Below are 51,950 nucleotides of genomic sequence, written 5' to 3'. Positions count from 1 at the left end.
TGGCTAGTGGTTCGCATATCCCAACGTCCACAGTGAACTTTCATCACCTAGTTGACGGACATGCCCGGCACACCAAAAAAAAACCGGAGAAATTCTCCGGCTTAGTCCATCATTTTCACAAGTTTTTTTGAAAATCCTAATAGGATTATACCAAATACAATGGTAACAAGTCCGATTAAACCAAACACTTGAAAATAACCTAATGATTCAGTGAAGCTTCCTAATTGTCCAGCTAAGATATTGGCAATACCTGAGCTTGCTAACCATACACCCATTAATAATGATGCGTATTTTAAAGGAGCAATTTTACTAACAGTGGATAGCCCAACAGGTGAAAGGAACAACTCCCCAACTGTATGGAAAAGATAAGTAACAACAATGAACAATAAATTAGCTTTTAAAGTAATATCATGTTCATTACTACCTGTTCTCATAATCGCCAACAATAAAACTAGGTAGCCAACACCAAGTAGTATCATTCCAAGTCCCATTTTGGTTGGAACCGCCATATCACCGCGTTTGGAATTAGCTAACTTAATCCAAAATGCAGAAACAATTGGTGCTAAGGCAACTATAAATAATGGATTTACAGATTGAAACCAAGAAGTTGGTATAACGAATCCAAAAGCATCACGATTTACAAATTTGTCTGTGTAAACGGTTAAAGCACCACCAGCTTGTTCAAAGCCTGCCCAGAAGAAAATAACAAATACAGTAAGAATAATAACAACAGTTGTTCTTTGTTTTTCTTTTTTCGTTAGTGGAGCTTTAACTTTTTCTCCAGTAGCAACTTCCTTAGGCTTTCCTACAGGCTTCTTACCAATATCGCCAAGGTAACGATTCCCTAAAAGATTAAAGAGAAGTTGTCCGATAACCATCCCAATCGCAGATGCCAGGAATCCATACTTATACCCATAGGCAATTACACCATTATTATGAACTGCAAAAATCTTATCTGTGATTGCACCAATGATTAATGGCGAGAAGAATGCACCGACATTAATTCCCATGTAGAAGATAGTGAATGCCGGATCACGGCGTGGGTCATCTTTCTCATATAATTCACCAACAATTGTCGAGATATTTGGTTTGAAAAATCCGTTCCCAATAATCAGAATTATTAAACCAGCATAAACACCAACCTCGCTATGAAATCCAAATAAGACAAGGTTCCCGATTGCCATTGTAATACCACCAAGCGTTATTGCTAAACGCTGTCCTAAGAAACGATCTGATAACCATCCCCCAATTAAAGGTGTTAAATACACGGCTCCTGTAAAGAATCCATAGAGTGCCAAAGCAAAACTTTCATTCATTCCTAAACCGCCACTAACTAGCGATTTCGTCAAATAAAGGACAAGTATTGCTCGCATTCCGTAATAACTAAAGCGCTCCCACATTTCTGTTAAAAATAACAAATAAAGACCAGGTGGGTGTTTTTTGCGCGAGTTGTTGGAATCATTATGATTTTTCATTGTTGCATCCATATTTCCGCACTCCTCAATACTTAAAAATTATTTTAATATAGAATTAGCATAATTTATTCACAATTAATACGTCAATAATTCAACTAGAAATAGTAATATTGGCAATCTTTTTAATTACAGAACTAGTGAAAAATGCACCTTGCAAACCCTTGTTATTATTTGTGTTTGAAATTTTTAACATGGTATATTATTACTTTTATACAAAATAAATTTTTGTAAAATAATTTTCAGTGAATCAACTTGCTTTCTTTTGCTTTTTTAGCAAATGTTCGACTAATACGATTGATAGGTTTTTTTAGAAAAACTCCAATAAGGAAGGATAACACTACAAAAATACACAAAATCAATACGTCTTTTTGGGCTATATCCCATAAGATTCCTCCTACTGCTTCTCTCATTAGGCTAATCGAGTAGGTAAAAGGCAAATAAGGATTTAATTTTTGAAAAAAGACAGGAGACACTTGAATTGGAAATGTCCCTCCTGACCCCGAAATTTGTAAAACCAATAACACAATTCCAATTGATTTCCCAATATTTCCGAATACAGAAACTAAAGTATAAACAATGATGATAAAAACTGCACTGTTCCATAGTCCAAAAAGGATAAACCATTGCTTCTGAAATACAAATGCACGCAGAAAATAAATGTCTCCAATCGTTACCAGCAATGACTGTAATAAGCCCAAGGTTAAAAACGTCAGAAACCGTCCCAAGAAAATTTCATAGCTTTTTAATTGCTGCCCCTCAACATCAACAGCTAAAAGGGAAATCAAAAGCATAGCCCCAACCCATAATGATAATGTTGTAAAAAATGGAGACATTGCCGACCCGTAATTAGGAATATGAAATAATTGTCTTTCTTTTAATAGCACTGGTTCCTTAAAAAAATTACTTTCCTTTTGAACATCATGCTTTAATAGATTAATGATATCGTGAATATTCTCTCTTTTTTCAAAATCGCGTATACGCTTTGAAATCTTTTTAATTTGCGTTTCTGCTGCAGGAAGTTCCCTCTTTATCGTTTTCACTGCGTTTATTCCTATAGAAGCCCCTTTTGAAGCATCCTTTAAAAGCTTCTTTATAGTTGGAAGATCATTATTCACTTGGCTTAGTATTTGTCCTGCATCCCTTACACTTTTCATTCCAACGTCTATTGAATGATGGACTTTCGGGACGATAACAGAATCATAATTTGTTACTAAACGATTCAAAATGATAGAGGCGGTACTCGATAAATCATTTATTTTTTGAATGACAGCTTGTGGGATTTGTTGGCCGGTATCTACATCATTTGACACTTCATTTAAAAGATTTATTTCTTGTTGAAATTGATTCATTACGGAAATAATTTGCTGCCTTATTGGACCCATTTCCTGTCTGCCGCTGATGTCATCCAATTGTTCTAGTGTTTTATTTATATGATCTGTAATGTCCACACCTGTTTGTAAATTGGAGATAGCCTTTTCAATCTCAGCTTTTGACACTGTATTATCCTGAATATAGGAAACAACACCTTGAGAAGTATCAGCTATTTCACTAGTTAAAAGCAAATTTTCTTTTATGGCAGGTTCTAATTTGTTTAAAATATCGCTGCTTTTTGTCATAAAATCCGAAAAATTGTTGGTAAGCTCGATACCGTTTTCGGTTATTTCTTGGACTTTTGGGAGGCTTTTTTGAGCATTCCTTACGATATTTTGTGCTTTCGTTGCATCATCCAATGCTATATTTACAAACCTATTAATTTCCGGAATATCCGCTTCTATTTTAAAAATGAGCTCCTTTACTTTTTCTATCGCAGGTAAATCCCTTTCTAATTCAACCCCAATTTCATGGAAAATAGAAAAAATAGATTCACTAGCTGTTTTCACAAAGTTTTTACTAATTTGATCTACAACTCCACTCGCACCGGAAGAAGTTATTTTTGGAGCTACAGCATTTATTTTTTCATTTACTGTATATACAATTACAGGCTTCATTGGATTAGCATTTAAAACAGACGTTATTTTCTCGGAAAAATCTTCTGGAATAGTGAGGCTAGCATAATATTTCCCGTGTTTCACCCCATCCATCGCGGTATCTTCACTCACAAATGTCCATCCTAATTTTTTATTTTTCTTGAGAGATTGGACAACTTCATCACCAACATTAATGGGTTTACTTCGTAAAACAGTTCCTTTATCAAGATTGGTTACAGCAACAGCAATTCCTTTTGTATTTCCATACGGATCCCAGGATGCTTTAATATTGAACCACGCATAAAGGGAAGGTAAGACAATGAGAGCTAACATAATAACCAATGCAACCCAATTCGTTATTATATTTTTCATATCCCTTAAATAAATGCGTAAAATGGTACCCATATATAGCTCCTTATGTCTTTCCATAATCTTCAATTGCTCTTTATGTAAAGGTTCTCCAAATGGGAATATTTTATTAGGTAAAAACAAATGCGCGGGGCACCTTGCTCATCGGCGTACGGATGAGTAAAATTTGAAGTTTAATTTTACCGAGTGAAATTTGTACTCTCAATTTCACCTGATGTTGACTTATCGTAAGGAGGAGACGAAAAAATCCGCTAGCCGATAGGTGCTGGAGATAGACGCAGACATTTTTTTACAGAATAGTTTTCTACAGTGTTATTTTTATGAACTTACAAATCCACAAAAAAAGCCTCGAGCATTCTTTCATACTCAAGGCAACTTTCTTATTGTAATTCTTTATCTAAAAATGCGTAAAATTCGACCCATTCGTCTATTACCTTTGAAGTAGGTTTCCCAAGTCCATGTCCCGCCTTAGCTTCGATGCGAAGAAGGATCGTGGATTCTTTATCCGCCTTTTCAAGTAGTGTTGCTGCAAATTTTTTCGCGTGGGCAGGCACTACCCTGTCATCGCTTTCCGCTGTTGCAATTAGAACAGGCGGATATTTTTGACCTTCTTTTATATTATGGAGTGGTGAATAGGCGTAAAGGAATGGGAAATGTTCAGGGTTTTCCGCATTTCCGTACTCAGGCACCCAATACCTTCCGATCGTGAACTTATGGTAGCGAAGCATATCGATAACTGGTACTCGACAAATAACAGCACCAAATAAGTCCGGTCTTTGTACCATACAAGTTGCCACTAATAATCCACCATTAGATCCACCCATAATAGAAAGCTTTTCTTTACTTGTATAGCCGCTTTTAATTAACCATTCACCTGCAGCGATAAAATCATCGAATACATTTTGTTTATTTTCCAGCATGCCTGCTTTATGCCATTCTTCACCATACTCTGTTCCACCACGAAGGTTCGCAACTGCATAGACACCGCCTTTTTCTAACCAACGTAGAACAGCCGGACTAAATGATGGGGTCATACTAATATTAAAACCGCCATACCCATATAAAATTACAGGATTTTGTCCATTCAAATCAAGTTCCTTATGGTGTGTAAGAAACATCGGTACTTTAGTGCCATCCTTGGAAGTATAAAAAACTTGCTTTGTTTCGTATGCGGAAATATCCATTTCTAAATGCGATTCCGAAAAGATTTCTAGTTTATCCTCGACAAGATTGTAGTGGTAAACGGTTGTCGGATGTAAAAAGGAAGTCATCCCAAAATAAATTTCTTCATCCTCTTTACTTCCTGTTAAATTCGTTAATGAGCCAATGATTGGGATGAAAATCTCATTCACAAACGTCCCATCAATTTTATAAACTTGGAGCTTATGGTGAGCATCATGAAGGGTTGCGACAACAAACCGATCCTTTACATATTTAACAGCATCAATAACATCCTGTTGCTCTGGTAAAATTTCTTTCCAATTCGATTTTTCCGGATTTGTTACATCAATAGCTATAATTCTGCCATTTGGTGCGTTTAAATTTGTTTTAAAATAGAAGGTAGTTCCGATATTTGTGATGTATGAATACTCTGCATCTTGTTTATCTAATAAACGTGTAAAGCCATCATTAGAATCTTGCTTCTTCAAGTAAAAACGATTTTCGGTAGCTGTTCCGAGATTAATATGTAAACATATATACTGTTCATCATCACTTATAAATGCACTGAACATTAATTCTTTGTCTTCCGGTTGCTCATGAATTAATTGATCTTCACTTTGAGAAGTTCCTAATTTATGAAAATATACTTTATTAAAATTGTTCTCATCTTCTTTGCTAACTGAACCTGGCTCTGGAAAACGACTGTAGTAAAATCCTGCATGATCAGGTGCCCAAGCTATTCCTGTAAACTTTACATGTTGGATATGGTCTACCAATTTTTCTCCGTTATTTATATCCATGACATGAAGCTCTTGCCAATCACTTCCATGTGTTGAAGTTGCATATGCAATATAATGGCCATCCTCACTAAAGGAGTAATTCGTCATTGCTACTGTACCATCTTCACTGAGAGTATTAGGATCAATAAGAACTGATTCCTGCTCTCCATCTTTCATGTATAAAACAGCTTGATTTTGCAAACCATCATTTTTTTGATAAAAGAGGCGATTCTTTACTTTTTTTGGAACGAAATATTTTGGATAATTCCAAAGTTCTGTTAATCTTTCTCTATCTTTATCTCGTGTAGTAGTTTGCTCAAAATAAGCATCAGCTTGCTCCGCCATCCAGTTTCCCCAATCTCTTGTATCTTGTGAGTTTGGATTCTCCAGCCAACGATATGGGTCAGCAACCTTTGTTCCGTGGAAATCCTCCACTATATCACTCTTTTTAATTGTTAACATCCTGATACCCCCTGAACCAATTCTGTCATCCTTTTTATACTTCGCTATCCGAAATAAAAAACCCTTTATTTAAGGCTCTTTTCTTAAACCTTGTTGCTTTTGGTTTAAGTAACAACCTCATTAGAGTGAATGATGAATAAACATATGTCACAAAACTAAGTCTGTTTAGGATTTATTAAAATTGGTGAAAAAAAACAGCCAAAAATAAAAAGTGATTAACAAACCTTTTCTTTCCGATTTTGAAAATCGCATGGAGGTTTAAAGTCAATCACATTCACGGTTACACTTACACTTGTAAATCACAAATTTATTAAACTTTTATATTTCCCCTCAAAAAATGCTAGTGGATCACCATCTTTAACAGCAATATCTATAACCTCACCTATATATAAGGTGTGATCTCCTGCTGGATAGGAAGCATGGACATTGCAAGTTATATTCGCTATTGAGCCTTGAACAACTGGGACATCCTGCATCCAATCAAAATCAATCATTCTTTGCTCTTTTAATTGTCCCGCAAAGTACATGGACATGTCTTGCTGCTCCTTGGATAGAATACTAATTCCAAATTTTCCAGACTCCTTAATTCTCTGATTCATATTTGCCTTTTCTCCTATCGAGATTAGGACAAGCTTTGGATGAAGAGATACGGACATAAAAGCATTTGCCGTCATGCCATGCACTTGATTATTCACTGAAGTAGTAATAATCGTTACCCCTGTTGCAAACTTTCCCATTGCATTGCGAAATGTGCGATCATCCATTTTGTGGGCCTCCTTTAATGCATTCATGTTCCGTTACCTCCTAAATCGATTATGAATATTATTATGTTTATAGGTTCCTGCTTCACTGAATTCAATTAGTTCCATAGATAGTGCCAGATAACGCTTTTCAAACAAATCTTGAAAATGGTCTTTTATAACAGCAAATAATTCATCACAAACTTGCTTTTTGTCCGTTTCAGATCTCCCAGCACCAATCTTTAATGTTCCATGAACAAATGCATCATTTTCCTTACAATCTGCCACTCTGTAATCTTTAAGCTCCATCGCTCTTGACCGGATGCCTCCGATCGGAAAAATATTATTATAGGAAATTAACACATTATTGATTTTTTCAAGTAGGAGTGGAATATTGGCATCTGGGTTTAAATTATCGGTATATTCCAGTATGAAGTGTGGCATGGTTCCCTTCCTTTCTGAGACATGGTTTAGCTTTTTGGATTGGTGGAATTATCGCTTGGTTTGGCGGAATTATATTCTGTTTTGGTTGATTTATCGCTTGGTTTGACAAGTTTCTTTCAAATAAACAAAGTGTCCTTTTGATAGCTTATAAAGGACACGTCCCTTCCAATTCCCAAGCAAAGTGTCCTTTTGATAGCTTATAAAGGACACATCCCTTCCAAATTCCAAGCAAAGTGTCCTTTTGACTGCTTTTAAAGGACACGTCCCTTCCAATTCCCAAGCAAAGTGTCCTTTTGACCGCTTTTAAAGGACACGTCTCTTCCAAATTCCGAGCAAAGTGTCCTTTTGACTGCTTTTAAAGGACACGTCTCTTCCGAATTCCGAGCAAAGTGTCCTTTTGACTGCTTTTAAAGGACACGTCTCTTCCGAATTTCAATCAAAGTGTCCTTTTGATAGCTTATAAAGGACACGTCCCTTCCAATTCCCGAGCAAAGTGTCCTTTTGACCGCTTTTAAAGGACACGTCCCTTCCAAATTCCGAGCAAAGTGTCCTTTTGATAGCTTATAAAGGACACGTCCCTTCCAATTCCCAAGCAAAGTGTCCTTTTGACCGCTTTTAAAGGACACGTCCCTTCCAATTCCCAAGCAAAGTGTCCTTTTGACCGCTTTTAAAGGACACGTCTCTTCCAAATTTCAAGCAAAGTGTCCTTTTGATGGCTTTTAAAGGACACGTCTCTTCCAAATTTCAAGCAAAGTGTCCTTTTGACTGCTTTTAAAGGACAAGTCCCTTCCAAATTCCTAGCAAAGTGTCCTTTTGACTGCTTTTAAAGGACAAGTCCCTTCCAATTCCCAAGCAAAGTGTCCTTTTGATAGCTTATAAAGGACAAGACCCTTTCGAATTTCAATCAAAGCGTCCTTTTGATGGCTTTTTAATGACAGTTTATTCTTGATTATATGAAATGGAACGAGGTACCTGTCCCCTCAATCTACTATGGTGTTCACCAAGCGGCCAATTCCTTCGATTTCGGTAATTACTTCTGATCCAACAGCTGTATCGACTGATCCTTTTGGTGTTCCTGTTAAAATGATGTCGCCAGGGTTTAATGTCATGAAGCTGCTTAAATATTCGATTAAAACAGGGATGCTGAAAATCATATCCTTTGTATTGCCTTCTTGTGTTAGTTCTCCATTTACATATGTTTTCAAAACTAAATTCATCGGGTATTGAATATCTTCTGCATCTACTAACCATGGACCAATCGGGGTGCAAGTATCACGATTTTTCACTCTTAGATTTGGGCGGTAATAATTCTCTAAATAATCTCGAATTGCATAGTCATTTGCAATGGTATAGCCGCTGACATAGTCATAAGCATGCTCAGCCTTAACTTTTCTCGCCATTTTTCCAATAACAACGGCAAGCTCACATTCATAGTGCATATAAGTAGCGTCTGGGGGTCTCACTGTTTGCCCATTATGCCCGATGAATGTGTTCGGTCCTTTCAGAAAAACAAGCGGTTCCGACGGTGCTTGAAAAGAAAGTTCGGATGCGTGATCAGCATAATTAAGCCCTAGCGCAAATACGGTTTTAGGGTCAACAGGAGGAAGCCACATCACCGATTCTTGCTCAACGATTCTTCCATTGTCGAGCAAAATTCTACCATCTTGTTCTATAGCGTGGTGAATGGACCCGCTATGCACGACTCGAGCCCTTTTCATATCTTCACCCCCGCAGCTAGATCATTTTCCTTCACAATTCTATTTTCTAAATATCCGATTTCCTCAATTTCAATACGAACACAATCTCCAGCCTTTGCTTTCGGTGGATTTTCAGGTACACCAACCAGCAAGACATCTCCTTTGGATAGAGTCATAAATTCCGTCACTTCTGCAATCAATTTTGATACAGATCTTATTAAATTTGCAGTTGTATTCTCTTGTTTTAATTCATCGTTAATATAAACTTTAATATGAAGAGAATCCGGATTTATTCCTTCCTTATCAACAATCCAAGGTCCAACCGGACAAAAACCATCTCTCGCTTTATGTTTGACTGCGGGACGATAGACACTTTCATGTGGAATAGAAACATCGTTCACAATCGTATAGCCTTCCACATAGTCTAATGCTTCTGATTCACTGACACGTGTTGCTGAACGCCCAATGACAACAGCAAGAGCAGCACCTATTTCCAATTCTGTTACGTCTTGTGGTAACGGAATTGGCATCCCATAACCGATAATAGTGTTGATAGGCTTTATATAAAGGATGGGAGCTTCAGGAGGTTTATTATAGGGGGCTTCGTAAACCGATTCCCCCAGTTTTGCTAGTGCCCCCTTATAGTTTAGAAGAGTCCCATAAATAGTACCTGAAACGCAAGCATCCAATGGAAGTTTACTTATTTCATAGGATTCACCATTGGAATGGAGAACATTTTCGCTAGCCTCTCCATCATGCAAAAGATGCGAGCCATTAAATTTAAAGGTAACTTTAGACATGGAGTCACTCCTTTCCCGATATTAAATAATAATTGTTGGCTTTTTCTTCTCAAGCTTCGGTTCCTTTGTTTCCACTTTTTCTCCTGTATGAACATCTAACACAACAGATGCTTCATTAAACCAACAGTCTGGTGCTGCATGCCCCCAAAATGTTTGGCGCATTGGGTCATCTAAATCCCAACGAATTGGTTTGAAATCAGGATCACTTGTCAAATAATCACCATTGTACAGCTCGATTCGATGACCATCAGGATCCCGCAAATAAAGGAAAAATGCATTTGATAAACCATGGCGACCCGGGCCGCGCTCAATATTTGCTCCATATCCCATAGAAGCTAACACATCACATGTGTTGATCACACTCATCGGATCACTTAACCAAAAACCAACATGGTGTAAACGTGGTCCTACTCCATTCATGAAGGCAACATCATGGACAGTTGGCTTACGATGAAGCCATGCTGCCCAAATTTGTTCATCATCAGAGGTTGTATATTCCGAGCAGGCAAAGCCTAATTCATTAATATAAAAGTGATATGCCATTTCCACATCACGGACAGCACAATTGAAATGATCAATGCGCTGAACACGGGCGCCTTTATAAAGATCATAACGTTGCAGTAATCTGTCCACCGTTTCCATTTCTGCAAAAAACTCTAAAGGCAAGCCAGAAATATCCTGGACACGAAGAGTGCGTCCCATTGCCTTTTGTGTTCCTTTTTCCAACCATTTTAATTGGCAGCCCTTTTCCGAAAAAAACACAGACAACGCATCTAAATCCGATTCCGAGTGAACTTTATAACTAATAACCTCTACACTTGGTTCAGCTGCTTTTTGCAGCACCAAGCTGTGGTGAGTGTGTTCTTCCAGGCCTCTTAAATAAATTTTGTCATGATCACAAGTCGTTTCCACAAAGCCAAGTGCATCTATATAAAAGCGGCGGGATTCTTCTAAATTGGTTACATTTAAAACGGCTCTAGCTGCCCGAATAATATTAAAATCCATCTCCATTTCCCCCTTAAACAAAGCTTGGCTTTCCGGTATTTGCTTTACCAAGAAACTCACGAATCATTTCTTTATAAGAATCTTTTTCATAAGAATCAAAGTAAGTCATCCCCATGCGAATTGGATCACCGAAGAAATAGTATTCATAATGCATTTGCCGGCTACCGAAGGCGCTCATCGTCATATCCCATGCAAGTCGGAATAATTGAACACGTTCATAACCTTCTAGATTTTTCCCTTGTAATCCACGATTAATGATTGCTCCGATATCCTCATTTTGGAAGTCTGCTTCTGTCGGGATGCCCATTAATCCAGATGCTCCTAAAACACGTAAAATTTCTACTAACCGAGGATAAACACGCGGATACCAATTTCTAGCAGTATCTAATGCAGCATAATCTGGTGTCATCGTTCCCCATTTATCCAGCTTGGCATTATGCTCGGCACGATACAAATGACTACGCATTGTTTCCAGTGTCATGATAATTTCTGCACCTTTATCCTGAACATGCTGGAACTGATCAATTCCAATGGCATCCATCACGCTTAATGCTAAACCGAGGAGGAATTCTGTCTTAACAATATTTTTTGATAATACTTGATGTGCCATATGGACTACTGCATTTGTTTCTCGAAAAGTACGGTTGCAAATGGATGAATTTCCGCAGACGAATACCCGCTCCCATGGAACAAAAACATTTTCAAACGAAACAATCGCATCTCCCTCTTCAAATCTAGAGGAAAGTGGATGATCCCACACATTTTTACCATAATCAAAGGACTCACGGCTGATGAATTTTAAACCAGGAGTATTATTTGGAATCGCAAACGCTATGGAATATGGGTCATCCAATTCACCTGATTTTTTCACTGTGGAAGGAAATACAAGAATTTCATCGGTGATCCCACCTTGAGTAGCAAGAAGACGGATTCCATCCACGATAATTCCATCTTTATTTTTCTCGACAAGATGTAATGCCACATTGGCATCCTTCTGTTCATGTTGTGCCTTAGCTCTATTCACCTGAGGATGGATTAATGTATGTGTTAAGCTAATATCGTTTTCTCTAGCATACTCATAATATTTTTTTGCATTTTCTGCGAACATTGGATCTGCTTCTGCAAATAATTCATTGGACACACCCATTGCCATGACTTCTGCATTCAAGTAATCCGGAGAACGCCCCATTAAACCACCGGAAGTCCGTGCCCATTCCGTAATCGCTTCTCTTCTTGCGATTAAATCATCTATCGTTTTTGGTTGTAGGAACGTCGTCCCAACCTTTTCACCAGTTGTAGGAGAGGTATATAACATTTTTTCTGGCTTTTCATGTTGCAGATCATATAAATTCGCCATCGAGTGAATAACGTTTTTAAATGCTGGATGCTCTGTCACATCTTTTACACGTTCACCATGAATATAAATATTGTTATTCGCTTTTTTCAGACGTTCGATATAGTCTTTTCCTGTTTTTGCTGGCATATTTTATCCCCCTAATGTTTACTTCTTCTTTTTCCCAAACTGTGGAATATGATGTTCTGCTAATGCTACATGAATGACTTGTACTTCAGTATAAAAATCAAACGCATAATGTCCGCCTTCACGACCAATGCCACTTGCTTTCGTACCGCCAAATGGAGTGCGGAGGTCACGGACGTTTTGTGAATTTATCCATATCATGCCAGAGTCAATCCCCTGTGCGACACGGTGGCCACGCATGATATCTTTAGTCCACACATACCCTGCTAACCCATATTTAACGTCATTAGCAAGTTCGATGACTTCTTCCTCTGTCGTAAATTTCATGACTGACATAACTGGTCCGAAAATTTCTTCCTGAGCCACAGTCATATGATTTTTAACATTTAACAATAGAGTTGGCGGAATGAAATTTCCTTTATGAAATTGATCTGGCACATTCCCAGAGAAAACCTCCGCTCCCTCTTCCACTGCAATTTTCAAGTAGCGTTTCACATTATTGTAATGATCAACATGAATTAATGGACCAACCTCTGTATCTTTATGTAGCGGATCACCAATAACAATGTTAGAAATGCGCTCCTTTAATGCGAAAACGAATTTGTCATAAATCGATTCATGTAAAAATAATCTTGAATTCGCTGTACATCTTTCCCCGTTAAACGAGAATATTCCCCATGTACTTGCATCAAGAGCTCTTTCAAAATCAGCATCCTCAAAAACGATAATGGGCGATTTCCCTCCCAATTCAGCTGAAACTCGTTTCAATGAATCTGCTCCGTTTTTAATAATTTCCGAACCGGTAGTAGTTTCGCCCGTAAAAGAAATCAATTTGACATGTGGATGTGCTACTAGCGAAGCGCCTGCAGTTTCCCCAAATCCATGTACAACATTAAAAACACCCTTTGGAAGTTCAGCCTTATCAATAATTTCAGCTAAACGATTCGCTGTTAATGGTGACCATTCACCAGGCTTTAACACAACGGTATTTCCTGTAGCCAATGCAGGAGCAATTTTCCATGTTTCCAGCATAAATGGAGCATTCCATGGAGTAATCAATCCTGCAACCCCTACTGGCTTGTGAATTGTATAATTTAAGAACTCACCATCAACTTGATATGCTTCGCCAACCATCCGGCTAGATACCATCTCCGCATAAAAACGAAAATTTTGAGCGGAGCGTGCTACCATATTTTTCGTTTGACTAATTGGTAAGCCAGTATCCAAAGATTCTAATGGAGCTATTTCTTCAATATGCTCATCAATTAAATCTGCAATTCTATGAATATACTTAAGTCGTTCACTGATCTTCATTCTGCCCCATTCACCTTTGAAGGCAGCATGTGCCGCCTCGACAGCAGCATCGATATCTTCCTTGTTTCCCGCAGCCACATTGTTTATTACTTCATTAGTAAATGGATTAAGATTTTCAAATGTTTTTTTCGAATGGGCAAATACAAACTGTCCATTAATATAGAGTTGTACATCCTGAATTTGTTCCATCATATACCCTCCCACTATTTTGCAGTGATTTCATCATGTAGTTCGACATAGTGCTTGAGGACAGAACGGATCTCCTTTTGTAGAGCTTCCGTTGGCAAATCCATCGGCAAGCGCAAAACGGGTTTGATTTTCCCCATCATTCCCAAGGCAGCCTTTAATGGAGCAGGATTTGTGTCTTTAAAGAGAACATCATTTAGCTCCATTAATTCATAATGAAGATCCTGCGCCCGTTTGACGTCACCTTCTGCCCATGCATTATAAACTTCTGCGACTTTATCTGGTGTAATGTTTGCTGTTGCGCTTATATGCCCGGCACCACCAATCGCAAGCATTGGATAGCATAATAATTCAATACCGGAATATAGAAGGAAATCTCTACCACATTTTAGTAATACTCGATTTATATGTTCGAAGTCCTTATTCGATTCTTTTACGCCGATTATATTCGGACAATCTTTAACAAGGCTAGCCAATGTCTCTACTTGTAAATTCGTTGCTGTTCTTCCTGGAATGTTATAGACAATAATTGGGATATCGACTGAGTCTGCTACCGCTTTGAAATGTTTGTATAAGGCATGTTGTGAAGGTTTGTTGTAGTAAGGCACGATAACAAGTGCTGCATCTGCCCCTATTTCCTGGGCTTTTTTTGTTAAATATAATGTTTCCTGATGATTCGTTGATCCCGTTCCAGGTACAAATGGGACTCTTCCATTAATGGTTTTTGCAGCAGTTTCCATTACCTTGATGCGTTCTTCGATTGTTAAAGAGCTCGGTTCACCTGTAGTACCAGTTACCGAAATCCCATGTGTTCCGCTTTCTATATGCCAATGAATAAGTTTTTCTAAAGTCCCATAATCAATAGAAAAATCCTCATTAAATGGGGTAATAATTGGGGCAATTGATCCTCGTAATTTCTTTTTTATCTCGTCGTATTTGTTCATGCTCCTCCACTCCTCGAAAGTTTTTTTGTTAAGGAAACTATAAGATTTAGCCATGTGGATAACCTTCTAAAAATGTTACACGTCTAGCTTTAAGTGAAATTGGCACTTCAAATTTCACCAGCGCCAATCGCCAAGCGGATGTGCAAGTCGCTTGCGCATTTGCTCTTGAAAACCCTTTCATTTGAAATGTATCATATGTTAAAGTATATTTAAAATATTTAAAATATTTGTTTTGCATACAAAAAAAGTATACATATTTCACTAGGAGGATATAGGATGGATATAAAGCAATTACGCTATTTTTCCACCATTGTTCAAGAAGGGCAAATTACCCGTGCGGCTAAAAAGCTTCATATGGCACAACCTCCGTTAAGTCACCAGCTCAAGCTTTTAGAAGAAGAATTAGGAGTTACATTAATCGAAAGAAATGGAAGGAAATTAGAACTTACACAACCTGGCGAAGTACTTTATAAACATGCTCAAAATTTACTTAAACAATTTGAAGAAACAATTGAAGAAGTACGTGAATCCAACGAGGGTCTAAGGGGTATTTTGTCATTAGGATCAGTGAAATCATGTTTTTCGCATTTGCCACAGAAGATTAAAGCCTATCTGCAAAGATATCCCTTGGTCACTTTGCAATTAAGAGAGGGGGACACTTTTGTTATTGGGGAACTAATCAAAAATCGGGAAGTGGAAATCGGAATAACACGTCTTCCAATGGATCTGAACGACTTTTCCTGCATACACTTATCAAATGATCCATATGTAGTTGTCCTTCCAAAGGAATTAAAACAATCTTCTCAAAGCAAAATTAGAATGGCAGAATTAAAAGAGTTACCTTTATTACTGCTTCACCGCATCCAAGGTTCGGGGCAATACGAACTAGTGGTAAACGAATGCAGACGTCATGGTTTTGAACCTAAAGTTGTTTGCGAATGTCCAGACGTCTCGATGATTTTATCACTTGTTTCTGCTGGAATAGGTGCAACCATTATCCCGAGAGATTCCCTTCTTTCTTTTCCATCTGACAATATAAAAGTACTTGAAATAATGGATTCAACAATATCAACTGAAGCAGCGATAATTTGGCAGAAAGATCGATACCTATCCAAAAATGCAAAGTATTTTATTCAAATGTTTCAGTCTTAATGAAAGAAATAAAGAAGCACGTCGCTTATCACGACTGTGCTTCTTTATTTCAACTCAGGAGCTATATCCTTAAACATCACATTTTTTGCCAACTCATAGCATTCTTTCAATTGTTCTATTGTTACTAAAGCTGGATTATGCTCAAAATGTATATGAAACTTTTGATTATACTTTGATAGAAATTCTAAGTATCGATGTGCGTCACCATAATTTGGATCATCGATACTTTCTTTTATGACGGGAAAATGACGTTTCATATTTTTACCATATTTTGTTGTACTATGATGGACCAAATATACATATGGTGCTGCCTTTTGTAGAAATTTATATGGATCAAATCCTGGGAATGCCCGCTTATGTGCGTCCAATCTTTGTGTGTCTATTACAAGCTGGATGTCTTTATATGTTTCAAACATATGGAGAAATTCTTCTTCATACTCTCCAAAGAAATCGTATTCTAGGACTATTTTTTGCTTATATTTTTGCTGAATATCTATTAATCTTTTAAAAATATGATGACTTAGAGTGAGAAATTCTTCTCTCGATAACTCATTCCACTTAAGCGTTGGAAATTCCGTTTTCTTTGGCCAATAATCATAATCCACGTTACTAGGCAAAATAGCCGGATAAGGATAATGAAAAAGAATATAATCGGCACCATATTTCGCGGCAAATTCAACTTCAGTTTCGATCCAACTAGCAGACTCCTTTCGCTTTTGCTCATCACTGGAAGTAATTTGGGGCAGCCATACTCTTTCATTTGAATATACAGGCGAATGAATGCCAAATGCCAGATTGTTTTTATGACAAAAATCTTTTAATTTTGCCCAATCCTCTTCCTGTTTATATTGGGATGCCTCTAAACCGTTAATCATTCCCATATTCAGCTGATTCCACTCAACCTCGTTCAAGGCATGCCACATACCAATTTTAAGTCTTCTCATTTTTTTACTCCTATTTTTTATCCATTTACTTTGCATCTTATTATAATTATTGGAATTTTTCAAATCCATACTAATCTATTCATTATTTTAATGTTTTTGGAAAAACTAATCCCAAAAAGGAGGATGTCACCATGACTCAACGAATCAATCGGATTCATTTGTTTTTGTTGCTCATCATTATCGCTGTTTTTATTTGGTCATCAATTAAGGCAGCGGATTATTTAACTTGGGCTTTAGAGGTTACTCCAGCAGTTCTCATAATTTTAGTATTGCTTTTAACTTATCGGAAATTTCGCTTTACGACATTCTCTTATTTGATCATTACTATTTTGATGATTCTCATGTTTATTGGTGGCCATTATACGTATGATGATGTTCCTTTATTTGATTGGCTTAAAGAGAAATTACACACAAAAAGAAATGAATATGATCGATTTGGCCATTTTGCAAAAGGCTTTTTTGCCATCGTCATTAGAGAATTTTTAATACGAAAGTCATGCCTTCGACCATCAAAATGGCTCATTACTATCACATTATCCTTTATACTTGCACTCTCGGCATTATATGAAATCATGGAATGGCTAGGGGCTGAGATTTTAGGAAGATCGGCTAAGGATTTTCTTGGGACTCAAGGGGATGTATGGGACTCTGAGTGGGATATGTCTTTAGCATTTTTAGGCGGTATTTTATGCTTAATCTTACTTTCTCATTTGCATAATAAATTTTTACAGAAATGATTGAATAGAACCTTTTATCTAAAAAATATGAAAATTATTCCTGTTTTGTGATATAATAAATCTCAATTTATTGAAGAAAGGGGTCTAACATGAAATTACTAGTTCGTCTATCTAGCAGTCTTCTTCTTTGGATATTAATGATGGCTGTTCTAGTTTTTATTATCTTACTTCCAAGGGACATACAAGTAAAACGAATCGATGTCACAGATGAAATGTCCTATCATTTTACATGGTCAGGATATAAGGAAAATATCACTCAATATTTCTCGGATGTAAAGGTAAATAAGAGCCTTGGAACAGCTGCAGATCATCAAAAGGTTGAATGGGAGCTTGTCCATTATGGAAAGAGAAGTATTGCTATTTTAGTTCCAGCTTTAATTGTCAGTTTCTTAATTGGAATAATGAAAGGTGTTTTTGATTACCGTCGTAATGGTGGGTTGTGGAAATTCTTTGGCGAAGGGACAACTTGGTTAGGACAATCTATTCCAGACTTCTTTATCATTATCATTTTAGAATTAATTATTTCTGTGACAATACGTCGTATTTTTCCAGATCTGCAGCTATACGGTTATGACCATTGGTACAATATCTTTCTGCCTATTATCTTTTTATCCATGTATCCAGCAGCCGTTATTGCCAGCTATACTACTCAAGCATTGAAGGAAGAAGATGGCCTTGATTATATTCTTACTGCGAAAGCAAAAGGATTACCGGAAAGGATCATTCTTTGGAAGCATGTCTTGCGTAATTGCTGGTCTAAAATTCTGATTCATTTTATGCCAATTATTTTAACATTACTTTCTTCCATGGTTTTAGTGGAGTATATGACATTATATCGTGGTATGGGAACGAGGCTTATGGATGCGATTAAGATAAAAGACATAATTGCCTCCAACGATACGATTCTACCAATTGAAGCGCCTACCGTAATTGGTTTTAGTTTAGGTTTCATGGTAATTCTTCTACTGGCACAATGGGTTGGTCAAATTATCAAACATTATCTTATTCCAGTTAGAAAGGATGAGCAATCATGAAAAAGGTTCCTCTATTGTGGATTGGTATGATTGGATGCAGCATCATTGCTTTTGTTTTTATTTTCGGACCACATTTACCAAAGATTGATAGACAAATAGCACCAAAAACTTATATCCTAGGCAAGGGTGGAAATTTAGACTTTGTTCTACCTCCATTTCCACCTTCTGAACGATATCTGTTAGGTTCAGATGCACATGGAAGAGATATGTACAGTGCACTAATACTTGGGACAAGAACTACCATCATTGAGATAGGATTAATATCTATTATTACCATTCTGTTGGCTCTTCCGTTTGGAATGTTATCAGCCCATTTTCCATTTTTAAGAAGAATACTAGAAGGATGGAATTATTTATTTTCTAGAATACCAGTATTTTTCTTCGTTGTTTTACTTACAACGATTCCATTTTTTATCTTTTCCGGGCAGCGACCTATATGGATGATCAGCGTAATTATCATATTAGAGCTTGGAAAAGCAGCAGAATTTGTACATAAATCGGTAAAGGAAATACAGCAAAAAGCATATTTTGATGCAGGTATTGTATCCGGCACAAGAATTTTTGGGCTTTGGAGATGGTATTATGTACCGGGTTGCTTTTCACAATGGCTTTCCTATTTTATTCTGCATATGGGAAACATGTTATTTTTGCTTGGACAATTAGGTTTTTTCAATATATTTGTTGCACAAAAGCTAACTCAAGTTGGCGGGATACTTGGGACACCTATTGCGTTTTATCAGATTACTAATACTTCGGTTGCTTGGCCGACATTTTTATCAAACACCTTTAATGATATTAATAATTGTCCATGGGTGCCAATATCCGCTTGTATCTTTATTACGTTTACCATCTTTTCCTTTATTGCATTAGGCAAAGGAATAATGCAGTATTCCTTATTAAAACAGAAAGGGTTAATTGACAGAAGAGAAAGCTTATTTATAAAAAATCGTTTTTTCTTTAATCCATTCTTAAAAGAACAAAAGGAATTTTCCAAATAGCATAAATATCATTAACTTTATGGATTTTTATCTAAATCTTTATTTGTTCTTAATATTCATAGTCCAGAATATAATTATATCAAAGTATAACCTCCTTTTTAGGAAGCTTTCTACCTGAGGAAATCTAGCCATTGGCTAGATTTTTTCAGTTTTACAGATTTCCTCATTCAAAAAACCCCCCCAACTAAAAATTTGGAGAGTTTTTGGTTAGCTTGTTATATGCCTTTTCTCTCTACCTTCAGGAAAAAGCTTCTTACCCGCGTAAAAGACATCTGATTTTTGTTTTTAAAAATGATAATAGCGAGAGAAAAAAATCGGACGGTTCTCGTGTTTCGAAGATATTTTGAATAGTTAAACATTAGGTTAACTAGAAAAAGGCTGGACTTTATACTCATCCTTCATATTTAATTATTTGCTAGAATATACATGGATTATATTCTTTATCAGTTAAAGTGAAATTGCATAAAATATTGAGGGTGAAAACATGGATATTCATACATTAAGAAACTGGGTTCTTTCTTTTAATTATATGAGCTTAATCATCATTGCAGCTCTTGTAATTGGAATGCTAATAATACGATGGGTACTTCTCTGGAGTCTAAAAAAACTTCCTAAACATCAATTTGCGTTGAGAAGCATAGTAAATTGGTTTACTTTTTACGGAACCCTGGTCTTTTTGCTCCTATACTTTTCAAAAGCAAAATGGATGTTTGCCAATATTTTTAAATTTGGAAAAGTGAACGTAACACTATTCCTAATTATTGTAGCCGTTTTAATTATTTCTTTAGCTAGTAGACTTTCAAAAATTTCAACTAATGTTTTATTACCAGGTATATACAATCGATACCATTTAGATAAAGGGACAAGATATACATTTGATCGGGTTGTGCATTATTCCATTATGATTATTGCGATTATTGTCAGCTTAACGACAGTAGGAATAAATCTAAGTGCATTAACTATGTTTGCTGGCATTATCAGTGTTGGAATTGGATTTGGACTGCAAAACATTGCTTCCAACTTTATCTCTGGGGTTATTATCTTGTTTGAAAGGCCAATAAAAGTCGGGGATCGCGTTCTTATCGATAACATTATTGGAGATGTTGAAAAAATTAATATGCGGGCGACCGTCATTAAAACAGTTAGTAATGAACATATAATTGTGCCGAACTCATATTTTTTAGGGGAAAAGGTCGTTAATCGTTCGTTTAGTGATCCAAGAATAAAACTACCAATACCATTTAATGTTGCATATGGAACAGATGTAGAAAAAGTAAGAGACATGCTCATGGAGATTGCAAGAGAGGAAAGCTTAGTTTCACCGGCAGTATTATTGGATCCGGAACCATTTGTGAATTTTGTAGGCTTTGGAGATTTCTGTCTTAATTTTGAATTATCTATAATGATATCTGATTATAATCAGCTTGGGACAATAAAAAGTAATATAAACTTTAGAATAAATAAGCTATTTATTGAAAATAAAATAGCAATTCCTTACCCGCATAGGGAATTATATATAAAAAGTATTGATAGAGTGGAAGAAAAATATCACATCTCTTGATACTCGAGAATGTTATATTGAAGCTTCAGCGCCAAGATAAAATAGTAGTGTTCGGTTTGGAAGTTCAAAACGATAGTATTAACACACTAAATAGCCTACCAAATTACATTTTAAACATCATTAAATTAATGCATAAGCGTGGTCAAATGACCACGCTTTTAACATATGAATTGGTTAAATGACTAGTTGCATCTTTTTAATAAATTTTCGAAAGCGAACTTATTTTTTAAAAGGAGTTAAAATAAATTCAAAACCTGTGGAAATATTTTACTTAAAGCTAACGCGGCAGCAATTTTGAAAATGGAAATCAATCTTCTTATTAAATTAATAAATATAAGGAATTATTATCAATTATGTACATAAGTGATTAACAGGGGGGTATAACAATGTCACATAAGGTTAGAGACATAATGAAATATAGAAAAATTTCATTAGTATGTTTATTTATTTCCATACCTCTAAGTATGTTAAGTGTTTTTTTTAGTATTGGATGGCTAACTATTCTTGGTGCATCATTATTAGCAATCTTTTTCATAATGACTTTTACTCTGTGGAGATGTCCAAAATGTAAAAAAAGATTGCCCTTACGATTTAATAAGGACACTGATTTAAACGATATATACCGTTGCCCTTATTGCCATACAAAGTTTTTGAGCGGAGAAATTATTGACTAAATTAAACTTGTGATACGGTATAAGTGGCTTATAAAGCAGGTGCCCTCCCTTTTAGTTATGCAGAATCATCAACTAATGCGGACATTAATCCTTTTTGGATCAACGCCCGCATCTATTTGATCCTCGGCTTAGATAAAAAACCCTCCAACTATAAATTGGAGAGCTTTCGGTAAACTAGCTATATGCCTTCTCTTCTTCCTTCTGAAAAACCTTCTCAATGTGTAAAACATCTGTTTTTTTATAATATGATAATAGCTAGAGAAAAAAATCGAACTGTTCTCTATTTCCTTTTAAGAAACACAAGAACCGTCCCCATGTTTCAAAGAAACACAAGAACCGCCCCCATGTTTCCCTAACTATACGCTTTCTCCTCTTCCTTTTGAAAAAAGCTTCTCATTGCATAAAAGACGTCTGATTTTTGCTTTAGAATATAATAGCGGAATTTATCGTCTTTGATGTTTTTGTAGGAGGACATAAGAGTTGAATGGCGATTATATTGGTTTACTTCCCCGTAACAGAACATATTTGAAACCTTCGTAATTTCTTCCACTAGTTTTACACATCGTGCGTTATCGGATGTTAGATTATCACCGTCGGAAAAATGAAATGGATAAATATTGAATCTGGATGGATCATATTTCTCTTCAATTAAGCTAAGTGCTTTTCGATATACGGATGAGCAAATCGTACCGCCGCTTTCTCCTTTTGAAAAGAAATCTTCCTCTGAAACTACTTTTGCTTCGGTATGATGTGCAATAAACTCAATGTCAACGGATTGATATTTTGTTCGTAGGAAGCGTGTCATCCAGAAGAAGAAGCTTCTGGCAATATACTTTTCCCAGACTCCCATACTACCACTTGTATCCATCATTGCAAGAACGACTGCTTTTGATTCAGGCTTTTCTATTTCATTCCACGTCCGGAATTTTAAATCCTCTGGAACTATTGGATGGAAGCTAGGTTTACCATTAATAGCATTTCGTTTAAAGGCGGTCATCATCGTTCTTTTCTTATCGATATTCCCCATTAGACCAGTCTTTCGAATGTCATTAAATTCAATGTCTTTGACCGTATTAATATCCCGTTCTTTTCTTTGTAAATTAGGAAGCTCCAGCTGTTTAAATAATGCTTCCTCCAGTTCCATTAACGATACTTCTGCTTCATAGTAGTCTTCACCAGGCTGGTCTCCTGCCCCTTCACCTTTTCCTGGCCCTTTCTGCGGATTGCCATCCCGGGCAATTACATCCCCTACTTTACTGTCGCCGTCCCCCTGGCCGACATGCTTGTTTTTGTCGGAATTATAACGTATTTTATATTCATCTAATGAACGTATTGGAATTTTGACCACATCACGGCCATCTGACATGATGATGCTTTCCTCGGTTATGAGATCAGGAAGATTATTCCGAATTGCTTCCTGTACTTTTTCCTGATGACGTTTTTGGTCATCATGCCCTTTTCGATGGAGGGACCAATCTTCACTTGAAATCGCAAATTGTTGATGTTCTGATTGAGACATTTGATATACTCCCCTCCTATAAAAATTTTTTCAAAAATGTATCACACATTTTTGATGTGTTGCATACAATATTTTGGTTACTTAAATCACTAAAAAAAAGTAAATATTGATTACTCTATCCTATGCAAAAAGTTAAAATTATTTACAAATAGATATGACAAATGTTCATTCGCCTAACCGTTGGACAAGCTTATTTTTTAAAAGGCTGTTTTCGTATAGATTGTTGCTTTTATCCCTATCAAGCTTTAGTTTCAGCACATCTTTCTTATTTCATTGCCTATTCTAAAGCCGATCGAAGATTTCACGATTTTTTCCATTACAAAAACAACAAAATTTAAGAAAAGAGCCTTTGGAAATGACAGAGGTAGGAAAATGCTCCTACCTCTGCAAATTGCATCTTATCTATTTAACAAACTTCCAACATAGCGCAGCAAATCATTTGCAGACGTCGAATTATATCCATGCTCATCAATAAGACGGGCAACTACTTCATTAATTTTCTTCAATTGTGTTTCATCCGGTGTTTTTGTGGAAGTAGTGATCTTTACTACATCTTTCAAATCAGCAAATAGTTTCTTTTGGATTGCTTCGCGTAGGCGGTCATGTGAATTATAGTCAAATCGCTTTCCTTTTCTGGCATATGCGGAAATTCTGATTAAGATTTCTTCTCTAAATGCCTTTTTCGCATTTTCAGATATGCCAATTTGCTCTTCAATCGATCTCATTAATTTTTCATCCGGATTAATTTCTTCCCCTGTTAATGGATCACGAAGCTTTGCCTTGTTGCAATAAGCTTCAACATTGTCTAAATAATTGTCCATAAGGGTTTTAGCGGATTCTTCATAGGAATAAACAAAGGCTTTTTGTACTTCTTTCTTGGCCAACTCATCATATTCCTTACGTGCAAGTGAAATATAATTTAAATATTTCTCTTTTAATTCTGTTGTAATTGATGGATGTTGGTCCAATCCTTCCTTCAATGAACGGAGAACGTCAAGTGCATTGATGGAATGAACTTCCTTGCGAATAATCGTGGACGATATCCGATTGATGACATATCTCGGATCAATTCCGCTCATTCCTTCTTCAGGAAATTCTTTTTTTAGCTCTTCTACGTCTGCTGAATTAAAGCCTTCGACATTTTCTCCATCGTATAGTCGCATTTTCTTTAATAAATCGATATCACCGCGTTTTGGCTCTTTTAAGCGGGTCAATATTGTAAACATGGCAGCAACTTTTAGAGTGTGCGGGGCAATATGAACATCTGCTACATCGCTTTCATTGATCATTTTTTCATAAATTTTTTCTTCCTGGGATACTTTTAAATTGTAGGGGACAGGCATCACAATAATACGAGAGTGTAAGGCTTCGTTTTTCTTATTAGCAATAAAGGAGCGGTACTCCGTTTCATTTGTATGGGCGACAATCAATTCATCCGCACTAATCAGTGCGAATCTTCCAGCTTTAAAATTCCCTTCCTGTGTTAACGATAAAAGATGCCATAGAAACTTTTCATCACATTTTAACATCTCTTGGAATTCCATTAATCCGCGGTTTGCTTTATTTAATTCACCATCAAAGCGATAGGCGCGTGGATCTGATTCAGATCCATATTCGGCAATGGTAGAGAAATCGATACTTCCTGTTAAATCGGCAATATCCTGAGATTTTGGATCGGATGGACTAAACGTTCCAATTCCTACACGACGGTCTTCGGAAAAGAACACTCGCTCAATCATGACATCTTCAATTTTCCCGTTATATTCCTGCTCCAATCTCATTAAATTGAGCGGAGATAGGTTCCCTTCGACCCGAATCCCATATTCCTCATAGAAATCTTGGCGAAGATGACTCGGGATTAAGTGTAAGGGATCCTCATGCATCGGACAGCCTTTAATAGCATATACAGCCCCTTTATCTGTACGAGAATAAGCTTCAAGCCCTCTTTTTAACATGGTAACTAATGTAGACTTACCACCGCTGACAGGCCCCATTAATAGCAAAACCCGCTTTCGCACATCTAGACGTCTTGCTGCGGGATGAAAATATTCTTCAACTAGTTTTTCCAGTGCTTCCTCTAAGCCGAATAATTGACGGCTAAAAAATTCATATTTTTTCTTCCCATTTTCTTCCCCAACTCCGGCATCTTTTATCATATTGTAAACACGGGAATGTGCCGACTGAGCAATCCATGGCCTTTCTTTTAAAAGCTCCAAATAATCAGCAAATGTCCCTTCCCAAAATAACTTCTCTTCTTCTTCACGGTAATGTGAAAGTCGTTTTAATATATCCATAGAGACCTCCCCTTGTCACTTGTTAAGAGACGATTTATATACTTTATGCTTTTAGCGAAGTGAACATGAATGAAACAGACAAGAATAATGATATATATAATATGGAAATATAGTGATAACGTTACGGGTAGACTCTTTTCTTAAGCTTTAAATTCTTGGTGATCACCTTTTTGGGTTGTAACTGAATAAACTTCTTAAGGAAATATGCCTCGGAACTATGTCTGCTTAGAATATATAACAAGTGAAGAAAAGCAGTAATTAATGAGAAAACGGCTACGGATATGATTGTCAAACAATTGTTAGAAATGAAATGGAAGAGCGTTCACTTTTCGTTTAAAATGGGCTATAATAACTGATAGTGCATGTACTTTGGGCAAAGGAGGCGTACATATTAATGAAAACATTAATCATTTTGCTTGGAATCGTCGCATTTCTAGCTGCAATCTTTACTGCAGGTTATGAAGATAAGCCAGGTGTAAATAAATAATTTGCCTAACAAAAAAATCTTCCGCATGGAAGATTTTTTATTTTAACCCTGGATATCCTTGTTGTCTTAATGCTTCGTATACTAAGATTGCAGCTGTATTGGAAAGATTTAAGGAACGAACATTATCATTCATTGGTATTCTTAAAAAATGATCTTTATTTTTTTCTAATAAATCTTTCGGTAATCCTGTTGTTTCTTTTCCGAACATAAAATAATGGTCTTTTGTTACATCGCTAAAGTCAAAGGCCGAATGAGGCTTTTCTCCGAATGTTTCAATATAATAAAACTCTCCATTTTTATTTTTAGAAAAAAACTCATCTAATGAGTCATAATAAGTTATATTTACAGAATGCCAGTAATCAAGCCCCGCTCTTTTTAGCATTTTATCATCTGTTGAAAAACCAAGCGGCCGGATTAAATGCAACTGAGTATCGGTTGCGGCACAAGTTCGCGCAATGTTGCCAGTGTTTGCTGGAATTTCTGGTTGATATAGTACTACATGAATTGCCAAGAATAGTCACCTCTATCTTAATTTAAAGCTCTTTTCTTAAACTTTGTTGCTTTTGTAAAAGAAAAATCTTATAAGCTTCTTCATTCGCCATAAGTACATGTATTCTTTTTAAGAAAAGATACCCCCAAACTAATTCTAAGTTAGGATTTAAAACAAATTACGAAAAGCAACAATTTATACGAAAACACAGCCTTCTTTTCCCTTTCACATTATAGCATATTTGTGAGATTCTCTTTTTTCCTTTTAACTATCCACAATCGTAAAAAATTTATATTTGATATTTGGTGTATACGCCGAAGAATCTTCGTATGCCCAATACCTATTTCGACTATTATACGTATGGGCATTTACAAGCGGCATTCCAGAAGCATCTTTGTCAGTTACAATGGTGTTATGATCAAAGCGGCCATCGCCCTGGAAATCTAGGCAAATTACGTCACCCAGTTTTAGTTCTAACGGTGAGCTAACTTGTTTTGCCTTTAATCCTGCTGTTGAATTACTTAAATACTGCATTAAAGAATGTGCTGCTGCCCAGCTATAGCTATAATTATTATTTTGCAGCCACCAGCCTTTACCCCTATTGGGATGACCTCTCATTGGCGCCCCGCCTTCATGTAAGCATTGCGAGATAAAATTTGTGCAATCTACATCAAATTTCTTATATTTTGGATTATAGCTATCCCACCATCTTTCCGCATACTGAACAGCTTTGAGCCGGTCATAGTTGTAGCTTTTTCTTGCTTCCTTTTCATTTGTATCATATGACAAGAAAGACGGTTCGTCATATGGGACATGAAAATCAGGAACGATTTCAAGATCATGGTATAATTGTTCATTATAAAATGATGCTTTACGATTTTCGATTTCTTCCTCAATATACATTTTCTCTTTTTGTTTGATTAAATACTGTAAGTGTACCTGGTAATGAAGGATAGTTTGACTGTCTTCCTTGTTTTTATCCTTAACCTTTGCTCGTGCCTTCACCTTTACAATTTCCGCATTTCTCCGCGACAGCAGATCTTTTTTTCTATTTATTTTTTCATCATCACCTGAAATATTTACTAATTGCTCCAAACGTGATTTTAATTGTTTTTGAAGCTGAGATTTCATGAAAACTCCCTCCTTCTTTTAAAACATATGAAAGAAGGAGGGAAAACAAAACAAAACTTTTAGGAGCGACCACTTATAAAGGCCATTTTGGCTCGGATTTTTCCTCGAGTTGGTATTTTGAACGCTTATAAAGACCACTTTGACTTAAAACCTTCCTTCAGTTGGTCTTTTGAATCCTTCTAAAGACCACTTGAACTCAAATTTTCCCTCGAGTTGGTCTTTTGAATCCTTCTAAAGACCACTTTGACTCAAATTTTCCCTCGAGTTGGTCTTTTGAATCCTTATAACGGACCATTCGAACTTTTATCATTTAAAAAAAGGCCTATCCCATTTTAGATAGACCTTCAACAACTTCTTTTAGAACATCTTCATCAGATTCTTTCTCTTTCGCTTCGAGGAGTGCGCCCTTCGCCTCTTCTCCACCGATTTTGCTTAAAGCCCATGCAGCTGTTCCACGGAGGACCGGTCTCGGATCATTTTTTAAAACTAATATGATTTCCGGTACAGCTGATGTTTCTTTAAAATGGGCAAGTGCAACCAATGCATTTCTTTGAATTGGCTTTTTGCCTCTCCAGGAGCCGGACATGTTTCCAAAGCTTTCATTGAATTCGCGGTTACTGATAGATAGAAGCGGCGTTAGTTCCGGCTTTGCTAAATACGGATCCGGTTCCATTTCTTCATGAAAATGAAAATCTATCCCCTTATTTTTAGGACATACAGTTTGACAGGTATCACAACCGTATAAACGATTTCCAAGTTTTGCGCGAAATTCTTCTGGAAGAAAACCCTTTGTCTGTGTTAAAAAAGCGATACAGCGTTGTGCATTTAATTGTCCACCTTGAACTAAGGCACCTGTTGGGCAGGCATCTAGACATTTCGTGCAGCTGCCACACTGATCTTCTATTGGTGCATCCGGTTCAAACGGAATATTGGTAATCATTTCACCTAAATATACATATGATCCAAATTCCGGTGTGATAATGGAACAATTTTTCCCACTCCATCCAATACCTGCACGCTGGGCAACAGCACGGTCTACTAGTTCCCCAGTATCTACCATCGATTTGCATCTTGCTTCAGGATAGTATTCCATGATAAAAGCCTCTAGTTCTGCAAGCTTCCTTCTTAAAATATGGTGATAATCTTCTCCCCATGAAGCTTTTGCAAAAATTCCCCGTCTTTCTCCCGCTTTTCCTTTTGGTGCATCATTCATTTTCGAAGGGTAAGCAAGTGCAATCGAAATGATGGAATGCGGTTTATCGAAAATGAGGGACGGATTCGTTCTTTTTTCAATATCCTTCTCCTCGAATCCTGATTGGTATTGAAGCTCCTGTTGTTTGAACAGCCTATTCTTCATCTCGGTAAAAGGATCAGCAGTTGTAAAGCCAATTTTATCGATTCCAATTGATTTACTATATTGAATGAGTTCCTTTTTAAACTGTGTAATGTTCATTATCATCACCTCGATTCTGGATTTAATTTTTATACTCTCAAGTCTAAAATATAAAAACGCAATATCCCGTTCTTCAAGAAAACGAAATACTGCGTTGGTTCTAATGTTATGTATGGAGCGGGTGATGGGAATCGAACCCACGACAACAGCTTGGAAGGCTGTAGTTTTACCACTAAACTACACCCGCGGGAAGGTTTCAATTATTTTTCGACAACCTTTTGTCGACTTTTTTATTATACATGCCTACTATATACTTTTCAAGTATTTTTTTATTTTTCTTGGGTTTTTTTTGGATCGAGTTTCACGTATTCTTTATAAATCGTATTTCATGCAGGTCAAAGCGTGTGTGGCGGTATGATCGGGCTGTGCTTTTTTATATCAAGCGATAGGTCAAAATACCCAATTCGTGCAGTTGCTTTACTATTTCGTGCAGTTCACAATGTATTTCGTGCAGTACACAATGTATTTCGTGCAGTTCAAAGCTTGAGTTGTGCGGTTCAATAAAAATTTCGTGCAATTCTACCTTGTCTGATCGCAAACGACTCACCATCGTATCTCTTTACTAATAAATACAAAAACAAAAAAGTGTCCCAGCCCAATATATTAGGATGGAACACTTTTTACTTAAATACTTGTGCGGCTTAATTTTTTTTCTGGAATATGTCCTGATTTATTTACCTTTGTTTCTAGATAGCTTTTATTAAAATCAGAAACATCTCCCCAAAGTGGAATATGGTTTTCTGCTGATAAACCATTTTGTTTTAATGCTGCAAGTTTTTTAGGGTTGTTAGTTATTAATGTAACAGGCTTTGAACGCAAATGTTGTAAGACTCTTATCGGTTCTTCGTAACTGCGAATATCGTCGGGAAAGCCCAATGCCTGATTTGCTTCCACTGTATCTAAGCCTTCTTGTTGAAGAAGGTAGGCAAGTGATTTTGAAAATAATCCGATCCCTCTTCCTTCATGATTAGCAAGATAAAAAATTGCTCCGGATTTATTTTCCACAATCATTCTCATCGATTGACGCAGCTGAAAACCGCAATCACAGCGTTTACTTCCAAAAATATCGCCTGTATGGCAAATGCTGTGCATTCTGATTAAAGCATTCTCGTCTTGTTCGAAATCTCCGTATACTAATACGGAGGATTGTTGGGAGGATGCCAGATTTAAAGATGGCAAAGCATTTAAGATATCCTCTTTTTCCGCGGAATTTCCATCTAATCCCAACCAAGTATACCATTTAAAATGAACTACTTGGTCATCTAGTTGAACAGGTAATTTTATCGGGCCAACTAGACAAATATCTTTCTTATCTGATTGCGATAGGATCGCCATTTTATCTTTAAGAAGTTCTTTTACTTCTGTTGTAATCATATTTATCTCCTCTTTTAGCGATACAGGTAAAAAATTCACTGTATTTTTTTGACGAGCAGAATGTATTATAGCATATTTTTGCAGCGAATATTACCTTTTTTGCTTCTTCCTTTTATCTACTACTAACGATATTTTTGTTTATTTTTTCCAAATAAGGAGGGGATTCAATTTCACATGGCGAATATATGTGTTTAAAGGAGGTTGATTATTATGTTTATAAAAATGGATTCTTTTATGGTGAAAACTAGATAAAACGAAAAGGTGGAGAATCACATAATAACATCCATTAATATTAATGTTAAAACGAATGAAGTATTTACGGAAAAAGAACAAAATATAGTACAATCCATGCTGTTGCACACTTCTGCATGGTCGGTTAATGGCGGGGTATTTTTAAATCCTCCTCAACAAGAAAACGAGGATCCTAATTGTATTTTTGAATTAGACTTGGTAATGGAAAAGGCAATTTCCATTGAGGAAGGAGAACAAATATTAAAAGTTCTCCCAGTAAGAATTAAGTCTGTCTTCAGAAATGCAAAGCTTGAGGAGCCAATTATAGAATTAAAAGAACATATTGTTTCTGTAAAATAATTTTAAGGAAGGGGTACTTGTTACAGTACTCCTTCCTTTTTAATATACATCCCTTCGATCAAACACCACAAATGACACAATTAATGCTGCTACCATCCACACAAGAAGCACGATAATGGAAAAGCCGAGAGTCATTCCCTCAATCGGTGGTTTTGTTCCATTCACATAATCAGTTAACTGCAAGTTGACCATAAATAAATATTTTGCACTTTGCCAGGAAGAAACCATGTTGATTAAAATCGCACCGGCAATTAAGGCGGCGAGCATGATGCCCATGACTGCGGCAGTAGAACGTATTAGAACGGATAGCATAAAAGTAAGGGTCCCAACCACGACACAAACAAACCATGCAAGTCCGAATTCCATCAAAATATATTTCCATTGTGAGATGAGATGCACATGGGTTGTGATTAAATCTTCTCCTTTTGTAATAAATCCAGTGAGCATTGGCATATTCCAGCCCTTATATCCAAACACGACACCTGAGATAGCGTAGGCAAGAATGGCAACACTTAATATAATAAATGATATGGCTAATAAAAGAGCGATATATTTGCTTAATAGTATTTTCCAGCGTTTTACCGGACGTGTCAGTAATAGTTTAATGGTGCCGGTGCTTGCCTCTGATGATACTAGGTCTGCAGCCACAACCATAACTAAAAGTGGTAAAAGTAAATCAATCGCATTTTCTACAAAAATCCTCATAAATGTTGGTGCACCGGGAGAGTTAGGGTTAATATTATGATTTAAATAATATTGTTCCTGTGTTAATTCAATTTTCAAATATTGTGTAAAATCCTCAGGCAATTGGCTAGAGGTTAGTCGGTTTTGCATATCCACTATCTCTTGTTGGAGCTGGACACGCCAATCCCTTGTTCCTAGTTTCTTTTCAGCTGTTCTATCTTGTTTATATTGGGCATAGGTAAATATCGGAACGAGGATAGCAACAATCAAAATGATTACAAATAGACGCTTCTTGCGAAAAATCTTTAGCTGTTCATTATAAACAAGATTAATCATGATGCTCTCCCCCTGTTAACTCAAGGAATAAATCTTCGAGAGCAGGTAGTTTCGCCTGCATTTCCTTCACTTTAATACCCGCTTCAACAAGTTTTTTGTTCCATTCCGCAACACTTTCCTCTTTGTATGGGGTAATTAAAGTGTTATCCTCTCCAACCTTCACTTCGATTTCTTCCTCAAGAAGCTTTCTAGCAGCTTGTATAGGTTCGACCTTCCAAATAACTCGTTCCTGTTCAGCGAGCAATGAAGCTACTGAATCAGTTCTAATAATTTCTCCATTCAACACGATAGCGACCCTGTCACATAACAACTGAATCTCACTTAATAAATGTGAGGAAACAAGGACACTTAACCCCTCGTTTTTAGCAAGAAAACGAATAAATTCCCTCATTTCTCTTATCCCTGCAGGATCAAGACCATTTGTCGGTTCATCTAAGATAAGAAGATGGGGGTTTCCTAATAATGCCTGTGCAATTCCCAATCTTTGCCTCATTCCAAGTGAATAAGTTCCAACACGATCATGAATTCGATCCGTTAAACCGACTAAATCAGCCACTTCATGAATTCGATCTATTGTAATTGAAGGATCCATCCGTGCAAAATATTCAAGGTTTTCCCAACCTGATAAATATGTATAAAGTTCTGGATTTTCCACGATACATCCGAGATTTTTCATTGCTTCTTTAAACTCTGTTTGTACATTTTTTCCTGATATCAAAATGGTTCCAGATGTCGGTCTAATTAATCCGACCAGCATTCGAATCGTAGTCGTTTTTCCTGCGCCATTTGGTCCAAGAAAACCAAATACTTCTCCTCGATATAATTGAAAGGATATTCCCTTTATGATTTCCTTTTTTCGAATCGTTTTACGTAAATCCCTTACTTCTAGCGCTGGAATTTCATTCAATTTTTGTTCCCCCCTCACTAAAAGTAATTAATGATGCAACACGTTCACCGATTAATTTATAACCGGCGGTGTTCGGATGAAATTTATCACTAAATAAATAATCGTTCACATGTAATTCAAACAGGTCAAAGGTAGGCACATATATAATTTTTTTATAATTTGCAGCCAAATTTGCTGAATCATAATTCCACTTGCGAACAATGGAGGATGTGAACTTTGACTTTTCCAAATCAATAAATGGATTATAAAGGCCGACATGAAATATAGTCGCATCCTTATTTACAGATCGAATCATAGAATAGATTTGCTTTAAATTTGCTAAATAAGGTTTTTCGGACTTTTTCATATATGCTGGATCAAGATTGGTTAATACTTCCCCGCCTTGAAACAGATCATTTCCACCAATGGTCAAAAGAATGATATCCGCTGATTGTATCTGACGCTTAATCTCAGCGCCTTTTAATTGAGTAATTAGTTCGGAGGATGTTTGGCCTTTTATTGCACTATTAGATAATAAAATAGACTTATTCGTCTTCTTTTTTAAATCACCTAATAAATAGCCAATATAGCCCTTCCCTTCAGGGTCACCTGTTCCTCTCGTTAAGGAATCCCCGAAAGCGGCTACTTGAAGCTGACTTTTTGACTTTTTCAACGTGTCTGATGGGTTTAATTGCCTGTTAACTGTTTGTTTTCCCTGACCAACTACTAATTGATCCTGCAACACCCAACCAAATCCGAAAAGAAATAGCAGAGCAGATAAAACAGAAACGACGGTGACCATTGTAATCATATATTTCTTCATTCTACCATTCCTTTCCAACCTCAATTTACTACTTAAATAAAGGGAAAAAACTACAGTCTGTTTCGAACAAAGCTTTTTCAAAATGAATTTTCTACTATGTATTGTCGACCAAATTAATTGCTTTTAAAAAAGATTTTTCTACAAAGGCTCTTTTCTTAAAATTTGTTGCTTTTTTAATGCAAAATCCTCATAAAAATTTCCTGCATAGATGCCCCGAAACTATACTGTTGTAATTTGTTTCATAACGAGCGGTTAGCAAACAATTTGTACGAAAAGAACAACTACAAAAATGACCCTTACTCCAATATTGGGAGAAACGGCCAATTAATCATCTATATTATTGAGTAAATACAATTCGATTTCCACCTTGGTGTTTAGCATTATAAAGGGCTGTGTCTACTGATTTTTTCAAGGAATCAATGGTTTTACCATGTTGAGGATAAACAGATACACCTATGCTTGTAGAAATGAAAATTTGCTCGATATCTACTTTTACTGGATGTAGAGCATAGTATTCTGTTAATTTCTCTAATAATTGCTTAGTTGCCTGTGGAGATTTTACAATAATCATAAATTCATCACCAGCATAACGGTATCCTTCAATCATTTCATTACAGATGCTTTTAATCCCATCAGCCAACGCCTTTAAATATACATCACCTATATCATGTCCAAAGTGATCATTCACCTTTTTTAAATTATCAGAATCAATCATGATAAGAGTGATAATAGCATCTTTCTCACTCATTAATAAATCTAAATCCTCATGGAAAGCCCGATAATTTTTTAAACCTGTTAATTCATCCAACTGAGACATTTTAAATATATGTTCATATAGTCTTACTGATTCTAGGGAGCTAAAGACTTGTGTACCAATTATTTGCAATAGTTCTTCGTGTTCTTTGCGATAAGCAAATTCCTCATAGCACTGTGCAGATATAACACCTTTTACTTGATTATCAATGATAACCGGAACAAATAGACATGAGTTAGTTACCCCAGCCTCCAAATCACCTAAATAAACATCGTATTCTTCTTCTAGCCTTGATTCCTTATGATGAATAATTTCCCTTGTCTTTATAGCTTGTGATGTATGATTTTCCCCAAGTTCAATTGTTTCAGGTGAATACTCTTTTCCATTGTCTATCATCAATGCTACTCGAATTTGTGAATCACCTTCATTATAGATTGCTATATAAAAAGAATCTGTCGGCATTACTTGTGACACCATTTCATATGCTTCTTTTAGTAGAATTTGTTCGCTTAAGGTTTTACTGCATATTTGGGCAAAATTATGCAAAATTCTATAGTGACTATTTAGCCAGCTCATACGTTCCATTTGATCTTGAATTTCTTTCAATTGAAGAAAAATATTTTCAACATAACTTTCTTGACAATTATCTTTTATTGTCTTTTTTATCTCTTTATAATCTTCCTTCAACACTAATTTATGATCTGTTCTAATTCTTTTTAACAAATCATGAATCATTTCCAATGCATTATTTTTACCATCATAATCTATCATGCAAACACTTCCACTAAGTTTTTTAACCTACTAGACTTACATAATACCTATATATTATTATATGGTTTTCGAAATATTCATTCAAGTGGTGACAGTTACCACAAATGAAAAAAGAGGGAAATATATTCACCCTCTCTTTACCTTAAATAATATTAACCTTGCTGCTCTTTATTACGGTCTTTTAGCAATTATTTCGATTTCTACCTCTGCATCAAGAGGGAGTGCTAAGACAGCTACTGTGGTTCTTGCGGGATATGGTTTAGTGAATTCTGTTTCGTATACCTCGTTCATAGCAGAAAAATTCTTCATATCTGTAAGAAATACATTTACTTTAACAACATCGTCTGGAGTTAAATTTGCCTCTTCTAAGACAGCAAATAAATTACGGAAACACTGCTTAGTTTGTTCCCCAATATCACCTTTTATCATTTCCCCAGTAGCTGAGTTTATTGGTGTTTGACCGGATAAATATAGTAGTTCTCCTGCTTCTACTGCGTGGGAATATGGTCCGGAAGTTACTGCGCCTTTTGCATCATAAGCTTTTCTCATTATGAATCTCCTTTTCTTCTTACTTACTGTATTTAAATAATAGTGTTGTTACAACAATATCATAGATACGGTTCACTAGTATGTTCTATTACAGATCGTATGAAAATTTCGAGGTTCCTACCATATGCGGACAGAGAATCCGTTAACTAGACTAAATGACCCTAATTTAAGAGTTTTGTGGACTCCAGGTACGTTATTTACGAAAACACACATGAAAAATACTCTGTTTTTGCTAAATAGCGAACCTGGTGTCCTCGAACATGAGGAAATAAGCCGTTCTGTCACAAATAAAGGAACTGGTGAAATTGGCACTTCAAATTTCACTTGGTGTCCTCAGGAAACTCAAAAACAAGACATGACCGCTCCAAATCATGTTCGGAGCGGTCATTCATGATCATCTACCCGTGTTGGGTTTAACTACTTATCTTTCGACTTTTACAATTTTCCTTTTTTCATTCGACTCAAGCGCAGCTAGAATTACGTCCAAAGATTTCATGCCTTCCTCACCAGTAATGAGCGGGGCTTTGTTGTTCTGAACAGCATCTATGAAATGGTCGATTACATGCGATGCTGTTTGACCGCCTTCCTCATTCGTTTGAATTTTATCTAGTTGATAATGGACAATTTCACCAGTCTTGTAATGGATAATCAATGAATGAGTTGGGTCGTCTTCTAGGCGGACTACTGCATTTTCAGCATAAATAACAGTCGAATTATCCCCACTAGAAACATAGGACCAACTCGCCGTTAATGTACCTATTGTTCCGTTATCCATTTTTAAAATACAAACTGCGTTATCATCCACATCGGTATTCTTTTTCGCATTGGTTTCAACAAATGCGCCAACTTCCTTCACTTCTCCAAATAGATAACGAATAAGATCTGCTTTATGAACACCAAGGTCCCCTAAGGCGCCAATGAATGCCTTTTCTTTATCAAAAAACCAGCTTTCCCGGCCATCAATGCTCCAACCTTCTGGTCCGCCATGTCCAAACGCCGTTCTAAAGCTATATATCTTGCCCAACTCCCCGCTTTCAAGCAACTTCTTCGCTTTTTGATGGGAAGTAACGAATCGTTGATTATGAGCGATCATTAATATTTTGTCATTCTCTTCAGCTGCCTGAATCATTGCTAATGCTTCCTCATGTGAGGTGGCCATAGGCTTCTCACAAAGTACATGCTTTCCGGCCTGCAAAGCCGCAATAGAAACCGGTGCATGTAAATAGTTTGGCAGGCAAACGCTGATAACATCGACATCAACGGATTTTAATAATTGTTCGAAATCGGTAAATGCTTGAGCTTCGTATTTTTCCGCGGCATGTTTTGCCCTCTCTTCAACAATATCACATACCGCCACAATGTCAGCATTTGGATTGGCCGCATATTCTGGCAAGTGACGGTATCTAGCAATGGATCCACAACCAATAACAGCTACTTTTATTTTATCCATGGTGATTTCTCCTCTCAATTACTATTTTTATTGGATGGCTGTTTCATATGAAAAGCAATAAAGTTTAAGAAAATAGCCTTATAGAATACCTTTTTGTTTCAGATAGAGACTACTCATCTCAATACTTTCAAGAGGTGAGCGTTTACTATCGTCTTGTTCCACAATCCACCACTTCACATCGCATTCATCCCCAAGTGATAAAATCGAGTCAATATCAACCCCGCCAGTTCCAAGCTCGGCAAAAAATTGTTCTTCATCTGTAGTCATATCCTTCAAGTGAACAAGCGGTGTTCTACCCTTGTAGCGTTTTAACCATTCGCATGGATCTTCACCAGCTTTCTTCAGCCAATACACATCAAATTCCGCTTTCACCCACTCCGGATTTGTTTCTTTTAGAAGCCATTCAAGTGGTTTCATTCCATTTTCTAGCGTTGTTAATTCAAAATCGTGATTATGGTAAGAGAAAGTGATTCCTTCTTTGTAACATATTTCGCCGACACGGTTCAGTGTATGAATAAGACTGGAGTAAAATTCTTGTGTTCGTTGTTCTGGCATTAGATACGGACAAACAATATGAGTATTTTCAATTGCCTGCTGATAATGGATTACTTCATGGAGCTGACTTTCTAATAAATCTAGCGGAACATGACTCGAAGCAGCATGGAGTCCTAAATGATCCAATACCTTTTTTAATTCTGATGCATCTAACCCGCCATAACCCGCTAATTCTACGCCATCAAAACCAAGCTTAGCAACTTTTTCAAGAGTTCCAATAAAATCCCTTTCACACTCATTACGGAGTGAATACATTTGAAGAGCAACTGGTATTTTTGTCATATGATTATCTCCTTTTATTAAATTCCGAGTTTAACAGATGGATGATGATAAACAATTATTATTATTTTACTAGATAAAAAATGGATTTCATTACCATTATGAAGGACACTTTCCTTGTTTTCTTGGTGTAAGGTGGCTTTCATAAATCTGAATGAAGAACTATTTATACTAAGATTGTAATCTTAATCAATTCCATTCTTCTGAATTACTTTTTGATACCATTTATAGCTTTCCTTTGGTGTTCGTTCTAGCGTTTCATAATCGACATGGACAATTCCAAAACGTTTTGAGTAACCAAATGACCATTCATAATTGTCCATGAACGACCAGACATAGTAGCCTTGTAAATTTCCGCTCTCTTCAATAAATCGATGAACTGCTGCAAAATGATCAAGGAGATACTTGATTCGATCATGATCTTCTATTTTCCCATCTATCTTCTGGTCAGGAAACGCTGCACCATTTTCGGTGATATAAAGTGGTATAGCAGTATATTCCGTTTTAATGCGGGTCAGCAAATGGTATAAAGATTCCGGATGAATTCCCCAGCCCATGTCTGTCACATTTTCCGTTTCACTAATGGTTCCTGCTCCTAAAACATCATTATTCGGATCTTCCTCAACTATATTGTGAGAATAATAGTTTATTCCCAAGAAATCTATTCTTGTGGAAATAGTATCAAGATCACCTTCTTTTAAAAAGAGAAGTGGCCCAAATCTGTTTTCATAAAGTGCCATCATGTCTTCCGGATAGCTTCCTTTAAAAACAGGGTCGAGAAACCATCTATTGGCAAATCCGTCCGAGTGCGTTGCTGCTGCAATATCTTTTGGTGTATTAGTCGCCGGAACGGTTGGAGTCAGATTAAGCGTGATCCCAATCTCGCCATCTAACCCCATTGATCGGTAGGAATTAACGACTTTTCCATGAGATAACAGCAAATGATGGGAAGCGATCAACGCTTCATTCCAATCCATACGACCAGGGGCGTGAATGCCTAACGCATAACCTAGAAAAGCAGCGCACCAAGGTTCATTATGTGTAATCCATGATTTAATTCGACTCCCAAATGCCTCAAACAAAATCTTTGCATACGCCACAAAATGATCGACCGTTTCCCGATTGGTCCAACCACCTTTATCTTGGAGCCATGTGGGCAAATCCCAATGATAGATTGTTGCAGCAGGTTCAATTCCTTTAGCCTCTAACTCATCGAGGAGACGTTGATAAAATTTAAGACCTTCTTGATTAAATTTTCCCTCCTCAGGAAAAAGTCGTGGCCAAGCAAATGAAAAACGGTAAGATTTAATTCCGAGATCTGCCATTAACCGAACGTCTTCTGGGTATCGATGAAAATGGTCACAAGCGATCTCCCCATTTTGCCCTTTATAAACTTTTCCTGGTTGACGAGAAAAACGATCCCAAATCGATTCTCCTCGACCTTCTTCATGTGCGGCCCCTTCTATTTGATAAGATGCCGTGGCTACTCCCCATGTAAAGACTTTTGGAAATGTTTTCATTTTTTCACCCTTTCCTTCTGTTGATAGCTTAGTAGTAAATCACAATCTACTTATTTCATTCCATTTTTCCCTTTTATCTAAATGGTGGCAGGCTACAAAATGATTCTGTTCGGCTTGTTCCAACGGTGGCATAGTCTCCCTGCACACATCTGTTGCTAATGGGCAGCGATGAACGAAAGGGCAACCTTTTCTACCTTCTGATAAATCTGGAGGATCGTTCGTCATATTTGTAAGATCTATTTGGGATTCACTTCCAGGAGTCGCTGCTAAAAGCAATCGGGTATAAGGGTTTAACGGATTTTTGATTAATTCTTTTGATTCCGCTATCTCCATGACCTTGCCGCCATATAAAACCATTATTCGATCACCAAAATAACGTGCGGATGCTAAGTCATGTGTAATATATAAATAGGACAAACCTAAATCTCGTTTTAAATCATTCATCAGTTGAAGAATCCCTGCTCTTATCGATACATCTAACATGGAGGTGGGCTCATCGGCCACGATAAATTGTGGATTAACCGCTAAAGCTCGAGCAATAGCTAAGCGTTGCCGCTGTCCTCCAGATAATTCATGAGGATGTTTTTTTCGGATTTCATTTACTGGTGTTAACCCAACTTGAAGCAGTAATTCTGTAATTTTTTGATCCAATGCCTTGCCTCTATAACCTTGATGTTTTTTTAACGGAAATTTCACATGACTTTCGATGGTTTTAACGGGATTTAATGACCCAAAAGGATCCTGGAAAATCATTTGTGCTACGCATCTGTATTCTTGCAGATCCTTTCCTTTTATTTCATTAATCTTTTTTCCAAGAACCGTTATAGTACCTTCCGTTGGTTTTAATAATCGGACTAAGGCACGGCCAATGGTTGTTTTTCCACTTCCAGACTCACCAACCAAAGCAAGTACCTCGCCTTTATTAATCTCAAGATTCACTTTGTCAACGGGTGTTATATATTTCTTCTTCTGATCCCCGCGTACGGGAAACTTGATGACAAGGTCTTCTATTTCAACTAATGTGGATGACTGCTTCAAGGATCTTACACCTCCGTCCGAACCGTATCATATAGATGGCATTCTATCGCTCTACCATCAACGTAACGGTTTTCTGGTCGCACTTTCTTACATAGGTCAAAAGCAAAGGGGCAACGTGGATGATATGCGCAGCCACTTGGAAGATCAACCAAATTTGGTGGATTCCCTGGGATACCTTCAATCGTTACATCTTCGGCTGTTAAATGAGGAATAGCCTTAAGCAACCCTTGTGTATATGGGTGATGCCTTTCCGATTGGGAGAGAGACTGGTTATCCGTCACTTCAACAAAGCGCCCAGCATACATTATTGCGACCTTTGATGCAAGTTCAGAAACTAAGCTAAAATCATGACTGATAAATAAAATGGCATACTTCTTCACCCTTTGGATTTCCTTAATCTTATCCAGAATGGAACGTTGGACGACAACATCCAATGCGGTAGTTGGTTCATCCATAATAACGAGCTTCGGATCAAGGGCGATGGTAATGGCAATAACGACTCGCTGCCTCATTCCTCCTGAAAGTTCATGTGGATAACTTTTTAAATGTTTCGGATCAATACTAACGATTCCCATTAATTCAATTGCTCTTTTTTTGGCATCTTGCTTTGACATACTTTTATCATGACTTAGGAAAACATCTAATATTTGCTCTTCAACGGTTAATACGGGATTTAAGGCATTCATTGCACTTTGAAAAACCATTGACATTTGGCTCCAGCGGAATTTTCTTAAATCGTTTTTATTCATACTGTAGACATCTTTGCCCATTACCTTAATAGTTCCTGAGGTCAAGACAGCATTGTTCTTTAACAAGCGCATGATAGCATTTCCTAATGTTGATTTTCCTGATCCAGACTCTCCGATTAGACCAACTATCGTATTTTCATAGATTTTAAGAGAGACGTCCTTAACGGCTTGGACCATTCCTGACGGAGAATCATAGCAGACGGAAACATTTTGTAGTTCAAGCACGGGCTGTTTTTCTTCCATGATTCTTCCTCCTTTTTTGCGTCTTCAAACGAGGATTGGTGATTTGATCAATTGCAAAGTTCATAAGTACTAAGCTGAGTCCAACTAATGCGATTCCGATACCAGGAGGAACAAACCACCACCAAGCACCTCTTAGTAATGCTGCATTGGAGCCCGCCCAGTAAAGCATGATTCCCCAGCTTGTGGAATTAATGTCCTCAAACCCGAGAAATGCTAAGCCTGCTTCAGCAAGTATGGCACCTAAGGTCGCAAACATAATATTCCCAGCGATTATCGACATCATATTCGGACATATTTCGGTAATCATGATCCCGAGAGATGATTTCCCGGACATTTTGGCAGCGGAGATGAAATCTCTCCTTGCCAGTGTCATCGTTTGTGACCGAAAAACCCGAGCACCCCACGCCCATCCTGTTAAAGCAATAATTAGACCATTTACGAAAGGTGTCGAAGCCTTCAAATAGGACTCGATAACGATTAGTAAGGCAAGGCCCGGCAGTACCAAAAAGAGATTCATAATAAAGCTAAGAATTGCATCGGTCAAACCACCACGGTAGCCCGCTATTACCCCAAATATTAAGCCGATTATGGTCGAGAGAATACCAGCACCAAATCCGACAATCATCGTATTTCGTGCACTATAAATAAATTGCGAATAGATGTCTTGACCGGTGTTTGTCGTTCCAAACCAGTGAGCAGCCGTTGGCGGCAAATTCGGATCATAAATGGCTGCACTTGGTGAATATGGTGCTATCAATGGAGCAAAAATAGCAATGATAAGAAAGATTAAAAAGATAATAAATCCAGTAGCTGATTTTCCATTACTAAAAAATACCTTTAATGGTCTTATTACCCTCCATAATTGATTTGTGGTTTTGATATTCATTTGCGGAGATGGTGTGATTTCAGCCTTCATCCTTCTACTTCCCTCCCAGTCCGGATCCGAGGATCTAATCTGCTGTACAACAAATCAACAATCAAGTTTGCAACAAGGACGGCGACTGCGATTAAAAGAAAAGAGGCTTGAATCATTGGAAAATCCTGTGATTGTACCGCAGAAGTTAATTGGTTCCCAATTCCTGGATAAGAAAATACTTGTTCCGTTAAAATGGAACCACTTACAACATTTCCGATTGCAATCGCAAAGCTAGTTAATTGTGGCAAAATGGCATTACGGGCAGCATAGGAAAACATAAGACGAGACGTACTTACTCCTTTTGCTTCGGCAAAAGTGACATAATCCTCCCCAAGTGTGTACATCATATTGTTCCGCATCCCCACAATCCAACCGCTTAAAGAACCGAGTAATAAAGTGAGAGCGGGCAAGAAACCATGATTTATTAAACTCGTTAAATAAGTTCCATTAAAGCCTGGTGTGATGGCCGGGTCGTAACCATGCGCCATCGGAAACCAGTTCAGTTTGAATCCAAAAATAAATACGAATAACAACGCAACCCAAAAGTAAGGCATGGATTGAAAAATCATCGAAACAATCGGCAGTGTATTATCTAATAATCCTTTTCTTTTCCAAGAAATATAAACCCCTAATATTGTTCCGAGAAAAACGGAGAGTAAGGTAGAAATACCCACCAAGCCTATCGTCCAAGGTAAACTATTTTGAATCATATCTTTTACAGGTGTCGGGTATTGCATAAAGGACAAACCCCAATTAAAAGTAAAAAGACCATGTAAATAATCAATATATTGCTGCCATAAAGTAGATTGCCCGATTCCATATGCTTTCTTCATCGCATCTAAGGCTTCTGGTGTTAAGCGTCCTTGGAACTTGGCGAACATGGCATCAGCGGGACTCCCAGGCATCATACGCGGCAGAATAAAATTAATGGTAAAGGCAGCCCATAGTGATAGAACAAAAAAACCGAGGCGATTGATAATGTAACGCATTGATTCCCCCCCCTGTTGTTCGTAAAAATAGGCGGAAAAGGGTATAGACCCTTTTCCTTAAAATATTATTTATTATTTGGCTGTAATTTCGATAAAGTAATCGCTGGTGCAGGCCAGTTAAATGGAGCTGGGTTCGCATATGGATCATCTTCTGTTGGCCAACCTGTGTAATTTTCCGTCCTATATTCATACCAAACTGGACCATTAACTAGCGGAATAGTTGGCATTTTATCTACCATGACATTTTGCAGATAATTAATCGCTTCTTTTTGCGTCGCTTCATCTGTAGTACTTTGGAATTTCTGCAATGCTGCATCTGTCTTTGGATCATTCCATTTTTCTAAGTTCCAGCCACCATGGCTGTTCAACATATCTTGGTATTGCTTATATGGGTCCGGCCCTGAATTGGTCCATGAAATAGCCAAATCATATTTTCCGCCTGTAACATTTGTTGCGTACGCTGCGTACTCAGGCTGTTGGACTTTCACATCAAGACCAATCACTTTTAATTCTTGAGAAATTAGCTGTGCCATTGTTGTCCAGTCGGTCCAACCTGAAACCGTTTGCAAGGTGAAGGACAACTTCTTGCCATCTGGTGAAACGAAAATGCCATCCTTGCCTTTTTTATAGCCCGCATCTTGCAATGTTTTCACGGCTGCATCCGTGTTAAAATCAAATGTTAATTTATCTTGAGGAATGCTTTGGTCAAGCCATTTTTCATCTCTTGGTAAGATTAATGCCGTTGTGCTAGGTAGTGGGTCATAACCAGATGCAGCTTGTTCTGAAAGTTTCTTACGGTCAATCGCTAAACTGATGGCTTTACGAACATTGACGTCTTTCAATAACGGGTTAGTTAAATTTGGATAAAGAGTTACGTTATTGCTAGCTGGGAACCAGTATTTGTTGTGATCCTTATCTGCTGAGACATAAACCTTATCTGCATCAGGAATAAAAATACCTGCCCAATCAAGTTCACCCTTTGTTAGGGCTAATTGTTCACTATCATTTCCACTATAAACAGGGAATTGAAGTTCCTTAACGGCATACTCACCGCCATAGAAGTCTGGGTTCGCCTTCATTTTATAAAGCTGTGGAGTGAATGATTCTAGTAGATACGGACCTGTTCCAATAGCGTACTCCTGTGTTATTTTCGCTTTAGAAGCATCACCCAGGTCCTTCCAAATATGTTGTGGTACAATATCTACACCTAAAACATAGGATTGGAATGGTACATTTGGTTGATCAAAATTAAAGGCAACTTGATTATCCCCTTGTTTATCAACAGAGGTAACTTCCTTCCATATACCAGATGAATCAGCAGCTGGGTCTTTTTTCAATAAATCAAACGTAAACACAACATCGTCAGCGGTAAATGCTTCGCCATCTGACCACTTTACATTTTCCCTGAGTGTCGCAACGAGTGTTTTATTATCATTTGTCCATTCATAACTTGTTGCCAGCATTGGATTATCCTTCCCACTAACAGGGTCGAAATAATAAAGGGGTTGGAAAATCAAACCGTTTGTTCCACCCATTGCAGTATTCGAAAATGGGTTAAAATTTTCTTGCCACTGGCCAGCAGGTGACAAACCAATAACTAGTGGCTTAGGATTCTTGTTTGAGGAACTACCAGTATTTTTTTTATCACCTGGATTTGAAGAGGTTTTGTCCGTACATCCTGCCAAGATTAAAGTAAAAGCTAGAAAGATCATAAGAAAAATCGACATCAATCTTTTAATCTTCATTTACACTCCTCCTAATTTTTGTGTAAGGCTCTTTTCTTAAACTTTGTTGTAATTGTAATCAAAAAACTCATGAATTTTTCCTTCAGATTTAGAATGGGCAATCCTAAGAAGAGATGCTCCGAAGCTAAACCTTAATAGGAAACGAAACAAAGAACGAAAAAGAACAATTAACAAGAAAACAACCCGTGAAAAATAAATTGCTGGTCGATTTGTTTGAACTAGCCTTTATGAGGGATGAATACAGTGCTGTAATAGTAAGTCGGCCAACATTCATATATTGGGCTTGGCTACAACCGTTCATGAAAAATTTGTCGAAAGCGGTTTCGTAAATTACATTAAAAATGCACTGGTGATTATCATTAAAACGATTTCATGTAAATTCGAAATTATATCACCACCTCCTTAAATTCCATCTTTTTTTAATAAAAACAGCTTACTCATCTTGAGGTCACAATTTTTTAACGGTATCACGGATTACTAATTCCGTTTCAATTGTGAGGGGGATAGAAGAATAATTTGAATCATTCATAAGCTTAAGCAATTCTCTAGCAGCTATTTCTCCCATTTCATCTTTCTTTTGTCTGATAGTCGTTAAGCTCGGAGTAACATATTTTAATAGAGTAATATCATCAAAACCTATTAATGAAATATCCTCCCCTATTTTCAACCCCCTTTCTTTAATAGCTTCCATTGCACCAATAGCCATCATATCCCCAGCATAAAAAATCGCAGTAGGTATATCATCACTTTCTAGTAATTGCTTTGTTGACAAGTAGCCACCATTTTCAGAAAAGTCACCCGGAAGAATCCATTTAGAAAAAATAGGCAACTTATGCTTTTCCATGGCTTTTTTAAAGCCAATTAACCTATCAGAACCAGGTTTTGTCACATAAACATCCGAAATAAAAGCAATTTTTGAGTGACCCATTTCCACTAGATGATCGACAGCCATCATTGCACCACCTATGTTATCTGAGCATAGATAGTTTGCATTTGGACCTATTAAATCTAAATCAATAGACATACAAGGAATGCCACTTTGTACTATTCCTATCAGATTTGGATCCGTACGAGGCACACCTAATAAGAATAATCCATCCACATTTCGGTTTTTTGCGCGTGCTTCGAATGTTTCCACTTGATTTTCCGGGTGATTGTTTGCGAAAAAAATCAGGTCATAGCCACTTTCACCAATAATTTCCTTAAAGCTCGCTAATATATCCTGTAGAAAGTGATGCCGAAACCCTGTGTTTAAATGGTCTTGAAAAAAAACACCAACGGTTTTTGATATCTTTGTCGCTAGTCCCCTTGCAATTGAATTAGGTTGATAACCCGATTCCTCTACAATGCGTTTAACAGTATCGATGGTGTTTTTTCCTACGTCTGACCGTCCATTAAGGACTTTCGAAACTGTCGCCGCTGAAACACCTGCCTTTTTAGCAATATCATAGATTGTTAGCATTTTTTAACTCCTTCGAAAGCGGTTACGTTTGACTATATTATTTATCAGAAAAATCAAAATGTAAAGGGTTTCATTTAAAAAAATTTTAAATTTACAGAAAAAAAATTATAAACAAAATTACCATTCTTCCTTCTTGGACTATCTAGATAATAATCGTAGCGAGAATCCACATCTTGATTATTCTATTACCCTAGCCATCAATGATAAATATGAAACTTTTCATGTTGGGAATCGTATTTGATATATAAGACTAAATGGGGGTATTACAATGAATCCAGAAGCAATTGAACATAAAATAAATAAATTTCTTTCTGATTTTGAAACTTTGACCAAATCGATTAGTTGGGGAATAGATAAACAGATTCGCTTTAATATTACAGCCCAATTCATAACAAGTGAAAAAGAGTTCGATTCAAAGCAATTTCTTGAAGTGTCCAATTATATAAAAAAGCATCTGAAATGGTTTTCCAATATCCCTCAGGAAATGCGGTATGCCATAGCAGCACTTCTAATAAATAAATTTTCCGATCCTATTCAAGCATTTGATGAATTAAAAGATTGTTATGAAGAACTTGCGGGAAATGGCTTCCAAAAAGGACCTAATACCTATATCGCCGCATATGTTTTACTTACTAATCAGCAAGAGGAGACCAATAAAACTGAATGCATAAGCAGGTCATTGCAAATCTATAAAGCTATGAGAAAGCGTCACTTCTTTCTTACCTCTTACGACGACTATCCACTTGCTGTTTTACTTTCTCAAACCGCTCGTAATGTGGAAGAACAAATGGAGGATATTGAATTTTACTATCAATATTTAGGAAAACGCGCTTATAAAAAAGGAAATGACTTGCAATACCTTTCCCACATTCTTGCTTATGGTCAAAAGGATAATCGGGTAGCCTTAGCAGAGGACTGTGTGAAGTTATTTGATGATTTCAAGAAACATTCAGTAAAAATAAAAGAAATGCATTATTCAGCATTAGGTATTTTAGCTCTACTTGAAAGTAAGGAAAATGCAATATCTGACATTGTAACAATCTATTCCCAGTTAAAAGAAAAGAAGCAATTACACTGGTATAAGGATATGTGTTTCTTATTGGCCATCCGAATCTTTGTTCAAGATAACATTAAGGATAATGATATCCTCTCCATTGGAATGGCCGCTAATATTCAAGCGATTTTACAAGCACATGAGGCTGCATGCACAGCCACAATGTTTGCAACTTCGACTGCTACTATGCATTCATCTAATAATTAACGACAATAACAATAATACTTACAAAAAAGAAGTGAGCAAGGTCACTTCTTTTTATATTGGACTTGAAATCCCTGTTATCCTAGCGAAAAGATGTACAAAGAATTTTCTCATAAAAATTTTCTCCTATGATAGATTTTTATTCACAATACTAATGGATTTTTTTCCGCTATTTTTATCAGAAGTAATTCTACCAAACTAAATAGAAGCAACATCTAAATTAATAACTCTTTCCCCCGTTATTTTTAACAGTGGCTACTTATTGTTAAAAGCTCAGCTACTTCATCTAAACAGAAAGTTGGTTTTTCCTGCAATAGGTTATCTTTTGTATGACTACCCCAAGTTACAGCACAAGTTTTGCAACCAGCAGCTTGACCCATTTGAATATCAAATATAGCATCTCCAATCATGATACACTCTTCAATTTGTAGCCCATATTGTTGAACTAGCTTTAAAATACCATCTGGATGTGGCTTGTAATGGTTCACTTGATCTGAACCGATCCAGTCTGTAAAGTAGCCATCTAACTGTAATGCTTGTAAGTTACGATAAAGTACATCTGTTTTTTTACTTGAAACAACGAACAATTGAATACTTTGTTGTACAAGTTGCTCCAATACTTCGTCCATTTTTTCAAACATCATTAATGTTTCATTTTCAAATGTTTTGTAGGCTGCTCGAAATAACACAAGTAGCTTATCAAATTCCTCATTACTTAAGATGGTTGTAGCCATTTCTTTAAATGACTGTTCAATAGGGATGCCCATATAGTGTTCAATTTGTTCTTTACTTGGAACATTTAAACTTAGCGTTTGGAACGCCTCTTGAGTAGCAAGTATACTGCACTGCTTTGAATCGGCTAATGTCCCGTCAAAATCAAAAATAAATGTTTTCATCTAGTTACTCCTCACTGCATCTCATAAAGATTAGCTTTTGCTTTTAATCGCGATGTATTTAAAATCCGAATGCCACCAGGAATTTACTCAATAATACCTTCTACTTGAAAATCCTTTAACACACGATTTTGTTGCCTTAATGTCAAACAAGTGTCTTTAGGCTTTTTGAAGAAACAAAACTTCATTTCTGTTTAATTACTTCGGCATCTTTCTTCAACCATCCTGCGCTTTTAGGTAAAAAGAAAAGCTGCCTCAAACGCAGCTCCTTTTTTCATCTTTGGCCATTACTCTCTTTTGTAAAAAGACAGAATCCCAAAACCAATATATTACTGCAAATGTAATACTTGCAGCATAAAATCTTAGGGTTTTAATTAAATATAATGTACTATTTTCTATTATCATATTAACCAATAATACCGCAACAAAAGAAACGAGTGTGTAAATTATAAGGTATAATACACTAAATTTATGTGGACGAATATTAAAAATTATTTGTAAAGGCATAGCAAATAGTAAATAAGGAATAGAAGTACAAACGGAATAAAAAATGATTGGCAGTAACTTAAGCCAAGATAGTTCTCCAAAACAGACAATGATAAAAATAGATGAAGAGATACAAGAAAATAATAAACTAAAAAAGTAAAAAGGTATTATATCGCTAATCGCCCATAATTTTTGGGTTATTTTACAAGTCTTCATAATAATCATCCCGTATGATAAAGAGTAATTTTATTCCATAGTATCATATTTCTACTTTCACTATCGTGGTTATACACAAACCCTGTTTAATCGATCTAAACAGACACACCCACAGTATTCATTTAGTCTACTTTCATCTCGGTGATAGTTTAAATTAATAATTTTTTTAAACTCTCTACATTTTCTTCTAGAAATAAAGCATTCTTCTCGATTCCACGACGCTTACACCATCCAATACTATTGAAGGCATCAGTAAATCGATAGAAAGGCAATACAATTTCTAAATCAATTAATGGTCTAATACTGTTATAGCCTTCTCGATATGATTGATACAAGGTAGAATCAAAGCGTAAAAAATCGCGATACAGTTTGGTAAAATCTATTTCTGTTGAACCAAACCTTACACTCTCAAAATCTATAATTCCGGAAACTTTATCACCATCAACAATTATATTTGCTGGACGAAAATCCATATGTATGAAGCTTGGTCCATCTGGAGAAGGGAGCTGTTGTTTCATTTTCTCAAATTTTTCAATGGCTAGTTTGTATAATCGTGCATCCAGTATGTCTCTTACATCCTCAGCAAAACTATAAAATTGGCGTTCAACAAAATTAGACCAGTTCGTAAATTCATTTTTTATGCCAGTTAACACTTGCCCAGCAGGTGGCCTAATAGTATGCATCTCTGCTTGAAGGACCCCGATTTGAAACGCAACTGTTGGTGATGCTTCTGATGTTAACGGTTTTCCTTTTAATTCAGATAATAAAAAGGCACCAGGGCAATCCTCATCACCAGACCAATACTCCAACATTTCAGGAATGGAAACTCTTCCTTTTAAAATATTATAGGCTTCTAACTCCCGCTGATACTTCAATTTTGTATAGGGGATTTTCAGAAAAACATTTGCACCATTAGACAAAGTACATTTATAGACAGTGGAACTATGTGAATCTTCAACCTCGCTAATGGATTGTACCTGCAATCCAAATTGTTGAATGTGACGATTTAACATCAACTTTCCCTCCTTTATAATCTATATCCTTGTTAATTAGTTTAATATTGAAATACAATTACTTTTCAACAATCCAAATTATTGTATTTCTACCTACATTAATAGAAACTTCAACAAAAAAAGCGTTAATCCTTCTTGGAATAACGCATCCTTTAATAGTTAGTTAATAAAATCTGCAAGAAAATTTATTAAACCCGCTGCTGTATCCTTTTTACTATTGTATTTTTTGGGTGTATGAAATTTCGAAACGATATAATGTTCGGCTTCTTCACCATATAGTGAACCTGTTTTATTGGCTACCATAAATTCAGCATTGGAAGTAGTCATTCGAAGTTTTGCTCTTTCGAATAAGTAATCAATATCATCTGTATGTTCTAATTTAAATCCGACAAGTAGTAAGTTTGGATTCCATTTCTTTATTTGTGTTAATACTTTCGGAGCTTTTTTAAAATGAATAATTGGCGGTTCATCACTAGACATTTTTCCTGCTTCTAAAATTGGATTTCCTCGTTGATCTAATACTTTATCAACAACCCAATCTGATCCAGCAGCTGCCATTATTACAATATCAATCTTTTCAGATTGCACGATGTTTTTGATTTTTTCACCTAAATCATAAATACCCTCAAATTGAGTTAAACGCATCTTTCTATGATTTTCAGGAAGTTTAGCAAAATAACCGTGCAAATATATAACCTCTGCTTCTTTATTCAACGCTTCTTCAGCTAAATAACACCCAATTGTACCTTTTGCTAAATTAGTATGTCCTCTGACATTATCCCATTTTTCAAGTGTCCCTCCACTCGTTATCAAAATCTTTCTTCCTTTTAAAGAACTCATAATATCACCTTCTACAAAATTACTTATTAGTACCTGTTAATTGATTATTATGTCTTTAATTCTAGCATATCTCTTTTTCAAAACTGATCCTCATCTTTTGCTTCCCCATGTTTTTTCATTTTAAATTTTACCATATTTTTCTTAATTTTTATTTCTAAACTCTATTGCCTGTTCTATTCATTTCCATTTACTCAACTCTCTTATCCATAATCCAATAATGGTATGATAGACTA

The 51,950-nt window shown here is 36.6% G+C and carries 44 protein-coding genes and 1 tRNA gene; 8 read left to right on the top strand and 37 right to left on the bottom strand.

From position 1 onward, the window contains the following. Window positions 1-101: 101 nt before the first annotated feature. The 11 genes from AC3WJF_RS15455 to hpaI form a co-directional block, all read right to left on the bottom strand. Complete coding sequence (locus AC3WJF_RS15455) at window positions 102-1,487, bottom strand: peptide MFS transporter (RefSeq protein WP_492453720.1); 1,386 nt, start codon at window positions 1,485-1,487, stop codon at window positions 102-104. Window positions 1,488-1,714: 227 nt separating this feature from the next. Beyond that, complete coding sequence (locus tag AC3WJF_RS15450; protein WP_492453718.1) at window positions 1,715-3,847, bottom strand: YhgE/Pip family protein; 2,133 nt, start codon at window positions 3,845-3,847, stop codon at window positions 1,715-1,717. A gap of 344 nt (window positions 3,848-4,191) precedes the next feature. Further along, the gene (locus AC3WJF_RS15445; RefSeq protein WP_492453716.1) at window positions 4,192-6,213 is read right to left on the bottom strand and encodes a prolyl oligopeptidase family serine peptidase; all 2,022 of its coding nucleotides are present in this window, start codon (window positions 6,211-6,213) and stop codon (window positions 4,192-4,194) included. A 299-nt stretch (window positions 6,214-6,512) separates the two neighbouring features. Continuing rightward, entirely contained in the window at window positions 6,513-6,977 is a 465-nt protein-coding gene (locus AC3WJF_RS15440) for a flavin reductase family protein (protein ID WP_492453722.1), read from the bottom strand. Window positions 6,978-7,010: 33 nt separating this feature from the next. Then, entirely contained in the window at window positions 7,011-7,397 is a 387-nt protein-coding gene (locus AC3WJF_RS15435; protein WP_492453714.1) for a 5-carboxymethyl-2-hydroxymuconate Delta-isomerase, read from the bottom strand. Window positions 7,398-8,377: 980 nt separating this feature from the next. After that, window positions 8,378-9,115 (bottom strand): fumarylacetoacetate hydrolase family protein, encoded by a 738-nt coding sequence (locus AC3WJF_RS15430; RefSeq protein WP_492453712.1) that lies wholly within the window; start codon window positions 9,113-9,115, stop codon window positions 8,378-8,380. Beyond that, window positions 9,112-9,894: a fumarylacetoacetate hydrolase family protein gene (locus AC3WJF_RS15425; protein ID WP_492453710.1), complete on the bottom strand. Its 783-nt coding sequence runs from the start codon at window positions 9,892-9,894 to the stop codon at window positions 9,112-9,114. Before AC3WJF_RS15425 ends, AC3WJF_RS15430 begins: the two co-directional genes overlap by 4 nt. 21 nt (window positions 9,895-9,915) lie before the next feature. Then, window positions 9,916-10,899, bottom strand: coding sequence for a 3,4-dihydroxyphenylacetate 2,3-dioxygenase (hpaD, locus tag AC3WJF_RS15420; RefSeq protein ID WP_492453708.1), 984 nt, complete (start codon window positions 10,897-10,899; stop codon window positions 9,916-9,918). A gap of 13 nt (window positions 10,900-10,912) precedes the next feature. Next, window positions 10,913-12,382 (bottom strand): 4-hydroxyphenylacetate 3-monooxygenase, oxygenase component, encoded by a 1,470-nt coding sequence (gene hpaB / locus AC3WJF_RS15415; RefSeq protein ID WP_492453706.1) that lies wholly within the window; start codon window positions 12,380-12,382, stop codon window positions 10,913-10,915. Between the two features lie 18 nt (window positions 12,383-12,400). Next, the gene (gene hpaE / locus AC3WJF_RS15410; protein ID WP_492453704.1) at window positions 12,401-13,885 is read right to left on the bottom strand and encodes a 5-carboxymethyl-2-hydroxymuconate semialdehyde dehydrogenase; all 1,485 of its coding nucleotides are present in this window, start codon (window positions 13,883-13,885) and stop codon (window positions 12,401-12,403) included. Between the two features lie 11 nt (window positions 13,886-13,896). Then, entirely contained in the window at window positions 13,897-14,823 is a 927-nt protein-coding gene (hpaI, locus tag AC3WJF_RS15405) for a 2,4-dihydroxyhept-2-ene-1,7-dioic acid aldolase (protein ID WP_492453702.1), read from the bottom strand. Window positions 14,824-15,099: 276 nt separating this feature from the next. Here hpaI and AC3WJF_RS15400 point away from each other — a divergent pair, with 276 nt between their 5' ends. Beyond that, window positions 15,100-15,975, top strand: a complete 876-nt coding sequence (locus AC3WJF_RS15400; protein ID WP_492453700.1) for a LysR family transcriptional regulator — start codon at window positions 15,100-15,102, stop codon at window positions 15,973-15,975. 44 nt (window positions 15,976-16,019) lie between these two features. Here the strand turns inward: AC3WJF_RS15400 and AC3WJF_RS15395 are convergent, their stop codons facing one another. Further along, complete coding sequence (locus AC3WJF_RS15395) at window positions 16,020-16,919, bottom strand: TIM barrel protein (RefSeq protein ID WP_492453698.1); 900 nt, start codon at window positions 16,917-16,919, stop codon at window positions 16,020-16,022. A 131-nt stretch (window positions 16,920-17,050) separates the two neighbouring features. Between AC3WJF_RS15395 and AC3WJF_RS15390 the strand changes: the two genes are divergently transcribed. The 4 genes from AC3WJF_RS15390 to AC3WJF_RS15375 all read left to right on the top strand — a co-directional run bounded on the left by AC3WJF_RS15390 (window position 17,051) and on the right by AC3WJF_RS15375 (window position 21,249). Beyond that, window positions 17,051-17,656, top strand: coding sequence for a DUF2238 domain-containing protein (locus AC3WJF_RS15390; RefSeq protein WP_492453697.1), 606 nt, complete (start codon window positions 17,051-17,053; stop codon window positions 17,654-17,656). An 89-nt stretch (window positions 17,657-17,745) separates the two neighbouring features. Further along, window positions 17,746-18,690: an ABC transporter permease subunit gene (locus AC3WJF_RS15385; protein WP_492453696.1), complete on the top strand. Its 945-nt coding sequence runs from the start codon at window positions 17,746-17,748 to the stop codon at window positions 18,688-18,690. Further along, on the top strand, window positions 18,687-19,688 hold the full coding sequence (locus AC3WJF_RS15380; protein WP_492453694.1) for a hypothetical protein: 1,002 nt from the start codon (window positions 18,687-18,689) through the stop codon (window positions 19,686-19,688). The genes AC3WJF_RS15385 and AC3WJF_RS15380 overlap by 4 nt, the downstream gene beginning before the upstream one ends. A gap of 484 nt (window positions 19,689-20,172) precedes the next feature. Further along, a complete protein-coding gene (locus AC3WJF_RS15375; RefSeq protein ID WP_492453692.1) occupies window positions 20,173-21,249 on the top strand; it encodes a mechanosensitive ion channel family protein in 1,077 nt (358 codons plus the stop codon). Between the two features lie 1,026 nt (window positions 21,250-22,275). On the opposite strand, the gene yhbH is transcribed toward AC3WJF_RS15375, so the two are convergent. From yhbH to AC3WJF_RS15340, 7 genes are all read right to left on the bottom strand, one after another. Next, window positions 22,276-23,442, bottom strand: coding sequence for a sporulation protein YhbH (gene yhbH / locus AC3WJF_RS15370; RefSeq protein ID WP_492453690.1), 1,167 nt, complete (start codon window positions 23,440-23,442; stop codon window positions 22,276-22,278). Between the two features lie 398 nt (window positions 23,443-23,840). Next, entirely contained in the window at window positions 23,841-25,736 is a 1,896-nt protein-coding gene (locus AC3WJF_RS15365) for a PrkA family serine protein kinase (protein ID WP_492453688.1), read from the bottom strand. A gap of 524 nt (window positions 25,737-26,260) precedes the next feature. Continuing rightward, complete coding sequence (trmL, locus tag AC3WJF_RS15360; protein ID WP_492453686.1) at window positions 26,261-26,734, bottom strand: tRNA (uridine(34)/cytosine(34)/5-carboxymethylaminomethyluridine(34)-2'-O)-methyltransferase TrmL; 474 nt, start codon at window positions 26,732-26,734, stop codon at window positions 26,261-26,263. A 243-nt stretch (window positions 26,735-26,977) separates the two neighbouring features. After that, the gene (locus AC3WJF_RS15355) at window positions 26,978-27,844 is read right to left on the bottom strand and encodes an amidase domain-containing protein (protein WP_492453684.1); all 867 of its coding nucleotides are present in this window, start codon (window positions 27,842-27,844) and stop codon (window positions 26,978-26,980) included. 322 nt (window positions 27,845-28,166) lie between these two features. Further along, window positions 28,167-29,297 (bottom strand): tRNA epoxyqueuosine(34) reductase QueG, encoded by a 1,131-nt coding sequence (queG, locus tag AC3WJF_RS15350; protein ID WP_492453682.1) that lies wholly within the window; start codon window positions 29,295-29,297, stop codon window positions 28,167-28,169. A gap of 113 nt (window positions 29,298-29,410) precedes the next feature. Further along, window positions 29,411-29,484: transfer RNA gene (locus AC3WJF_RS15345), tRNA-Gly, on the bottom strand. 437 nt (window positions 29,485-29,921) lie between these two features. Next, window positions 29,922-30,671: a GTP cyclohydrolase II gene (locus AC3WJF_RS15340; RefSeq protein ID WP_492453680.1), complete on the bottom strand. Its 750-nt coding sequence runs from the start codon at window positions 30,669-30,671 to the stop codon at window positions 29,922-29,924. Window positions 30,672-30,932: 261 nt separating this feature from the next. On the opposite strand from AC3WJF_RS15340, the gene AC3WJF_RS15335 reads away from it, so the two are divergent. Continuing rightward, window positions 30,933-31,262: a hypothetical protein gene (locus tag AC3WJF_RS15335; RefSeq protein ID WP_492453679.1), complete on the top strand. Its 330-nt coding sequence runs from the start codon at window positions 30,933-30,935 to the stop codon at window positions 31,260-31,262. A gap of 39 nt (window positions 31,263-31,301) precedes the next feature. Here the strand turns inward: AC3WJF_RS15335 and AC3WJF_RS15330 are convergent, their stop codons facing one another. The 5 genes from AC3WJF_RS15330 to AC3WJF_RS15310 all read right to left on the bottom strand — a co-directional run bounded on the left by AC3WJF_RS15330 (window position 31,302) and on the right by AC3WJF_RS15310 (window position 36,065). Next, window positions 31,302-32,282 carry an ABC transporter permease gene (locus tag AC3WJF_RS15330; protein ID WP_492453677.1) on the bottom strand — a complete coding sequence of 327 codons (981 nt, stop codon included), beginning with the start codon at window positions 32,280-32,282 and terminating at the stop codon, window positions 31,302-31,304. Beyond that, complete coding sequence (locus tag AC3WJF_RS15325; protein WP_492453675.1) at window positions 32,275-33,189, bottom strand: ABC transporter ATP-binding protein; 915 nt, start codon at window positions 33,187-33,189, stop codon at window positions 32,275-32,277. Before AC3WJF_RS15325 ends, AC3WJF_RS15330 begins: the two co-directional genes overlap by 8 nt. Beyond that, complete coding sequence (locus tag AC3WJF_RS15320; protein ID WP_492453673.1) at window positions 33,182-33,991, bottom strand: SGNH/GDSL hydrolase family protein; 810 nt, start codon at window positions 33,989-33,991, stop codon at window positions 33,182-33,184. The genes AC3WJF_RS15325 and AC3WJF_RS15320 overlap by 8 nt, the downstream gene beginning before the upstream one ends. Window positions 33,992-34,328: 337 nt before the next feature. Next, the gene (locus tag AC3WJF_RS15315; RefSeq protein WP_492453671.1) at window positions 34,329-35,516 is read right to left on the bottom strand and encodes a sensor domain-containing diguanylate cyclase; all 1,188 of its coding nucleotides are present in this window, start codon (window positions 35,514-35,516) and stop codon (window positions 34,329-34,331) included. 171 nt (window positions 35,517-35,687) lie between these two features. Further along, window positions 35,688-36,065, bottom strand: coding sequence for a RidA family protein (locus tag AC3WJF_RS15310; RefSeq protein ID WP_492453669.1), 378 nt, complete (start codon window positions 36,063-36,065; stop codon window positions 35,688-35,690). Window positions 36,066-36,189: 124 nt separating this feature from the next. Between AC3WJF_RS15310 and AC3WJF_RS15305 the strand changes: the two genes are divergently transcribed. Then, the gene (locus AC3WJF_RS15305) at window positions 36,190-36,459 is read left to right on the top strand and encodes a hypothetical protein (protein WP_492453667.1); all 270 of its coding nucleotides are present in this window, start codon (window positions 36,190-36,192) and stop codon (window positions 36,457-36,459) included. Between the two features lie 27 nt (window positions 36,460-36,486). Here AC3WJF_RS15305 and AC3WJF_RS15300 read toward each other — a convergent pair whose 3' ends face one another. The 9 genes from AC3WJF_RS15300 to AC3WJF_RS15260 form a co-directional block, all read right to left on the bottom strand. Further along, the gene (locus tag AC3WJF_RS15300; protein ID WP_492453665.1) at window positions 36,487-37,515 is read right to left on the bottom strand and encodes a Gfo/Idh/MocA family protein; all 1,029 of its coding nucleotides are present in this window, start codon (window positions 37,513-37,515) and stop codon (window positions 36,487-36,489) included. A gap of 78 nt (window positions 37,516-37,593) precedes the next feature. Next, window positions 37,594-38,352 carry a sugar phosphate isomerase/epimerase family protein gene (locus tag AC3WJF_RS15295; protein WP_492453663.1) on the bottom strand — a complete coding sequence of 253 codons (759 nt, stop codon included), beginning with the start codon at window positions 38,350-38,352 and terminating at the stop codon, window positions 37,594-37,596. Window positions 38,353-38,534: 182 nt separating this feature from the next. Next, on the bottom strand, window positions 38,535-39,869 hold the full coding sequence (locus AC3WJF_RS15290) for a GH1 family beta-glucosidase (RefSeq protein ID WP_492453661.1): 1,335 nt from the start codon (window positions 39,867-39,869) through the stop codon (window positions 38,535-38,537). 39 nt (window positions 39,870-39,908) lie between these two features. Then, complete coding sequence (locus AC3WJF_RS15285; protein WP_492453660.1) at window positions 39,909-40,907, bottom strand: ABC transporter ATP-binding protein; 999 nt, start codon at window positions 40,905-40,907, stop codon at window positions 39,909-39,911. A 5-nt stretch (window positions 40,908-40,912) separates the two neighbouring features. Further along, entirely contained in the window at window positions 40,913-41,899 is a 987-nt protein-coding gene (locus tag AC3WJF_RS15280) for an ABC transporter ATP-binding protein (protein WP_492453658.1), read from the bottom strand. Beyond that, window positions 41,874-42,815, bottom strand: a complete 942-nt coding sequence (locus AC3WJF_RS15275; protein WP_492453656.1) for an ABC transporter permease — start codon at window positions 42,813-42,815, stop codon at window positions 41,874-41,876. The genes AC3WJF_RS15280 and AC3WJF_RS15275 overlap by 26 nt, the downstream gene beginning before the upstream one ends. Continuing rightward, on the bottom strand, window positions 42,812-43,804 hold the full coding sequence (locus AC3WJF_RS15270; RefSeq protein WP_492453654.1) for an ABC transporter permease: 993 nt from the start codon (window positions 43,802-43,804) through the stop codon (window positions 42,812-42,814). The genes AC3WJF_RS15275 and AC3WJF_RS15270 overlap by 4 nt, the downstream gene beginning before the upstream one ends. Before the next feature lie 65 nt (window positions 43,805-43,869). Then, window positions 43,870-45,549: an ABC transporter substrate-binding protein gene (locus AC3WJF_RS15265; RefSeq protein ID WP_492453652.1), complete on the bottom strand. Its 1,680-nt coding sequence runs from the start codon at window positions 45,547-45,549 to the stop codon at window positions 43,870-43,872. Between the two features lie 448 nt (window positions 45,550-45,997). Then, window positions 45,998-47,011: a LacI family DNA-binding transcriptional regulator gene (locus AC3WJF_RS15260; RefSeq protein ID WP_492453651.1), complete on the bottom strand. Its 1,014-nt coding sequence runs from the start codon at window positions 47,009-47,011 to the stop codon at window positions 45,998-46,000. A gap of 268 nt (window positions 47,012-47,279) precedes the next feature. Between AC3WJF_RS15260 and AC3WJF_RS15255 the strand changes: the two genes are divergently transcribed. Next, window positions 47,280-48,272, top strand: coding sequence for a DUF4003 family protein (locus tag AC3WJF_RS15255; protein ID WP_492453649.1), 993 nt, complete (start codon window positions 47,280-47,282; stop codon window positions 48,270-48,272). A gap of 242 nt (window positions 48,273-48,514) precedes the next feature. Here the strand turns inward: AC3WJF_RS15255 and AC3WJF_RS15250 are convergent, their stop codons facing one another. From AC3WJF_RS15250 to AC3WJF_RS15235, 4 genes are all read right to left on the bottom strand, one after another. Continuing rightward, the gene (locus AC3WJF_RS15250) at window positions 48,515-49,165 is read right to left on the bottom strand and encodes an HAD family hydrolase (protein WP_492453647.1); all 651 of its coding nucleotides are present in this window, start codon (window positions 49,163-49,165) and stop codon (window positions 48,515-48,517) included. A gap of 252 nt (window positions 49,166-49,417) precedes the next feature. Then, a complete protein-coding gene (locus AC3WJF_RS15245; RefSeq protein WP_492453645.1) occupies window positions 49,418-49,864 on the bottom strand; it encodes a UPF0715 family protein in 447 nt (148 codons plus the stop codon). A gap of 149 nt (window positions 49,865-50,013) precedes the next feature. After that, on the bottom strand, window positions 50,014-50,877 hold the full coding sequence (locus AC3WJF_RS15240) for an aminoglycoside phosphotransferase family protein (protein WP_492453643.1): 864 nt from the start codon (window positions 50,875-50,877) through the stop codon (window positions 50,014-50,016). A gap of 159 nt (window positions 50,878-51,036) precedes the next feature. Further along, window positions 51,037-51,717: a phosphopantothenoylcysteine decarboxylase domain-containing protein gene (locus AC3WJF_RS15235; protein ID WP_492453641.1), complete on the bottom strand. Its 681-nt coding sequence runs from the start codon at window positions 51,715-51,717 to the stop codon at window positions 51,037-51,039. Between the last annotated feature and the right edge of the window lie 233 nt (window positions 51,718-51,950).

It is taken from the genome of Heyndrickxia sp. FW510-T9 (assembly GCF_058781025.1).
Note: the sequence above shows the minus strand (reverse complement) of the source record. Positions and strands in the feature narration are given on the sequence as shown.

Excerpts from the sequence above, each read along its gene's own strand:
- AC3WJF_RS15400 (WP_492453700.1), top strand. The coding sequence starts at position 15,100 with ATGGATATAAAGCAATTACGCTATTTTTCCACCATTGTTCAAGAAGGG.
- AC3WJF_RS15280 (WP_492453658.1), bottom strand. The coding sequence starts at position 41,899 with ATGGAAGAAAAACAGCCCGTGCTTGAACTACAAAATGTTTCCGTCTGC.
- AC3WJF_RS15395 (WP_492453698.1), bottom strand. The coding sequence starts at position 16,919 with ATGAGAAGACTTAAAATTGGTATGTGGCATGCCTTGAACGAGGTTGAG.
- AC3WJF_RS15440 (WP_492453722.1), bottom strand. The coding sequence starts at position 6,977 with ATGGATGATCGCACATTTCGCAATGCAATGGGAAAGTTTGCAACAGGG.
- AC3WJF_RS15275 (WP_492453656.1), bottom strand. The coding sequence starts at position 42,815 with ATGAAGGCTGAAATCACACCATCTCCGCAAATGAATATCAAAACCACA.
- AC3WJF_RS15255 (WP_492453649.1), top strand. The coding sequence starts at position 47,280 with ATGAATCCAGAAGCAATTGAACATAAAATAAATAAATTTCTTTCTGAT.
- AC3WJF_RS15235 (WP_492453641.1), bottom strand. The coding sequence starts at position 51,717 with ATGAGTTCTTTAAAAGGAAGAAAGATTTTGATAACGAGTGGAGGGACA.
- AC3WJF_RS15260 (WP_492453651.1), bottom strand. The coding sequence starts at position 47,011 with ATGCTAACAATCTATGATATTGCTAAAAAGGCAGGTGTTTCAGCGGCG.
- AC3WJF_RS15305 (WP_492453667.1), top strand. The coding sequence starts at position 36,190 with ATGCGGACAGAGAATCCGTTAACTAGACTAAATGACCCTAATTTAAGA.
- AC3WJF_RS15320 (WP_492453673.1), bottom strand. The coding sequence starts at position 33,991 with ATGAAGAAATATATGATTACAATGGTCACCGTCGTTTCTGTTTTATCT.
- hpaD (WP_492453708.1), bottom strand. The coding sequence starts at position 10,899 with ATGGATTTTAATATTATTCGGGCAGCTAGAGCCGTTTTAAATGTAACC.
- AC3WJF_RS15240 (WP_492453643.1), bottom strand. The coding sequence starts at position 50,877 with ATGTTAAATCGTCACATTCAACAATTTGGATTGCAGGTACAATCCATT.
- yhbH (WP_492453690.1), bottom strand. The coding sequence starts at position 23,442 with ATGTCTCAATCAGAACATCAACAATTTGCGATTTCAAGTGAAGATTGG.
- queG (WP_492453682.1), bottom strand. The coding sequence starts at position 29,297 with ATGAACATTACACAGTTTAAAAAGGAACTCATTCAATATAGTAAATCA.
- AC3WJF_RS15435 (WP_492453714.1), bottom strand. The coding sequence starts at position 7,397 with ATGCCACACTTCATACTGGAATATACCGATAATTTAAACCCAGATGCC.
- AC3WJF_RS15270 (WP_492453654.1), bottom strand. The coding sequence starts at position 43,804 with ATGCGTTACATTATCAATCGCCTCGGTTTTTTTGTTCTATCACTATGG.
- AC3WJF_RS15375 (WP_492453692.1), top strand. The coding sequence starts at position 20,173 with ATGGATATTCATACATTAAGAAACTGGGTTCTTTCTTTTAATTATATG.
- AC3WJF_RS15315 (WP_492453671.1), bottom strand. The coding sequence starts at position 35,516 with ATGATAGATTATGATGGTAAAAATAATGCATTGGAAATGATTCATGAT.
- AC3WJF_RS15300 (WP_492453665.1), bottom strand. The coding sequence starts at position 37,515 with ATGGATAAAATAAAAGTAGCTGTTATTGGTTGTGGATCCATTGCTAGA.
- AC3WJF_RS15430 (WP_492453712.1), bottom strand. The coding sequence starts at position 9,115 with ATGAAAAGGGCTCGAGTCGTGCATAGCGGGTCCATTCACCACGCTATA.
- AC3WJF_RS15455 (WP_492453720.1), bottom strand. The coding sequence starts at position 1,487 with ATGGATGCAACAATGAAAAATCATAATGATTCCAACAACTCGCGCAAA.
- AC3WJF_RS15365 (WP_492453688.1), bottom strand. The coding sequence starts at position 25,736 with ATGGATATATTAAAACGACTTTCACATTACCGTGAAGAAGAAGAGAAG.
- AC3WJF_RS15445 (WP_492453716.1), bottom strand. The coding sequence starts at position 6,213 with ATGTTAACAATTAAAAAGAGTGATATAGTGGAGGATTTCCACGGAACA.
- AC3WJF_RS15310 (WP_492453669.1), bottom strand. The coding sequence starts at position 36,065 with ATGAGAAAAGCTTATGATGCAAAAGGCGCAGTAACTTCCGGACCATAT.
- AC3WJF_RS15340 (WP_492453680.1), bottom strand. The coding sequence starts at position 30,671 with ATGATTACAACAGAAGTAAAAGAACTTCTTAAAGATAAAATGGCGATC.
- AC3WJF_RS15295 (WP_492453663.1), bottom strand. The coding sequence starts at position 38,352 with ATGACAAAAATACCAGTTGCTCTTCAAATGTATTCACTCCGTAATGAG.
- AC3WJF_RS15330 (WP_492453677.1), bottom strand. The coding sequence starts at position 32,282 with ATGATTAATCTTGTTTATAATGAACAGCTAAAGATTTTTCGCAAGAAG.
- hpaE (WP_492453704.1), bottom strand. The coding sequence starts at position 13,885 with ATGATGGAACAAATTCAGGATGTACAACTCTATATTAATGGACAGTTT.
- AC3WJF_RS15290 (WP_492453661.1), bottom strand. The coding sequence starts at position 39,869 with ATGAAAACATTTCCAAAAGTCTTTACATGGGGAGTAGCCACGGCATCT.
- AC3WJF_RS15385 (WP_492453696.1), top strand. The coding sequence starts at position 17,746 with ATGAAATTACTAGTTCGTCTATCTAGCAGTCTTCTTCTTTGGATATTA.
- AC3WJF_RS15380 (WP_492453694.1), top strand. The coding sequence starts at position 18,687 with ATGAAAAAGGTTCCTCTATTGTGGATTGGTATGATTGGATGCAGCATC.
- AC3WJF_RS15245 (WP_492453645.1), bottom strand. The coding sequence starts at position 49,864 with ATGAAGACTTGTAAAATAACCCAAAAATTATGGGCGATTAGCGATATA.
- AC3WJF_RS15265 (WP_492453652.1), bottom strand. The coding sequence starts at position 45,549 with ATGAAGATTAAAAGATTGATGTCGATTTTTCTTATGATCTTTCTAGCT.
- AC3WJF_RS15390 (WP_492453697.1), top strand. The coding sequence starts at position 17,051 with ATGACTCAACGAATCAATCGGATTCATTTGTTTTTGTTGCTCATCATT.
- AC3WJF_RS15250 (WP_492453647.1), bottom strand. The coding sequence starts at position 49,165 with ATGAAAACATTTATTTTTGATTTTGACGGGACATTAGCCGATTCAAAG.
- AC3WJF_RS15355 (WP_492453684.1), bottom strand. The coding sequence starts at position 27,844 with ATGAAATCTCAGCTTCAAAAACAATTAAAATCACGTTTGGAGCAATTA.
- hpaI (WP_492453702.1), bottom strand. The coding sequence starts at position 14,823 with ATGAACAAATACGACGAGATAAAAAAGAAATTACGAGGATCAATTGCC.
- AC3WJF_RS15450 (WP_492453718.1), bottom strand. The coding sequence starts at position 3,847 with ATGGGTACCATTTTACGCATTTATTTAAGGGATATGAAAAATATAATA.
- AC3WJF_RS15425 (WP_492453710.1), bottom strand. The coding sequence starts at position 9,894 with ATGTCTAAAGTTACCTTTAAATTTAATGGCTCGCATCTTTTGCATGAT.
- hpaB (WP_492453706.1), bottom strand. The coding sequence starts at position 12,382 with ATGCCAGCAAAAACAGGAAAAGACTATATCGAACGTCTGAAAAAAGCG.